The sequence below is a fragment of the Streptomyces sp. NPDC002018 genome (genome assembly GCF_042890865.1).
Taxonomy (GTDB): Bacteria; Actinomycetota; Actinomycetes; order Streptomycetales; family Streptomycetaceae; genus Streptomyces.
This window is the reverse complement of the sequence record NZ_JBIASO010000021.1, coordinates 102,136-158,811: the sequence shown is the minus strand read 5'-3', so window position 1 is coordinate 158,811 and position 56,676 is coordinate 102,136. Positions and strand designations below refer to the sequence as shown.

Here is a 56,676-nt window from a genome sequence, read left to right as displayed (position 1 = left end):
CGATACGACAAGCGCGGCTACATCTTCCTCGGCACCGCAACAGCGGCAGCCCTCACCATCTGGCTCCGAACATGATCGGCCGGACAAGTCCTAGGGCCTGTTCCGGTCCTGTCCGGTCCTGTCCAGGTTCCGTCGGGGGCCTGTCCGGGTTCCGTCGGGTGTCCGTCAGGGCGGAAGCGAAGAGCCCGTCGGGGGCGGGGTGCCTCATCGGCCCCCGTCCCCGGCGTCATGTCCCCGGGACGTCCGACCGCTGCTCCACCCCGGTGAACGGGCGCCAGGTGAGGTCCGGCGGGGGCGCGGGGCACTCCGGCGCGAACTCCTCGATCGTGTTGAGGGTGTGGCGCAGCATGCGGACCAGCAGGTCGCGCGGGATCTCCAGCGTCAGTTCCTGGTGGCCCAGCCACTCCAGCGTCAGCCACTCGACGCTGGAGAGCCAGCCGAGCAGCGCGAGCCGGGCGATCGCCGGGATGTCCCGCCTGCCGTAGGCGCCCTCGGCGATCGTGGAGACCAGCCCGGTCCGTACGGCGTCACGGATGGCCTGGACCTGGGTGTCGAAGCCGACGCCACCGGTGATGATCGTGCGGTAGGCGGACTCGTTCTGCTGGGCGAACCGCAGATACGCCTCGACCGTGCGCTGGACCCGTTCCGTACGCGGCAGTTCGGATCCGCCGGCGGCGGCGAGGGTGACCAGTTCGGCCACCGAGTCCTCGACGATGGCGAGGTAGTAGCCGCGCTTGTTCTTGAAGTAGTAGTAGATCAGGCCCTTGGCGACCCCGGCGTGCCGGGCGATGTCGTCCATCGACAGCGCGTCGTACGAGGTGTTGGCGAACAGCTTCCTCCCCGTCGCGATGAGTTCGGAGCGCCGCACCTGTGATCGTGCGGAGGCGCCACGCTGTTGACTACGGTTCACATTCGCGTCCTGGTCTCCGGCTGCCTCGGGATTCCCACAAGAATTCCCGCAGTATCGCAGAGGGACCACAACGCCCCGCGGGGTGTCCACAACCGCCCGTGGAGTGTGCGCAACGGCCCGCTCCGGGTGGTCCGGGGGCGAAGCGTCAGGCCGGCGCCCCCGGGCCCGGTCGTTCCTGGGCCCGTCAGAGCAGGCCCACCGCCCGCAGAGCGCGCCGCTGCGCCGCGGACGGCGCGGCGGGCCAGTAGACGTAACAGACACCGCCGGTGCCGGACGCCACATTGCCGGAGGCGTTGTACCGCTTGGTGCGGAGCCAGATCGTCTCCCATTCCGCGCGCCGGTAGATCCGGCGTACGGCGGGATTGCTCGGCGAGGCGGGGTCGTTGGCGATCACATCGCCGTCGGCCGTGAAGCCGATCACGGTCATGAGATGGCCCGAGGTGCCGTAGCCGGCCCCCGTCAGCTCCTTCTCCAGGAAGGACTGCGAGGTGATCACGGGGATCCCCGCACGGACGAGGGTCTCCACGTCCGTGAGCGAGCCGAGCCGGGTGACGGCCGAACTCATGTCCGGGTAGGTGGCCGCGTACGCCGCGTTGAAGGGCCAGTTGCCGCACCCCTCGTACTGGTAGTCGTAGGTGAAGCGGGCGGCGTGGCAGACCTGGGGGTCGGCGTACTCCGGGTTCACCCAGGCGAGGTCCTCGGCCGTGGGCCGGCGTCCCCAGTACTCGATGATCATCTGCGAGGAGGTGGGGCTGCACCAGGCCTCGCCGCCGTTGTCGTACTCGGGGTACTGCCCGGTGTGGATGTTCTGCGAGTAGCGCGGCACCGCCAGCTCACGCGCGAGCCCAGGGACCGAGGCGGGGACGGTGAACCGGTCGGGGATGTCCGAGGCCATCGCCCCGGCCCGGTGGACCACGGGGGTGAGCCGGCTGCCGGGGGTGCGGTAGAGGGTGAGCCGCAGCCGGTACGAGTCCAGCCGCAGCCCGCTCGCCGGGTCGTCCACCGAGAAGGTGTCGGTCCAGATGCTGCTGCGCCCGTCGCCCTGGTCGTCCACGGAGGTGCGCCGGATGTCGGTCTCGCCGTCCCCCGCCGTCCAGCGGCCCATCACGAACCAGGGGGTGTCGGTGCCGTCGGAGTACCGGCCGCCCAGCTCGATCTGGAGCCAGGTCCCGGCGGGGGCCGTGGCGTTCCAGGAGGCGATCACCTCGGTGGCGGGGACCCGCGAGCGGTGGACGGGCGAGGTCCAGGTCGCGTACTCCCAGGTGGTGGTCAGCCCGGTGTGCGGGTCGGCGTAGTCGGTGCGGCCGGCCGGGGCGCCGATCACCAGCGCGGGCCTGGCGCCGGGCACGGCGCGGGTGCCGCGGTGCTCGCCGGAGCGCCAGTCGGTGTACGAGGTCCAGTGGGCGTTGTCCACGAGAGGCCTGGCGCGGTCGGGGGCGGTCGGGGCCGGGGAGACGGCGGCTGCCGCCGGGACGGCGGACACCGCCCCGGCGCCGGCGGCGGCGAGAGCGGCGGCGAGCACGGTTCGGCGCGAGGTGGAACTGGTCACGGGACCTCCGGTCGAGGGCGGTGCGCTGCGGGGGAACGGGAGGGGCAACGGAAAGGGCAACGGATAGGGCAACGGAAAGGGACGGAGAAACAGGACGGCTGCCCGGCAGTCGCCACTATCGCGGTTCGTGGTGGGCTTCTGCCAGCGATTCGCCTCGCGTCGCCCCATCAATATTGGTCTCCCACCAGTGGCGTGACCTGGGACCTCGTAGGGTGGGCGGATGAACGACCTGACCGGGGCCGCAGCCGCTCTGCGCGCTCTGCCGCCGTCCTGCGGGCCCGTCCGGCTGATCGCGGTCGACGGCCACGCGGGCTCCGGCAAGAGCACCTTCGCGACACGGCTCGCGGCGGCGCTCGGCGGCGCGCCCGTTCTGCGTCTCGACGATCTCGCCTCCCACGAGGAGCTGTTCGCGTGGACGGAGCGCGTGGCGCGGCGGATCGTCGAACCGCTCACGCGGGGCGCGACCGCGCACTACGAGGCATACGACTGGACCCTGCGGCGCTTCGACGAGCCGCGCGAGCTGCCCGCCGCTCCCGTGGTGCTGATCGAGGGCGTGGGGGCCGGGCGCCGGGCGCTGCGGCCGTATCTGGCCCGGCTGCTCTGGATGGACCGGGACGCCGAGGCCTCCTGGGAACGGGGCCGCCGGCGCGACGGACCGGAGCAGTCCGCCTTCTGGGACGGCTGGACAACGGCGGAGACTCGCCATTTCTCCTCGGACCCCTCCCGGCCCTTCGCGGACACCCTGGTACGGGAGGTGCCGGAGGGGTACGTGATGCTCCCGGGGCCCGTTTCGACCGCGATGCACGACCAGACCATCACCCAGGGTGATCACTTTCGGCCTCCATACTGAGCAGTCGGAATTCGGCTCGGGCCGAGTGCCCAACTCCGCTTGACCGAGGGACCGGACAGGTCTTACGTTCTCAATGTGCGGCTTTTCGGAGCCGCCGCGGACGCGAAGCCCCCGGTTGTTCCCCCGTGATCGGGGGCTTCGTTCTGCCCTCTTCGCCGGTTTCCGGAGGTCGTCCACCTCCGCCGGGCCCCCGCCCGCTCACCCTGGGTCACCACTGTGGCCTCTGAGTGGTGCCCTTAGTCGCACACCCTCTGCGCAGGTACGATGCCTCTCGGTACGGTCAATTCCCGTCCGCCAGAGGGTGGTTCAGCACGCTGCCGACGGGCGCCCGCCCGGCGGGACAATCCGGGGGCACGGTTTGTTGTGGGGGGCCTGATGGACATCGGCACGCAGGGCGGCACCGGAGCCCCTGCCGATCTCGCCTGGGTGCGCGGTGTGGAGGCGTACACGATGGGGGCCTACCCCCAGGCGGAGGAGGAGTTCAGGACCGCCGTACGCCTCGATCCCGGGATGGCCGACGGCTGGCTCGGGCTGCACGCGCTGCGCGTGGACACCACGGCCGCGCTGCTGCACATGTACCGCCACCGCGACCGCTTCGGCGAACAGCGTGCCCGCCACCGCCGCACCCTCAACTCCTGGTACTGGCTCGGCTGGTGGGTGCAGCCCGTGCTGGAGAACGGGCGCGATCTGCTGCTCGCCCACGCCTCGCACTGGCTGGACGGCCGGCACGTACCGGAGCTGGACCGGGCCCTCGCCGGGCTGCCGCCCGTGGACGCCGATCCGCAGGTGCGGTTCCTGCACGCCTGCCGCGCCTATCTGGTCAAGGACTGGGACCAGCTGGTGCGCCACACCGAGCCGCTCGTCAACGATCCGCTGCTGGGTATAGAGGCGGGCCTCTTCGGCGGGATGGCCAGGGTCCGGCTGGAGATGTACGGGCAGGCCCTGCCGCTGCTGTCCACCGCGCTGATGCGCTGCCGCAGCGAGCAGCCCCAGCGCAAGGAGCTGCGGTACTGGCTGGCGCGCGCCCATGAGGGCACCGGGCGCAGCGCGGCGGCCTTACCCCTCTACCGGGCCGTGCACCGGCTCGATCCCGCGTTCATGGACACCGCGGCCCGGCTGGCCGCGATCACCGACTTCGACGGATACGAAGGGCCCGAGGACCCGGTGGGGCTGGCCTCGGTGGCGCTGGCGGGCCTCGGTCAGGACACGGCGGACGCGACGGACGCGCAGGGCGAGAGCGAGGGGCCGGCCGGCTCGGACGTACTCCTCGGGCGGGATCCCCAGCCCCAGAAGGGCGGCGGGAGCGGGGGACCCGCGCGCGACGACGTACGGGAGAAGGTGCCGTCACCGCCCGCGCAGCCGGCCCAGCCGAGGTTCCCCGAGGGCCCGACCGATCCGGCGCTGCTCGCCGAGGCGCTGGCGGAGCTGGAGCGGATGGTCGGGCTGGAGCCGGTGAAGCGCCAGGTCAAGGCGATCTCCGCGCAGCTCAACATGGCCCGGCTCCGGGCCGGCCAGGGGCTGCCCGTCCAGCCGCCGAAACGTCACTTTGTCTTCTCCGGCCCCTCCGGCACCGGCAAGACGACCGTCGCGCGCATTCTGGGGCGGATCTTCTACGCGCTCGGGCTGCTCGGCGGCGATCATCTCGTCGAGGCCCAGCGGGCGGATCTGGTCGGCGAGTTCCTGGGGCAGACCGCGGTCAAGGCGAACGAGCTGATCGACTCCGCGATCGGCGGGGTGCTCTTCGTGGACGAGGCGTACAGCCTCTCCAACTCCGGGTACACCAAGGGCGACGCGTACGGAGACGAGGCGCTTCAGGTCCTGCTCAAGCGCGCCGAGGACAACCGCGACCATCTCGTGGTCATCCTGGCGGGCTATCCGGAGGGCATGGACCGGCTGCTCGCCACCAATCCGGGGCTCTCGTCCCGCTTCACCAGCCGCGTCGACTTCCCCAGCTACCGGCCGCTGGAACTGACCGCCATCGGGCGGGTGCTGGCCGCGGAGAACGGCGACATCTGGGACGAGGAGTCCGTGGACGAGCTGCTGTCGATCAGCGGCCATGTGGTGGACCAGGGGTGGATCGACGAGCTGGGCAACGGGCGCTTCGTGCGCACGCTGTACGAGAAGAGCTGCGCGTACCGCGATCTGCGGCTCTCCGGCTACAGCGGCACGCCCACCCGGGACGATCTGGCCACGCTGCGGCTGGCGGATCTGATGCAGGCGTACGGCGAGGTGCTCTCGGGCCGGGGCCCGGCCGACCGGGGCCCCCAGGACCCGGCCGCGCCGTAGCGCCCGGCGGTGCGCCTCCCGGCGGGAGGCCGTGGTGCGGGACGCGGCCTCGCGGCGGGGTACGCGGGTGCACCCCGGGACGGCACTGCATGCCGTCCCGGATGTGCCCACGGCTCTCAGTGGGTCAGGACCTGGGGCGGCTGGTCCGCTCGTTGTTCTCCCACCAGGGGCGCCTTCGGGACGCGCTCGCGGTGGGACGGGTCCCGTACCTCGCCGACCAGTTTCTCCAGCACGTCCTCCAGCGCCACCAGGCCCAGCACCCGTCCCGACGCGTCCGCGACCTGGGCGAGATGCGTCGCCGCGCGGCGCATCACGGTGAGGGCGTCGTCCAGGGGGAGTTCCGCCCGCAGCGTCGCCATCGGCCGCCACACATGCTGCGGTACGGCCCGCTCCCCCGCCTCCAGGTCGAGGACGTCCTTCACATGCAGATAGCCCATGAAGACCCCGCCGCTCTCCGCGCAGACCGGGAAGCGCGAGTAGCCGGTGCGTACGGTCAGCTCCTCGATCTGGCGCGGGGTGACCGCCGGGGTCACCGTCACCAGGGAGGCGTGCGGGAGCAGGACGTCGGTGACGGGGCGGCTGCCCAGCTCCAGCGCGTCCTCCAGACGCTCCTGGGCCTCCGGCTCCAGCAGGCCCGCCTGGCCCGAGTCCTCGACCAGCCGGTTGAGCTGTTCGCTGGTGAAGACGGCCTCCACCTCGTCCTTGGGCTCAACGTGGAAGGCCCGCAGCACCAGCCGGGCGCAGGCGCCGAGCCCGGCGGTCACCGGGCGGCAGAGCCGGGCGAAGCCGACCAGGCCGGGGCTGAACCAGAGCGCGGTCTTCTCCGGGGCCGCCATGGCGAGGTTCTTGGGCACCATCTCGCCGATGACGAGATGCAGCGAGACGACCAGCGCGAGGGCGATCACATAGCCCAGCGGATGGATCAGCCCCTCGGGCACATGGGCCAGGTGGAAGAGGGGTTCCAGCAGCCGGGCGACCGTCGGTTCGGCGACCGCGCCGAGGGTCAGGGAGCAGACGGTGATGCCGAACTGGGCGGCGGCCATCATCTGCGGCAGATTCTCCAGCCCGTGCAGCACCTGCCGGGCGCGGGCCGAGCCGCGCGCGGCATGCGGCTCGATCTGGCTGCGGCGTACGGAGACGAGGGCGAACTCCGCGCCGACGAAGAAGCCGTTCGCCAGGACCAGTACCAGGGCGAAGACCAGTTGCAGAGCGCTCATCGGACGCCCTCCGCGAGCGCGGGGGCACCGGCCGGTATGTCGGCCGTCGCCGTCGGCGGGGCGTCCGCCGCGGCGCCCTGCGGGGCGCCGGCCGTGCGCACCAGCCGGACCCGCTCGGCCCGGTAGCGGTCCACCTGGCGCACGGACAGCCGCCAGCCGGGCAGCTCCGCCTTGTCGCCGGGGGCCGGGATACGTCCCAGCAGGTCGGCGACCAGGCCGGCCAGGGTCTCGTAGGGGCCGTCGGGCACCTCCAGCCCGATCCGCCGCAGGGCGGGGACCCGGGCGCTGCCGTCGGCGTCCCAGGCCGGGCGGCCGTCCTCGGCCGTGACGGGGGCCAGTTCCGGCCGGCCGTCGCCCTCCGCGTCATGCTCGTCGCGCACTTCGCCGACCAGCTCCTCGATGATGTCCTCCAGCGTGACGACCCCGGCCGTACCGCCGTACTCGTCGACCACGACGGCTATCGGCTGCTCGCTGCGCAGCCGCTCCAGGAGCTGCTGCACGGGCAGGGACTCGGGCACCAGCAGGGCCGGTACGGCGATCCGTCCGGCCGGGGTGCGCAGCCGCTCCCGTACGGGCACGGCGAGCGCGTCCTTGAGATGGACCATGCCGACGATCTCGTCGATGCGCTCCCGGTAGACCGGGAAGCGGGAGAGACCGGTGGCCCGGGTGAGATTGAGGACGTCCGCCGCGGTGGCGTCGGCCTGGAGGGCGCTCACCTTCACCCGGGGGGTCATGACGTGCTGCGCCGTGAGCCGTCCCAGCGAGAGGGTCCGTACGAACAGGTCCGCCGTGTCCTGTTCGAGGGTGCCCGCACGGGCGGAGTGGCGGGCCAGGGAGACCAGTTCGCCGGGGGTGCGGGCCGAGGCGAGTTCATCGGTCGGTTCCACGCCCAGCATCCGGACCAGCCGGTTGGCGACGGTGTTGAGCAGGGAGATCACCGGCCGGAACACGGTGGCGAAGAGATACTGCGGGCCCGCCACGAACCGGGCGACCTGGAGCGGCCGGGAGACCGCCCAGTTCTTCGGTACGAGTTCGCCGATCACCATCTGGACGGCGGAGGCGAGCAGCATCCCGATCACCACCGCGACCCCGGAGACGGCCCCCTCGGGCAGTCCGGTCGCGGAGAGCGGTCCGTCGAGCAGCCCCGCGAGCGCGGGCTCGGCGAGCATGCCGACGACCAGTGAGGTGATGGTGATGCCGAGCTGGGTGCCGGAGAGCTGGAAGGACAGCTCCCGCAGGGATCTGACGACGGCGCGGGCGCGGCGGTCGCCGCCGGCGGCGGCACGCTCGGCGTCCGGTCGGTCCACGGTGACCAGGCCGAACTCGGCGGCCACGAAGAAGCCGTTGGCGAGGATCAGAAGGAACGCTGCGGCGAGCAGCAGAAGGGGGATGGTCATGCCGCCGCCTCGTCGAAGGGGGCGGCGCAGGTACTACCGGACGATCCGTCCATTGCTGGAGGGAGTCACTCCTCGGGTCGCAGGTGGCCCCACGGGCCGTCGCGGCCGTCGGATGCGGGGCGGGGGCGCACTCGGCGCCTCCGCCACCAGAGTAATCAAGAGAGGGCGCGACAGGGCAGTGCCGTACGGGGCTGTGGCGCGCCCGTCGAGGGGCGGGCGCCGCCGGGCGGGGTCAGTTCTTCTCCGTGCCGGTGCCGTGCGACTCGGTCAGCGCGCGCAGGGCGCGCGCGTCGCGGATGGCCTGCGCCTTGGCGATTCCGGGCTGAATGCCCAGCACGGGCAGGCTGCTGCCGTCGCTCAGGTCGAGGAAGACCCAGGGGTCGCCGGGCCGCAGATTGACCCGGAGGATCTCGGCCCACTCCAGCCGCCGGGTGCGGGTGAGATTGACCACGGTCACTCCGCCGGCGTCGGCGACGACCTTGGGACGGCTGAGCACCACGAGGACCCCGAGGAAGAGCAGGGCCGTGAGGATGAAGCTGGCCCGCTCCCCCGTGCCGAGCTTCTCCAGCACCAGGGCGACGGCCGTGATGACGGAGAACATGACCGCCCCCACGGTCAGCAGGACGATCCGGGTCCTGGTCGGCCGGAAGGTGACCGGAAGGACGGGCTCCGCCTCCCCGGAGGGGGTGGAGGGCGCACCGTCCGGCCGCGGGGCGTCGGGGGTGTCGACGGGATCGGACGGATCGGGCTGGGGGGCGGGCATCGGTTCTGGGTCTTCCCGGGGTGGCGGCGGAGGGGCGTCAGAGGCGGCAGGCGTGGATCGCCGTGGTCAGAATGGCTCGGGCGCCCAGTTCGTACAGATCGTCCATGATCCGCTGCGCCTCCCTGGCCGGGACCATCGCGCGGACGGCGACCCAGCCCTCGTTGTGCAGCGGGGAGACGGTCGGCGACTCCAGGCCCGGGGTGAGGGCGACGGCGCGCTCCAGGTGCTCGGCGCGGCAGTCGTAGTCCATCATCACGTACGTACGGGCGACGAGCACGCCCTGGAGCCGGCGCAGGAACTGCTGGACCTTGGGCTCGTTCGCGCCCGCGCCGGTGCGCCGGATGACGACGGCCTCGGACGTCATGATCGGCTCGCCGATCACTTCGAGGCCCGCGTTCCGCAGCGAGGTGCCGGTCTCCACCACATCGGCGATGACCTGGGCGACCCCCAGCTCGATGGCGGTCTCGACCGCGCCGTCGAGGTGCACGACGGAGGCGTCCACGCCGTTGTCCGCGAGGTGCTTGGCGACGATGCCCTCGTAGGAGGTGGCGACGGTCATACCGTCGAAGTCCTCGACCCCGCCGGCCGTGCCCGCCTTGGTGGCGTACCGGAAGGTGGACCGCGCGAAGCCGAGCGGAAGGATCTCTTCCGCGTTGGCGCCGGAGTCCAGCAGCAGATCACGGCCGGTGATGCCGATGTCGAGCCGGCCGGAGCTCACATAGATCGCGATGTCACGGGGGCGGAGGTAGAAGAACTCCACCTCGTTGTCCGGGTCGACCAGGACGAGTTCCTTGGACTCCTTGCGCTGCTGGTATCCGGCCTCATGGAGCATCGCCGACGCAGGTCCGGACAGTGAACCCTTGTTGGGGACGGCGATGCGCAGCATGAGAACGGATTCCTTTGTGCGAGGGGTGGTTGTACGGGGACGTGCCGGCGCGGCCGACGGCGGAGCCGGTGCCCGGAGGCACCGGCTCAGAGATGGGCGTAGACGTCGTCGAGGGAGATTCCGCGCGCGACCATCATCACCTGGACGTGGTAGAGGAGCTGTGAGATCTCCTCGGCGGCGGCTTCCTTGCCCTCGTACTCGGCGGCCATCCACACCTCGGCCGCCTCCTCGACGACCTTCTTGCCGATGGCATGGACGCCCTTGTCCACCAGCTCGGCGGTACGGGAGGTCGCGGGGTCGCCGTTGGCGGCCTTCTGCTGAAGCTCGGCGAAGAGCTCCTCGAACGTCTTCTTGGACATGGTGGAACTCACTTTACGCGGCCACGGGAGGGGGTCAGCGCCAGGGCTCCGCGACGGTGCGCAGGGTGGCCGCGGTGGCGACGGCGGCGGTGACCGCCTCATGGCCCTTGTCCTCGTGCGAGCCCTCCAGTCCGGCCCGGTCGAGAGCCTGCTCCTCGGTGTCACAGGTCAGTACGCCGAAGCCGATCGGCACCCCGGTGTCGACGGAGACCTGGGTGAGGCCCTGGGTGACGCCCTGGCACACATAGTCGAAGTGGGGGGTGCCGCCCCGGATGACGACGCCGAGGGCGACGACCGCGTCGTAACCGCGTCCGGCGAGCACCTTGGCGACGACCGGCAGCTCAAAGCTGCCGGGGACGCGCAGCAGGGTCGGCTCGTCGATGCCGAGCTCCCCGAGGGCGCGCAGGGCGCCGTCGACGAGGCCGTCCATGATCTTCTCGTGCCACAGTGCCGCGATCACGGCGACCCGGAGGTCTCCGCAGTTCTTCACACTCAGTTCGGGTGCGCCCTTGCCGCTCACGTCTCTCCTCGAAGCTGTTCTGGTTCTCGTGGTCGCCCGTGCTCCGGCCGTGGTTCCGGCCGGTCGTACGGTCCTAGCTGGTCGTACGGTCCTAGCCGGTCGTACGGTCCTACTGGTTGCCGCAGGCGGACGCGCCGACGGCGGCGTCGAGCCAGGGCAGGTCGTGCCCCATCCGGTCGCGCTTGGTGCGCAGATAGCGGAGGTTGTGCTCGCCCGCCTGGACGGGCATCGGCTCACGGCCGGTGACCCGGAGCCCGTACCGGACGAGCGCGGCGGTCTTGTCGGGGTTGTTGGTCATCAGCCGCAGGCTGTGCACACCGAGGTCGTCGAGGATCCGCGCGCCCGCCGCGTAGTCACGGGCGTCGGCGGGCAGACCGAGTTCCAGATTGGCGTCGAGGGTGTCGTGGCCGCGCTCCTGGAGTTCGTACGCGCGCAGCTTGGAGAGCAGCCCGATGCCCCGGCCCTCGTGGCCGCGGAGATAGACGACGACGCCGCGCCCGGCCTCGGTGACCCGTTCCATGGAGGCCTGGAGCTGGGGGCCGCAGTCGCAGCGCAGCGACGCGAAGATGTCGCCGGTGAGGCACTCGGAGTGGACCCGGACGAGCACGTCCTCGCCGTCCCCGATGTCCCCGTGCACGAGGGCGACATGCTCGACGCCGTCGAGGGTGGAGCGGTAGCCGTACGCGGTGAACTCGCCGGAGGCCGTGGGCAGCCGGACCTCGGCCTCGCGCCGGACGGTGGGCTCGGAGGCGCGGCGGTAGGCGATCAGATCCTCGATCGAGATGATCGTCAGACCGTGTTTGCGCGCGAACGGGATCAGTTCGGGCAGCCGCAGCATCACCCCGTCCTCACCGGCGATCTCCACGATCGCGCCGGCCGGGCGCAGCCCCGCGAGCTGGGCCAGGTCCACGGCCGCCTCGGTGTGGCCGTTCCGTACGAGCACCCCGCCGGGCTTGGCGCGCAGCGGGAAGACATGGCCCGGCCGGACGAAGTCGCCGGGCCCGGCGTCGCCCGCGGCGAGCAACTGGAGCGTGGCGGCCCGGTCGGCGGCGGAGATCCCGGTGGTGACGCCGTGGGCGGGCGCCGCGTCCACGGAGACCGTGAAGGCGGTGCGCATCGACTCGGTGTTGTGCTGGACCATCTGCGGGAGTTCGAGCCGGTCCAGTTCGGCGCCCTCCATCGGGGCGCAGATCAGTCCGCGGCACTCGCTCATCATGAAGGCGACTATCTCGGGGGTGGCCTTCTCGGCGGCGATGACGAGGTCGCCCTCGTTCTCGCGGTCCTCGTCGTCCACGACCACGACGGGACGGCCGGCCGCGATGTCGCGGACGGCCTGCTCCACCGGGTCGAGGGAGAGATCCCCTGCGGCGTTGTCCGTGGAGTACCACGGGACGGGCGCGGGGGCGGGGGCGGCGTGAGGTGCCTCGTTGAGGGCGGTGACGGCGGACGGGCGGGACGTCATGCTGCTGCTCCTTCCAGGGACGGGGCGCCGGCGCGGGAGCGCAGCCACCAGTCACGCATTCCCCACAGAACGAGGACGAGGTAGATCACGTAGACGAAGCCGGAGAAGGCCAGTCCGCTGCTGAACGCGAGCGGTACACCGACGATGTCGACGAGCAGCCAGGCGAACCAGAACTCGACGAGGCCACGCGCCTGGGCGACCATCGCGGCGAGGGTGCCGACGAAGATGTACGCGTCGGGCCAGGGGTTCCAGGACAGTTCGGGGACGGCGGCGAACAGCCCGCCCACGGCGAGGGTGCCCAGCGCCGTACCGGCGAGGAGCACGGCGCGCTCGCGCCCGGTCGCGAACCGCACGGCGATCGAGCCGTCCTGGGCCTGCCGCGTACCGCGCTGCCACTGGCGCCAGCCCCACAGGGCGACCCCGATGACCAGGAGCTGCTTGCCGACGCCCCCGCTGAGCTGCGCCGAGGCATAGGCGCCGACGAGGATGACACCGGAGAACAACTGGGCGGGCCAGGTCCAGATCGAGCGCCGCCAGCCGAGCGCGAGCGCGGCCAGTCCGATGGTGTTGCCGATCATGTCGGACCACAGGATGTGCTGACCGAAGGCCGTGAAGGCCTCACCGTTCAGCCAGGACAGTGCGCTCACTGGACGGACTCCTCGGATCCGGCGCCGAGCAGCCGCTCGACGTACTTCGCGATGACGTCGACCTCGAGGTTGACCGGGTCGCCGGGTGCCTTGATGCCGAGGGTGGTCAGCGCGAGGGTGGTGGGGATGAGGCTGATGGTGAAGTAGTCGGGTCCGGCGTCCACGACCGTGAGGCTGACACCGTCGACGGTGATGGAGCCCTTCTCGACCACATAGCGGGTCAGCGGGGCGGGCAGGGAGATCTTGACGATCTCCCAGTGCTCGGAGGGCTTGCGCTCGACGATGGTGCCGGTGCCGTCCACATGCCCCTGGACGATATGGCCGCCGAGCCGGCCGCCGACCGCCATGGGACGCTCCAGATTGACGCGGGAGCCGGTCTCCAGGGCCCCGAGGCTGGAACGGTCGAGGGTCTCGGCCATCACATCCGCGGTGAACTCGCCGTCGCCGAGGTCCACGACCGTGAGACAGACTCCGTTGACGGCGATCGAGTCGCCGTGCTTGGCGTTCTCGGTGACGACGGGGCCGCGGAGGCGGAAGCGTGAGGAGTCGCCGAGGTTCTCGACGGCAGTGACCTCACCCAGTTCTTCGACGATTCCGGTGAACACTCAACGCTCCTTCGTGGTGGTGGTGCCCGGGACAGCGGGTGTGGTGGACACGGGCGCGGGCACGGCCCCGGGGGCCGCGGCCGGCACGGGCGCGGGCACCGCGGTGATCCGCAGATCGGGGCCGATCCGTACGGACTCCGTCATCCGGAGTCGCAACGCCTCGGTGAGGGTGGTGATTCCGGCGCCGGCGAGGGCGGCGGGGCCGGCCCCGAGGAGCACGGGGGCGAGATAGCCGACGACCTTGTCGACGGCTCCGGCGGCGACGAAGGAACCGGCCAGGACCGGCCCGCCTTCGAGCAGCACGGAGCGGACGCCGCGTGCGTACAGGGCCGCGAGCAGGGCGGGGACGTCCAGCCCGCGTGCGCCGCGCGGCAGCCGTACGACCTCGGGAAGATGGTCCGAGCCGGTGAGCTCGGCGTCCTCGGCGACGGCGATCAGGGTGGGCGCGGCGCCGTCCAGGATCCGGGCGCCGGGGCGTACGGCGGTGCCCTGCGTGTCGACCACGACCCGCAGCGGCTGGACGGCGCCCTCGACACCCCGCACCGCGAGATGGGGATCGTCGGTGCGCGCGGTGCCCGAGCCGACCACGACCGCGTCGGCCTCTGCGCGCAGCCGGTGGACATCGGTACGGGCCTCGGCGGAGGTGATCCACCGGCTGGTGGAGTCGGCGGCGGCGATCCGGCCGTCGAGTGTGGCCGCGTACTTCCACAGGACATGGGGCCGGCCCCGGCGTACGGAGGTGAGCCAGGCGGTGTTGCCCTCCTCGGCCTCCTCGGCGAGCAGCCCCTGCTCGACCGTGATCCCGGCCGCGCGCAGGGTGTCCGCCCCGCCGGTGGCCCGCGGGTTGGGATCGGCGACCGCGTAACTGACCCGGGCGACACCGGCCTCGACGAGCGCCCGCGAGCAGGGGCCGGTGCGGCCGGTGTGGTCGCAGGGTTCGAGCGTGACGTACGCCGTGCCGCCGCGGGCCCGCTCACCGGCGGCGCGCAGGGCGTGGATCTCGGCGTGGGGTCCGCCCGCGCGGCGGTGGAAGCCCTCGCCCACGGGCTGTCCCGCGGCATCGAGGATCAGGCATCCGACGACCGGATTGGGGCTGGTGGAACCGAGTCCGCGAGCGGCCAGCGCGATGGCCCGACGCATGGCGTCGGTGTCGGTCACTGGCTCGGCTTCGATGGCCACCGGGTCCTCCTGCCTCTGGGGGCACGGACTCCGGGGCCTGTCGATGACGACAGAGAAGCGGGAACGCACAGGGGAACGCCGAGGCCGACAATCCGGATCGTCCGAGGACGATCCGCCGACGGCGGCGTACCGATGACGGCCCGCCGCGCACTGCCTCCCATCCGGACTTTCACCGTCGGTCCAGGAATCTCACCTGGTCAACCGGCCGCTGGCTGCGGACGGGTCGCGGACTATAACCGCCGGTTCGGAATTACACCGACCCCGGAGTGCGCTGCTTCTGGTACCCGACCAGTGTGCCACGCCTGATCGTCGGCCATCCGGGGGATGTCTGTGGGCTGGATCACAGGAGGCGCGCTGTCTCACATCCCGGGCGTATGCAGGATCCCAACGGACCCGGACCCGGACCCGGACCCCGGCCCTGGGCGGACGGCCGGGCGCGCGTCGTTCCGTCCGGCGGATGGTGCGACCGGAGCGGGAGACCGGCCCTCGGCCCGGCCGCCCGTGTCCGGCCGCCCACGCTCGGCCGGTCCAGCTCGGCCGCCAGGCCGCTCATGCCCGTCGGGTCCGGCCCGCTGCTCCTGCCCGGCCGCTCCGGCTCGGCGGCCCGCGCTCGGCCGGTCAGCTCGGCTCGGGGGCGAAGAGGTCGTCCTGGGCCGCGTCCCGTGCCGTCAGCAGGGCCCCGCGCAGCACCGCCGTGCCGCCGAGGGTCCCGGCCCTGACCTCCGTACGCAGCGGGGACATCGCCGCCAGCCGCTCCTCGACCCGGGCCGCCAGGCCCGCGCCACCCGCGTGGCCGACCTCACCCGCCAGGACGATCCGGCCCGGGTCCAGCACCGCGCCGACCGCCGCCGCGCCGATGGCCAGCCGGTCGGCCAGCACCCCGAGAAACGCGTCGGCGGCCTTGCTCCCCGGCGTGGGCGCGTCCCGCTCCCCCGCCGCGTCCGCCGTCTCGACGGCGGCGCGCACGAGGGCCGCGGCGGGCGGTTCCTGCGGCGCGGCGACCGCCGAGATGCCGTACTCCCCGGCGAGTTCACCGATGGCCGCCGAGCCCACGAGCGTATGGAAGCCGCCTTCGCAGCCGAGCGCCGAGGGCAGCCGAGAGGTGCCGGGCACGGGCAGGAAGCCGATCTCGCCCGCACCGCCCGAGGCGCCCCTGCGGAGCTTGCCGTCGAGTACGACCGCCGCGCCCACGCCATGGCCGAGCCAGAGCAGGACGAAGGTGTCCTGGCCGCGCGCCGCGCCAAGGCGCTGTTCCGCGAGCGCGGCGAGATTGGTCTCGTTCTCCACCAGGACGGTGGCGGGCAGCCGCTCCTGGAGGGCGGCGACGAGTCTTCGGTGCCAGGCGGGCAGTCCGGTGGTGTCACGGAGTTCGCCGGTGACCGGGTCGACCAGACCGGGGGCGCCGATGCCCACGCTGTGCAGCCGTACCGCGCCGGCCTCCTCGGCCGTACGCTCCAGCAGCGCCGCCGCCCGCTCGACGGCGGCCTCGGTGGCCGTGTCGCTGCCGATGGGCAGGACGGCCTCGGCGAGGGTCGCGCCGAGCAGATCGGCGACGACGACGGAGACGCTGTGCGTCCGCACGTCGAGGGCCGCGAGATGTGCGCGGTCGGCGACGATCCCGTACAGCCGGGCGTTGGGGCCGCGTCGCCGGTCGCCGGTCTCCCCGACGACCTCGACGAGCCCCGAGCCCTGGAGCCGTTCCACCAGATCGGCGACGGTGGGGCGGGAGAGTCCGGTCAGCGTCTTGAGCTGTCCTGCCGTCAACGGGCCCTCCTGCTGGAGCAGTCGCAGGGCGAGCCGGTCGTTGATGGCCCGTGCGGTGCTCGGGGATGCGGCCATGCCGGAATCCTTCCAGATCGCTGGGGGCCCTAAATTCTTTATTTATCAGGCAGGGTTCCTGATAGTTTACTCCGGCACCACGGAAGGGTGCGTCCGCGGTGCGTCACAGGAGGGCGCCCCACAGAGAGGGCAGGACAGGATGTCGGCTGAAGTGGTCTACGACAAAAGGAGCTTGCGGCGCGCCCGGTTCGCCGTCGCCGCCGTCTTCTGTGTGCACGGAGCGGTCACCGGCAGCTTCGCCACCCGTATCCCCTGGATCCAGGACCACGCCGGGGTCAGCGCGGGGCAGCTCGGACTCGCGCTCGCCTTTCCCGCGATCGGCGCCTCGCTCGCGATGCCCCTGGCCGGTACGGTCAGCCATCGCTTCGGGGCGCGCACGGCGCTGCGCGGACTGCTCGCCCTGTGGACCCTGGCGCTGATCCTGCCGGCCCTCGCGCCCAATCTGGTCACCCTGTGCGCCGCGCTGTTCCTCTTCGGCGCGACCGCGGGCATGTCGGACGTGGCGATGAACGCCCTCGGGGTGGAGATCGAGAACCGTCTCGACAAGTCGATCATGTCCGGTCTGCACGGCATGTGGAGCACGGGTGCGCTGATCGGTTCGGCCGCCGGCACCCTCGCCGCGCATCTCGGCACCGACGCGCGGCTGCACCATCTCCTCGCCGCGGGCGTGCTCACGGTCCTGGGCCTGGTCTTCTGCCAGGGCGTTCTGGACCTGCGCAGCGCGCCCGACGAGGAACCGCCGCCGCGGTTCGCGCTGCCGCCGAAGTCCGCGCTGGTCATCGGGGCGATCGGGTTCTGCGCGGTCTTCGCGGAGGGCGCCAGCATGGACTGGTCGGCGGTCTATCTGCGCGATGTGCTGGACACCTCGCCCGGTCTCGCGGCGGCGTCCACCACGGCGTTCGCCCTGACCATGGCGATCGCACGGCTCGCGGGCGACAAGGTGATCGACCGCTTCGGCGCGGTGCGGACCGTGCGGACGGGTGGGGTGCTGGCCGTGGCGGGCGGTCTGCTGGTGGTCGCGTCGCCCCGGCCGGCGGTCGCCATGGGCGGCTTCGCGCTGCTGGGCCTCGGCGTGGCGGTGGTCGTACCGCTCGCCTTCGCCGCGGCCGGCCGCGCGGGGCCGAATCCGAGCCAGGCCATCGCGGGTGTCGCCACCATCACCTACACCTCGGGCCTGATCGCGCCCTCCGCGATCGGGGCGGTCGCCGACGCGACCTCGCTGGTGGTGTCGTTCGGGCTGGTGACGCTGCTGGCCTGTGGGCTGGTGGTGGGCGCGGGGGTGCTGCGTACGGGGGACCGGCGCCCGGCGGAGGCCGCGCGCCCGAGCGCGGCGACGGCGGACCCGGGCGCGTAGCGCCTCCCGGCGGTGCGCCTCCCGGCGGGGGGCCGTGGTGGGTGGGGGTGCGGTGCGGTGCGGTGCGCCTCCGGCGGGGGGCCGTGGTGGGGGTGCGGTGGGTGGGTGGTGCCGGGTGCCGGGGCCTCCGGAGGTACATGTCCGGACGGCATGATTTACGCCGCGTGCGGGCCGGTTGTCGGGTGCGGGCCCGTGTGCGGCACACATCACGCTTTAGTGTCCGAACACGCACCTCCTACGACCCCGACCCCCTCCGCCGCACTCCGACTGCGGGCCGACGGGTCCCGTTCGGCTGCCGGATCACCCAGCTATCGAGTCCAGTTGTTCCGCGGCCGGGCGCAGGGGCCAGATGTCGCCGTCCGGTGGGGCCTGGAGGTGCGGGACCGCCGCGCGGGCCTTCGCGTCGCCCGCGTCCGCCGCCGCGTGGACGACGTCGCTCGCCGCGTAGCGGTGGAACTCCAGCTCGGGGTGGGGCCAGGGAGCCGCCCCGGTCGCCGCGGGCAGGAGGTAGTCCACGGCCTTGAACAGGCTCTGCCCCTGCGGCCCTCGGTAGGACCAGAGGTCCACCCCGACCTGCCGTCCGATCGCGGCGAGGCGCGTGTAGGCGACCAGGTCGAAGGTCGAGTAGTGCCAGCTCCGTGTGCGGGCGAGTTCCTGGGGCTGGCTGCCGTCCGCCGCGATCTGCGGGTCGATCCGCTTCGTACGGGAGTCACGGACGAGCGTGCGCGCGAGGTCCCGGTCCCCGGTGGCGAGCGCGAGGCCGGCGACCAGCATGTCCATGAAGGTGCCGTGGTTGTTCCGGGCGGCCGACTCCTGCTTGCCGAAGGGGGAGTCGACCAGCCAGTCGAGGAAGTCCTCGTTCCAGGCGCGCATTCCGTCGCGGTCGCTCCTGGTCCAGCCCGGGGCTCCGGTGTCGAGGATGGCCAGGGCGTCGAGGACGCTGGTGTACTGCTGGGAGAAGTCGATGATGCCGATGGCCCGGCCGTCGTACAGGCACGGGATGAACTGACCGTGGTTCAGATTCGGGTTCATCCTGGTCGCGGGGGTGACGAACCAGGTGCGCAGGATCTCGGCGGCGTGTTCCGCGTACGCCCTCCTGCCGGTGTAGTACCAGGCCAGGCTGAGGGTCGTGGTGGAGTTGAAGACCTTGCCGATGTCGGGTCGGTCGGTGCCGGTGTCGACCTCCGGATTGCGCTCGCCGTCGCGCTGGACATACGGGCAGCCCCAGGGGTTCTCCGCAGTCTTCGGCTGGGAGGGCCACCAGTAGGGGGCCTGGCTCAGATAGTCGTGCGGGTCGCCGCTGGGGGCCGGTCGCGGTTTGTCCGTGACGGTCCAGGGCCCCTGGGCGAGCCAGGAGTCCGCGCGCCGGGTCAGGGACGTGACCGCCGCACGGAGGGCGGGATCACCGCGGTCGAGACGGAGCCGGGCCTGTCGCATGCGCTCGCCGTCGATCACCACGGTCGCGGGCGTCGCCCGGCCCTGGCGGCCGGCCGAGGACGGCGCCGCGGAGGACGCGGTCGGAACGAGCACGGCGGCGAGGGTGACCGCGGCGGCGATCAGAGCGCCCAGCCGCCTTCGGGGGGTTCCGCTCATCGAGCGCTCCCATCAAATATGTGAACGTGATTCATGAACGAGACCGTGCGAGCGTAGGGGCAGCCGCGGGTCCTGACAATGACGCGCGCGATCTGTCCGCGATTCATGGAGGGGAACGCCCGGCCGTGTCCGTTCGGACGGTCCGCGGAGTGGAAGGAGCGCGCGTGATCCGGACAATGTGAACTCCCCCCGGGCCCGGCGGCCCCCTTGCGGAGGCTGGAGGCAGGGGCTCCGGCTGCGACGTAAAGGAGACAGCGCGCACTCGCTGCGGTTGAGCCGTCAACCAGCCTGTGCATATGTGGGGTTCACCTGATCGTTCGCACGAAGGAGTGCCCCCCATGCCGGTCAAACTGGGTCTCGGACTTCCTCAGATGAAGCGCTACGACCTCGGCCGGGACGTGGCCGCCGTCGCGCGCGCCGCGGAGGAGACCGGATACGAGAGTCTGTGGGTCTTCGAGCGCGTCCTCTTCCCGGACCCCGCCACCCAGGGGCTGTACGGCGTTCCGGGCCTGCCCTGGCCCGACCACTACCGCGGTGTCGCCGACCCGCTGGTGACGCTCACCCTGGCCGCGGCGGCCACCGAGCGGGCCCGGCTGGGCACCAGTGTGCTGGTCGCGCCGCTGCACATCCCGTTCCAGCTCGCCCGTACGCTGGCCTCGCTGGACGCCGCGAGCGGCGGCCGGGTGGTCGCGGGCCTCGGTACGGGCTGGTCGCTCGACGAGTACGCCGCCGCCTCCGTCGCCCCGTTCGAGAGGCGCGGCGCGGTCCTGGACGAGCTGCTGGACGTGTGCGCGGCCGTCTGGGGCCCCGACCCCGTCTCGTACGAGGGTGAACTGACCACCATCGCCCCGTCCGAGGTCGGCCCCAAGCCGGTCCGGCCCATCCCGGTCTACCTCCCCGCGAACAGCCCCCGCGCCACACGTCGGCTGGTGGAGCGGGCGGACGGCTGGATGCCCGTCGCCATGGGCGTGGAGCAGCTCGCCGAGCAGTGGCGCACGGTCCAGGACGCCGTCGCCGCGAGCGGTCGCGAACGGCCGCTCGACGTCTGCGCGCGCGTCAACGCGCAGTACAGCGAGAAGCCGTACGAGGGCGACGACCGCCGGCCCTTCCAGGGCAGTGTGGCGCAGATCGTCGAGGACCTGGTGGCGCACGCCGTGACGGGTGTGCCGGAGTTCCTGCTGGACCTCCAGAGCACGACGCGTGACGCGGCGGAGCTGGCGGATGTGGCGGGAGAGGTGTACGCGGCGACCCGTGCGGCGGGTGTCTGACGTACGGTCGCCGGCCGTACGGCGGCTCCTCGGCCCTCCGGGGAGGCGCCGGCTCAGTCCTCCGGGAGTTCCACCGGCGCGATGGCGTCGTACACATCGCCCGGCCCGGGGTTGCCGGCGTCCGTCGCGCCCCCGAAGTGGTGCATCACTCCCCACACCGCGTTGAGCGCGGTCTGTACGGCGCCCTCCGCCCACCCCGCCGTCCACGAGATGTCGTCGCCCGCCAGGAAGATCCCCCGCTTGTCCTCGGGCAGCCGGTCCTGCATGAAGTGCGTGAAGAGCCGTCGCTGATAGCGGTAGTGGCCGGGCAGATTGGCCTTGAACGCGCCCATGAAATACGGCTCGTTCTCCCAGGACACGGTCACCGGGCTGCCGATGATGTGCCGGCGGATGTCGACCCCGGGATAGATCTCCCGCAGCGAGCTGAGCATGACCTCCATCCGCTCCCCCGCCGAGAGCGGCAGCCATTTGAGGCTGTCGTCGCACCAGGTGTACGAGAGACAAATGACGGCGGGTCTGTCGGGGCCGTTGTCCAGCAGATACGTGCCCCGGGTCATCCGGTCGGTGAGCGTCATCGACATCACATCACGCCCCGTGCGCGCGTCCTTGTCCAGCCAGAACGGCCGGTCCACCGGAACGAACAGCTTGGAGGACTCCATGTAGTGGGTGCGCTCCATCGCCGTCCAGTGGTCGATCGGGAAGAGCGACTCGTCGCAGGCGATCTTGGAGAGCAGCAGCCAGGACTGGGCGGTGAAGACGGCGGCACGGTAGGTACGGATCCGGCCCGAGGCGTCGGTGACGGTGATCCGGTCACCGGCCGTGCGGTGCAGCCGTACCACCGCGGGCAGCGGGGCACCGCCGTGCAGCGAGGAGAGCGACGTCCCGGCGGGCCAGTGGGTGATCTTCACCGGCTCGCGCTCCCAGAGGCGCAGCGGCAACTGCTGGCTGCCGCCGACGATCGCACGGTGGTGGTCGTCGGCCTCGGTGTAGACGACCCGGAGGATCTCCAGAATGGAGTTGGGGAAGTCGGTGTCCCAGCCGCCGGTCCCGAACCCGACCTGGCCGAAGATCTCCCGGTGCCGGAAGGACCGGAAGGACGGGGAGTCGCAGAGGAAGCCGTAGAAGGTCTGGTTGTCGAGCTTCTCGACCAGCCGCGCCCAGATCTCCCGGATCCGGGGGACATCGCGTTCGCGCAGGGCGCGGTTCATGCCGGAGAAGTCCGCGCCCTCCTCCAGACAGGTGTTCCAGGCGTCCATCACATCGCGGTAGACCTGGGGCAGGTCGTCGACCGTTCTCGCGTAGTGGGACTCGCCCTTGAGGTCGACGACGGTCGACGGGGTCGCGGCGGCCAGCGGGTTGGGGAAGGGACGGGTCTCCAGTCCCACCAGATCGATGTAGTGCTGGAGCGCGGTGGAGGACGGCGGGAAGCGCATGGCGCCCATCTCCGCGGTGAGTCCCGGATCGCATCCCTCGAAGCCGACCGTACGCAGCCGTCCGCCGATCCGGTCGGCCTCGTAGACGACGGGCTTGAGGCCCATCTTCATCAGCTCGTACGCGGCGATGACGCCGGAGAGCCCGCCGCCGATGACGGCGACCTCGGCGCCGTGCTCGGTCGCGGGTATCTGGCCCAGTCCGGCGGGATGCGCGAGGAAGTCGTCGTACGCGTAAGGGAAGTCCGGCCCGAACATGGTGATCGGCGGCTGCGCGTCGGTGTGCTGGACGGCGGTGGGCACCGTGGACGTCATGGGGTACGGGCTCCTTGCGGGTACGGCGGGCCGGGCGGCGGGGCGGCGTGGCTCAGGCGAGCGACGCGTAGAGACCGGGGCGGCGGTCGCGCAGATACGGATTGGCCTCGCGCGAGGCGTGGAGGAGTTCCCGGTCGACCTCGCCGACGACCAGTTCCTCACCGTGTCCCGCGCGCGCCCGGGTGGCGCCGTCGGGACCGGCCAGACAGCTCAGCCCGATGAACTCGAACGCCCCCTCCTGGCCGGTCCTGTTCGCGTACGCCACATACATCTGGCTCTCGAAGGCCCGGACCGGCACCAGGGATTCGGGGACGAACCGGAACGGATGCATCAGGGCGGTCGGCACCAGCAGCAGATCGGTGCCCGCGAGGGCGTGCGCCCGGACGTTCTCGGGGAACTCGACGTCGTAACAGATCATGATCCCGAGCCGCAGCCCGGCCAGTTCGGCCTGGACGACGGGGTGCTCGCCCGGCGTGAACCACTTCTGCTCGAAATCACCGAAGAGATGCGTCTTGCGGTAGTTGGCGAGTCGTGTGCCGTCGGCCCCGACGAGCTGCGCGGCGTTGAAGATCCGCCCGCCGTCCCCGGCGGCCTCGGGGTAGCCGTACAGGACGGCGAGCCCGTGGCGTACGGCGATCTCCGCGACGGCCCCGGCCCCCGGACCGTCGGCGGGCTCGGCCAGCCGGGGCACGTCGTCGCCGATCGCGTAGCCGGTCAGGAACATCTCGGGGCAGACCAGCAGTGCGGCCCCGGCGTCCGCGGCCCGGCCCGCCGCCTCGTCGAGCACCGCGAGATTCCCGGCGACGGAACCCGGCCGGCCGGAGCTCTGGAGCAGGGCGATACGCGGCGACGGCATGGGTGACCTCGGACGGTGCGGAGGGATGGGGGACGGGGGTCCCCACAGGGCGTGCGGGGGACGCAATGACCGTACGGTCCGGCCGTCGGCGCGGACAAGACGCGACCGTTGCGCGCGGACCACCGATCCGTTGCGTGATGTCCGGCCCGCCCGGTGATTCGTTGCGCCGGGTTTCCCGTGGGTGTCCCGCGTCCGACTTCGACGGGTCCGCGGGACGTCTTCGCCGGGACGAGGCGCCGTGCCAGGCGTTCCGGGCCCGCGAAGATCGACCGGACACGCCTCAGCCGGACACGCTTCAGCCGGGTGAGCCCGAGGAGTAGCGCCTCAGCAGCGGGGACAGCACCAGCACCGACTTGGTGCGCTCCACATACGGTTCACCCGCGATCCGTTCGAGCACCTGCTCGAAGTGGCGCATGTCGGCCGCGAGGACCTGGGCGATCGCGTCCGCGTCCCCGGTGACCGTGGACGCCGACACCACCTCGGGCATCCGCTCCAGGCCCTGGTGGATCGCGCCGGGCGAGGTGTTGCGTCGGCAGTAGATCTCGATGAAGCCCTCGGTCTCCCAGCCCAGCGCCGCCGGGTCCACCCGTACCGTGAAGCCGGTGATCGCTCCCCCGGCGCGCAGCCGGTCGACGCGGCGTTTCACGGCGGGGGCGGACAGACCGACGAGCGCGCCGATGTCGGCGTAGGAGCGGCGGGCGTCCTCGGCGAGGGCGTGGACGATGCGTTCGTCGAGATCGTTGAGTCGCACGGCTGGTGGTTCACTTCTCTGCGATGACCGGTCGGGAACGGCGGGGGCCGCCGGGGCGGGAGCCGTACCGGAAGTAGAACACGGGCCCCGGCCGTCCACGGACCGGGCGCCGTCGGACCTCTCTCGGCTCGTACGGACGACGGAGGGGGCGTACCGCGAGTGCGGTACGCCCCCTCCGTGTTTTCGGCGTTTAGGCGTTTCGCCGTTTTCGCCGTTTCACCGTTTCGACGTTTTCGCCGTACTCCCCCGCCGACCGCCGCGGGCGCGCCATGGGCCGCCGCGCCGCCGGGCCGCGCCTCGGCGGGTCACTCCACCGCCAGCAGCCCTTCCCGGAGCCGGCCCGTGATCCGCGACAGCAGCCGGGACACATGCATCTGGGAGACGCCCAGTTCCGCGCCGATCTCCGATTGGGTCATCTCGTCGCCGAAGCGCATCTGAAGGATCCGCCGCTCCCGCTCGTCCAGCTCCTCCAGCAGGGGCTTGAGCGCCTGGACGTTCTCCGCGGTCTCCAGACCCGAGTCGGGCGCGCCGAGCCGGTCGGAGAGCGGCACCGACGCCCCGGCCGCGTCGTCCGTCGGCATGTCGATCGAGCCGGCCGTGTAGCCGTTGCTGGCGACGATGCCCTCGATGACCTCTTCCTCGTCCAGACCGAGGTACTCGGCCAGTTCGGCCGTGGTCGGCGCGTGGTCCAGCCGCTGCGACAGTTCGTCGGTCGCCTTGGCCAGATCGATCCGCAGCTCCTGGAGGCGGCGCGGCACATGCACGGCCCAGCTCGTGTCCCGGAAGAAGCGCTTGATCTCACCGACGATGTACGGAACGGCGAAGGTCGCGAACTCCACCTCACGGGTCAGCTCGAACCGGTCGATCGCCTTGATCAGACCGATGGTGCCGACCTGGACGATGTCCTCCATCTGGTCGGCACGGTTGCGGAACCGGGTGGCCGCGTACCGCACCAGCGCGAGGTTCAGCTCGATCAGGGTGTTGCGTACGTACTGGTGCTCGTGGGTGCCTTCCTCCAGCTCGGTGAGCCGGGTGAAGAAGAGCTTCGAGATCTCCCGGGCGTCCTTGGGTGCCACGTCCGCCGGGCACTCCACGTAGGGAAGGTCCAGCCCCGCCGCGTCCGCGTGCTGCTGGCTTACGTACTGCGTGCTTCCGGTCAGGACCGTGCTCGCCGTGGACACATCGTCCTCCCCTGCTCCGTGGTCAGTGCAGAGCGCGTGTACCCGGTCCCGACGCACTCATGCGCGTTGATTCAGAATCAATCGTGATCCGGCCCCCCGCCACCGGAACGGGACCGGTCCGTACCCGCGGCGGCCGGGGTCGCGGCCATCCTCCAGGACACGATACGGCCCCCGCCCCGGGACCGGACCGACCCCCGCCCCCCGGACAGCACGCCGTCACCCGTACCGTCGGCCGGGCCGGACAAAACCTAGCTCCAACTGGCGTGCAGGGGCTTGCCCTCGGCGTAGCCGGCGGCGCTCTGGACGCCGACGATCGCCTTCTCCGCGAACTCCTCCAGGGAGTTCGCCCCGGCGTAGGTGCAGGACGAGCGCACCCCCGCGACGATCGAGTCGATCAGGTCCTCGACGCCGGGCCGTGACGGGTCCAGGAACATCCGGGAGGTCGAGATGCCCTCCTCGAACAGCCCCTTGCGGGCCCGGTCGTACGCCGACTCCTCGCTCGTACGGTTCCTTACGGCGCGGGCCGAGGCCATACCGAAGGACTCCTTGTAGAACCGTCCGTCGGCGGCCTGCTGGAGGTCGCCGGGCGACTCGTACGTACCGGCGAACCAGGAGCCGACCATCACATTGGAGGCGCCCGCGGCGAGCGCCATGGCGACATCGCGCGGGTGCCGGACCCCGCCGTCGGCCCAGACGTGCTTGCCGGACTTCCTCGCCTCCGCCGCGCACTCCGCGACGGCCGAGAACTGCGGCCTGCCGACCCCGGTCATCATGCGCGTGGTGCACATCGCGCCGGGCCCGACGCCGACCTTGACGATGTCCGCGCCGGCCTCGATCAGATCACGCACGCCCTCGGCGGCGACGACATTGCCCGCCACGACCGGCACGGCGGGACCGAGCGCGCGGACCGCCCTGACCGCGGCGATCATCGATTCCTGGTGCCCGTGCGCGGTGTCGACGACGAGGGTGTCGACACCCGCGTCGAGGAGCTGCGCGGCCTTGCCCGCGACATCGCCGTTGATACCGACGGCGGCGGCGATGCGCAGCCTGCCGGCGGCGTCCGTGGCGGGCGTGTAGAGGGTCGCCCGGAGCGCGCCCTTGCGGGTCAGGATGCCGACCAGACCGCCCTGGGCGTCGACGGCCGGGGCGAGCTTGCGGTTGGCGTTGTCGAGGGTGGTGAAGGCCTCGCGCGGGTCCATGTCCGCGGAGATCAGCAGCAGGTCCTTCGACATGACCTCGGAGAGCTGGGTGAAGCGGTCGACCCCGGTCAGATCGTGCTCGGTGACGATCCCGACGGGCCGGTTGCCGTCGTCCACCACGACCCCCGCGCCGTGCGCCCGCTTGGGCAGCAGGGACAGCGCGTCGCCGACGGTCTGGGTGGGGGCCAGCACGATCGGGGTGTCGAGGACGAGATGGCGCGTCTTGACCCAGGAGACGACCTCGGTGACGACGCCGAGCGGGATGTCCTGGGGAATGACGACGAGGCCTCCGCGCCGGGCGACGGTCTCGGCCATCCGGCGGCCCGCGATGGCCGTCATATTGGCGACGACGAGCGGGATGGTGGTGCCCGTGCCGTCCGGGGCGGAGAGGTCCACGTCCTGGCGGGAGGCGACGGCCGAGCGGCTCGGCACCATGAAGACATCGTCGTACGTCAGATCGTAGGGAACCGGAGCACTCTCCACATGGCGGCCGGTACCCGGCTCTAGGAAACGCATAGATCTCACATTTTCCTGTGGAAACGGCGCAGGTCGCATCCCCGCAGGCGCAGCAAAACGCCCCCGTGATCGTCTGCTCCTCCGAGGCGGAAGGGAGGTACGGGGGCTCCGAGGCCAGGAAGTGGAACCTGCCTTGCCCCAGGAGCTTACCGTGTGCCCCCGGCCCCGCGTGGGCCGGTCAGTCGTCCGGGTCGCACCGCTCCAGCGCGGGGCGCGGCGCCGGTTCGAACTCGGTCAGCAGGAAGTCCGCCGCCGCGGTGTCGGTCACCAGGCTGGTGACCAGCCCGGATCTGAGGACCGCGCCGATCGCCTCGCCCTTGCGCAGTCCGCCCGCGATCGCCACGACCTCCGGGATACGGCGCAGCCGCTCGGCCTCGACCGTAATGCACCGTTCGCCCAGGTCACGGCCGACCCTGCGGCCCTCCGCGTCGAAGAGGTGCGCGGACATCTCGGCGGCGACACCCAGCGAGGCGTAGTGGGACCGCTCCTCGTCGGTGAGCATGTCGTGCACCGTGGAGATGCCCGCCTCCCAGGAGCCGATGGAGACCGCGGCGACCGTGACCTTGTCGAAGTACTCGAAGGCGCGCGCGATACCGGTCTGGTTGCGCAGCGCGGCGGCGGTCGCGGGGTCGGGCAGCAGCATCGGGGCGTAGATGGGGTGGGCCTCGCCGCCGGACACCTGGGCCGCGCGCCGTACCGCCTCGACCGAGCCGCGCTCGGCGGTTCCCGCGTCGTACACACCGGTGAGCTGGACGACCGTGCACGGGGGCAGCCGGTCGAGCGCCGCCGCCATATGGATGGTGGAGCGGCCCCAGGCGAGCCCGAGCACATCGCCCTCGACCACCAGTTCGCCGAGGAGATCGGCCGCGACCTCACCGAGGTTCTCGGGGTCGGGCGACTCGTCGCCGCCGTCGGCGGGCGACTCGACGACCACCGCGTGCCGCAGTCCGTAGCGTGCGCGCAGCGCGTCGGAACGCTCCGCGTCCAGTTCGGCGGGGACACGGATCTCGATCCTCACGAGATCGCGCTCCAGCGCCGTCTCCAGGACCCGGGCCACCTTGAAGCGGCTGACGCCGAACTCCTCGGCGATCTGGATCTTGGACTTTCCCTCAAGGTAGAAGCGACGGGCCATGGCCGCCGCCTGCACCAGCTCCGCGGGTCCCATCCGCAGGGCGGACCGACCCGCCGACATTGCAGACACCGCGATCTCCTCACTGCTGTGCGCACTCTGGACTCGCTGTTCATCCTGTCAGATCCAGCGGTCCTTGATCGGCCCGAATGGGCCCCGTTCATATTCCCGTGGCTCGGTGGACGGCCGGGGGGCCGGCCGTGGTCCTGCTCAGTGGCCGGCTCCGTGTCCGCACGCCCAGGACGCCGAGGCGGTGGCCTTGGCGGCCTGGTCGCGCAGGGCACGTACCGCCGCGGCCGGGTCGTCGGCCCCGTACACGGCGGAGCCCGCGACGAAGACGTCGGCGCCGGCCTCGGCGCATCGCTCGATGGTGCTCGCCGAGACCCCGCCGTCGACCTGGAGCCACAGTTCGAGACCGTGCTTGGAGATCAGCTCCCGGGTACGGCGGATCTTGGGCAGCATGATGTCCAGGAAGGCCTGACCGCCGAAGCCCGGCTCCACAGTCATGATCAGCAGCATGTCCAGCTCGGGGAGGAGGTCCTCGTACGGCTCGACGGGCGTCGCGGGCTTCAGCGCCATGGACGCCCGCGCCCCCTTGGCCCGGATCTCGCGGGCCAGCCGTACGGGGGCGGCGGCGGCCTCCACATGGAAGGTCACCGAGCCCGCGCCCGCCTCGACGTAGCGGGGGGCCCAGCGGTCGGGGTCCTCGATCATGAGATGGCAGTCCAGCGGGATGTCCGTCGCCCGTCCCAGCGCCTCGACCACCGGCACGCCCAGGGTCAGATTGGGCACGAAGTGGTTGTCCATGACATCGACATGGAGCCAGTCGGCACCCTCGACCGCCGTCGCCTCCTCGGCGAGACGGGCGAAGTCGGCGGACAGGATGCTGGGGTTGATCTGGGCCATGTGCCAAGCCTGCCATGCTCCGGAGCACTTCCCGACCGCCCGGCGTACCTCTGTGCGAACCAATACCGAAGGGGAGCGGCACAGTCCGCCCAAACGCCCTGATTCATTCCCACGCCCCGCCTCCGTACCCGCCCTCCGGGACGGCCGGGGACGGCCGGGCCACAGGCGGGGACGGAGGTTGTACGGGCGGGTACGGAGGCGGGGCGCGCGGGTACGGAGGCGGGGCGGGTACGGAGGCGGGGCGGGCTCAGGCCGTGCGGCGGAGCAGGGCCAGATACATCGCGTCCGTGCCGTGCAGATGCGGCCAGAGCTGCACGTCGGGGCCGTCGCCGAGCGCCGGTACGCCCGGCATCAGCGCTCTCGCGTCGATCCACTCGGCCTGGACCGCGGGACCGCCGCGCCCCTTGAGGACGTCCTCGACGACGGCCCTGGTCTCCGCGAGGTGCGGGGAGCACGTCGCGTACCCGACGATCCCGCCGACCCGTACGGCCTCGAACGCGCCGCGCAGCAGTCCGCGCTGGAGCGGCGCGAAGCCCTCCAGGTCCTCCGGACGGCGGCGCCAGCGCGCCTCCGGCCTGCGGCGCAGCGCGCCCAGGCCCGTGCAGGGGACATCGACCAGGACCCGGTCGAAGGCGCCGGGGACCCAGGGCGGCCGGGTGCCGTCGGCGGCGACGACCTGGTACGGACCGGGGTTCCCGGCGAGCGCGCGCTCCACGAGCCTGGCCCGGTGCGGCTGCTTCTCGGCGGCGAGCAGTGAGGCGCCGCGCTCGGCGGCCAGCGCGGCCATCAGCGCCGCCTTGCCTCCGGGGCCCGCGCACCCGTCGAGCCAGCGCCTGTCGGAACCCTCCAGGGGCGCGTTGGCGACGGCGGCCGCGACGAGCTGGCTGCCCTCGTCCTGGACGCCGGCCCGGCCCTCGCGCACGGCGTCGAGCGCGCCCGGTTCACCGCCCTCGCTGAGCCGTACGGCATACGGGGACCAGCGGCCCGGCAGCGCGCCGTCCTCGCCCAGCGCGGCCATCAGCTCCTCGGTGGAGGCACGGCCGGGACGGGCGACGAGGGTGACCTCGGGCCGTTCGTTGTCGGCTTCGAGCAGGTCCTCGATCCCGGCTCGACCGCCGCCGAGCGCGTCCCAGAGCGCCGAGACCACCCAGCGCGGATGCGAGTGGACGACCGCGAGATGGTCCTCCGCGTCCTCGTCGTACGGCGGGGCGACCCGCTCCAGCCAGGTGTCCAGATCGTCCCGCGCGATCTTCCGCAGCACGGCGTTGACGAACCGGGCGCGGCCGTCACCGAGCACCACCCGGGCCAGTTCCACGCTCGCGGAGACCGCGGCGTGGGTGGGGATCCGCGTGCCGAGAAGCTGGTGCGCGCCGAGCGCGAGCACATCGAGGACCGGCGGGTCGACCTCGCGAAGCGGCCGGTCGACGCAGGCGGAGATGATCGCGTCGTACGTGCCCTGGCGGCGCAGTGTCCCGTACACCAGCTCGGTGGCGAGTGCCGCGTCCCGTGCCTCGAAGGCGCTGTTCTCGCGGGCCTTCTTCAGCAGCGGCGGCAGGACGAGGTTGGCGTACGCGTCCCGCTCGTCGACGGCCCTGAGCGCCTCGAACGCGAGGATCCGCACGGGATCCTTCTTGGGGCGGCGGTAGGGCTTGGCGGGACGGTGAGGGGCCTGCGCGTTCAAAGGTGCTCCGCGGTGATGAGGTGGTGATCCCTCCCAGCGTAGGGCCTCCCCGCCGGCCGGAAGGAACCGTGTACGGGGCGGGCGCACCGGGTCGGGTGCGGTGCGGTGGGCGGGTGCGGTGCGACGGGGCGGTGCGGTCGGGCCGGGTACACCGGGTCGGTGCGGCGGGGCGGGCCGGTCCAGCGAGGCCGGTGCGGACCGGTGCCACCGGCGGTGGGCCGGTGCGGTCCGGCGGTCGGGTGCGGTCCGGCCTGGCCGGCCGCCGTCGGGTGCGCCGGGGATCAGTGCGCCGCGCCCAGCAGTTCGCCCGGGGCGATCCGTACCCCGCGCGCCCAGTCCGCCGCGCGCATCGGCTTCTTGCCCTGCGGCTGCACCCAGAGCAGTTCGACATCGTGCGAGCCGGTGCCCGCGTACACGTTGTTCTTGCCGACGGCCAGCGCCCCGGGTGCCAGTTCCGTACGGTCCGGCAGCAGCGCGAGCTGGATCAGCTTGAGGCGCTCCCCGCGGAAGACGGTCCAGGCACCGGGCGCGGGGGTGCAGGCGCGGACGACACGGTCGACCCGGAGAGCGGGCGCCGCCCACTCCACCCGCGCGTCCTCGACAGTGATCTTGGGCGCGAGCGAGATGCCCTCGGCGGGCTGCGGTACGGGCTTGAGCGTGCCGTCCTCGATCCCGTCCATGGTCGCGACGAGGAGTCCCGCGCCCGCGAAGGCCAGCCTGGTCAGCAGGTCGCCGCTGGTGTCGGTGGGCCGTACGCGCTCGGTGAGCACCCCGTACACCGGTCCGGAGTCCAGCCCCTCCTCGATCTGGAAGGTGGCCGCGCCGGTCATCTCGTCGCCCGCCATGACCGCGTGCTGCACCGGCGCCGCGCCGCGCCAGGCGGGCAGCAGCGAGAAGTGCAGATTCACCCAGCCGTGGGCGGGCACGTCGAGGGCGACCCTGGGCAGCAGGGCCCCGTACGCGACGACGGGGCAGCAGTCGGGGCCGATCTCGCGCAGCCGCGCCAGGAAGTCCTCGTCCCGTGGCTTGGCGGGCCTGAGCACCTCGATGCCCGCCTCTTCCGCGCGCTGCGCGACGGGGCTGGCGACCAGCCTGCGACCGCGGCCCGAGGGCGCGTCGGGACGGGTCACGACGGCGGCGACCTCATGCCGGTCGGAGGCGATGAGTGCGTCCAGGGCGGGTACGGCGACCTCGGGGGTGCCGGCGAAGACGAGCTTCATCGGTGGCTGACTGCCTCTCGGGCTTCGGGCTGATCGGGGCTTCGGGCTGATCGGGGCTTCGGGCTGACGCTGGCTTCGGGTCGATCTCGGCTGATACGTACGGTGACGGGCGACGCACCAGTCTATGGGCCACGGTGACAGGGGGCGTACGTCGGTGTGCGCGCCCCGCGCATATGCGCATACGCCCCCGCAGCGTGACCACATCGCCCGGTGGCGCGTTGTCAAGAGAGATTGACCAACGCGGGCCGCACCGGTGCGGCCCGGATCCTTTTCCACGCCGGTTCGAGAGGCTTGTTCATGGCCGACCACGCAACCCACGACGCACAAGCCCGTGCAAGTCTCCACCTGTTGGTGCGGGACATCGAGCGGGTCCGGCGGCAGGTGGACGCGCTGCGCACCCTCACTGCCCAGTTGGGCAATGTCTACCGCCCCCGCCGCTCCGGCCCGTCCACGGGCTTCGTCGTCTACGGCAGGGCCCCCGCTCCGACCGTCCGCCTCGCACAGGAGTTGAGGGACAGTGTCGAGACCCTGGTGACCGCGGCCGTGGACTTCGACCGCTCGCTGGGTTTCTCGTGGGACGCGGTGGGTTCCGCGCTGGGGGTCACCAAGCAGGCGGTGCACCGCCGTTACGGCACGCGCAGGGCCGCGCAGCAGCCGGGCGCGGCCGAGGCGGACCGCGCGCAGGAGACCGCCACGGTGCCGAGCGCGGTCCCGGCGGTCCCGGCGGTCCCCGCGGCCCGCTCGATGCCGCCGCAGCCGCAGCCGACGGCGGCGACAACAACGACAGCGACCACGACGGCAACGGCGACGGCGACCACGACGGCCCCGTCACTCCGCGAGGATCCCCGGGCGTCCGCCTTCCCGGGCCCGCGCGGGGGCTGACCCTCCCCCGGGGGACGAACGGAGGCCCGCGCCTCCCCCGCGAGGGCGACCGGCAGGCGTGCCGCACGGAGGCGTGTCCACCTGGGCGGACTGTCCCGGCCCAGGGCCGGGAACGGAGACAGGGCCGGGGACGGAGACGGGGGCCGGGGGGACCAGGCACGGGAAGCCGCCCTCCACCGGCCCGCACCGTCCGTGCGGCACAGCAGGCCCGCGCATTCCGCGCGGCACACCGGGCCCGCACCGTCCGCGCGGCCCACCGCCCGTAGGCGACAGGGCCCGTGCGGCAGTCCGGGGTCAGCCGATGTCCGGGGGGTCGATCCTGACCCTCACGGGCTCACCGCCGCCCCGCGCCAGCCGGGCCGCCTGCGCCGACTTGAGGGCGCCCGCCAGGGCCGCGCCGCTGCCCGGTGGCACCCGTAGCAGTGCTCGCTCCCAGCGCTCCCCCGGCGGCGGATCGCCCTGCCGGCGCGGTCTGCCCGGATCCGTGGGCGGCAGCGGCACAGGGCCGAGCACCTCGGCGTCGGGTGGCAGTCCGGCCGAGGCCAGGAACGTGCTCACCGCCTCCGCGCGGCCCGTCACCGCCGCCATCCGCGACACCGGCGGGAACCCCAGCTCGGCCCGTTCCGCCAGTTCGCGCTGGGCGTGCCCCACCGGGTCCCAGCGCACCAGCGCCTGCACCGGCCGCAGGGTGGGCTCGGCGACCACGACGACCGTGCCGCCCTCGCTCTGTCCGCGCACCAGGGAGCCGGCCTGTATCCAGCGGCGCAGGGCCTCCTCGCCCGCCCGCAGGTCCGGCCGCCCGAGCATCGCCCAGCCGTCGAGCAGCAGCGCCGCCGCGTAACCGCCCTCCGCCACCGGCTCGGCCCCGGGCGTGCTGACCACGAGCGCGGGGCGGCCCGGTACGGAGTCGAGTACATGGTCCCGTCCCGAGGTGCGGACCGGGACGGCCGGGAACGCCCGGCCCAGTTCCTCCGCCGTCCGCCGGGCCCCGACGACCTGCGCGCGCAGCCGGGTGGCTCCGCACTCCACGCAGTGCCAGCCCGGTTCGTCGCGGCCGCACCAGCCACATCGCAGTTCCCGCTCGCGGGGCGCCTCCAGCGGTCCGGCGCAGTGCCGGCACCGGGCCGGTGTACGGCAGCGGTCGCAGGCCAGCCGCGGTACATAGCCGCGCCGGGGTACCTGGACCAGCACCGGGCCGCTCTTCAGCCCCTCCCTGACGGCCTGCCAGGCGAGGCTGGGCAGCCGGGCCGCGCGCGCCGCCTCGTCCCGGGCCAGTTCGCCGTCGCCGACGGTACGGACGAGGGGCGCGGCGATCCGTACCTGCTCCCGGGGCGCGGCCAGCGGCAGGGCCCAGCCCGTCCCCACGAGCTGCGCCGCCTCGACCGTGCATCCCGTGCCGCCCAGCAGGAAACCGCACTTGTCGTGCGCGGCGCGCAGCAGCAGCACCTCCCGGGCGTGCGGCTGGGGCGCGTGCTGCTCGCTGTGGCTGCCGTCGCCGTCGTCCCAGATGGCCACCAGCCCGAGATCCCGGACCGGCGCGAACATGGCCGCACGGGTCCCGACGACCGCCCGCACCGCTCCGCGCCGTATCGCCAGCCACTCCCGGTAGCGTTTCTCCGGCCCCGCCTCCGCCGTGAGCAGCGCGTGCCGGCCGGTGCCCAGCAGTACCGTGAGCGCGGCGTCGACGCGCGCGGCGACCCGTCCGTCCGGTACGACGACGAGCGCGCCCCGCCCCGAGGTGAGCGTCGCCGCCACGGCGCGGGCCAGTTCGTCCGCCCAGTGCGGTCCCGGCAGCGCGGTCCAGACGGCGCGCGGGGCACCGCCCTCGGCGAGCGCGCGCAGGAACGCGGGACCGTTGCCGTACCGCTCCCAGGTCCCGGGCTCGGGCGCGGGTGGCGGCGGCAGCGGCTCGGGCGACGGCTTCGACTCGGCCCGCGCGTTCCTGGGCGGAACGGCGAGCTGGAGGACATCGGCGAGGCTTCCCGCATACCGGTCGGCGACCGCACGGGCGAGCCCGAGCAGTTCGGCGCTGAGCACGGGCTCGGGCGAGACCACCCCGGCCAGCGCGGCCAGCGGGCCCGTGTAGTCGGTCTCGGCGCGCCGCTCCACGACGAACCCGTCGATCAGCCGCCCGCCCTCGCGCCGCCCTCCCCGCACCTGATGCGCCCCGGCCCCGAACCGCACCCGCACCCGCACCCCGGGCCGCGCCACCTCGTCCAGCTCCTCGGGCACGGCGTAGTCGAAGAACTGGTCGAGGTGCAGCACGCCCTTGTTGACCACCACCCGCGCCACCGGGAACTCCGCGGCCAGCGCGGCCCCCCGCCACGTCCGCGGCTTCGCCCGCGGCACCTTCGCCTTCCGCACACTCTCCCGAATGAGCGCAAGCTGCTCAGGCCCCCCACCGCCGGGATCCCCGGGCTGCCTGTCGTCGCTGCTCACAGCTCCATACCTACCAGACAGCGCTGACAAGGGCAGACACGGTGTGCAGTCGAGCGTCGCTTCGCGTGGCCGTCTCGACACAGAGGGGAAGCCCCTGTTCCCTCCTTACAGAGGAAACGGGAAACGTCCCTATTCGCCTTGTTCCGCTCCACGGGCTGCCGCACGCTGATGCACGTCGCTCACCGGCAGCCCGGCCGCGGAGTGACGGAGGTTTGAAGTGCTTGATCAGACAAACGACTTCGGGCGAGAACTTCGACGGCGACGCTCCGCTGCGGCGCTGTCGCTCGAGCAACTGGGAAAGCTCGTGCACTACAGCAAGGGCCAGCTCAGTAAAGTGGAGAGAGGTCTCAAACGCCCCACTCCTGAGCTGGCCCGGCTCTGTGACGCCCAATTGGCGGCCGGAGGAGCGCTCTCCGACCTGTTACCACAGCAGGCGGGGGGCACTCCTCTGCCCGAATCCGGTCACGAAGGGGAGGTGTGGTTCATGCACCTGGACGAGAACGGGTCGAGTTCGTTCCAAGCAGTAAGACGCCGGAGCGTGATGGCCGCCGGAGCGGCTTCGGTGCTGGCAACGCGTGCGGAGGGCTTCGGAGGGCATGACCAGGCAGGCAACAGTACGGAGACCGTGCTGGACGCGTCTCGCATGTTGTTCGACCAGTTCCGGCGTATCGGCCAGGCATCCGGTCCTGCCAGTGTTCTCCCGCCTCTGATCGCGCAGACTCACACCTTGGAACAACTCGCGAAACGCACTGTCCCCCGGGCTCGAAAGGCCCTTCTGATACTCGCGTCCCGCTATGCCGAATACACGGGATGGATGGCCCAGGAGTCGGGGGACGACGGGGCGGCTCTGTGGTGGACAGACCGCGCCGTAGTTCTCGCCCGAGCGGGTGACGACACCGAGCTCGCCACGTACGCTCTCGTCCGCCGAGCCCTCGTCTGCCTGTATCGCGGCGATGTACTCCAAGCGGTCGAACTGTCCGGGCAAGCCATGAACAGTGACGCATCGCCTCGCGTCCGCGGGCTCGCGGCGCAGCATCTCGCACAGAGCGCGGCGGCCGCCGGACAATACGACGTCTGCATGCGCAGTCTCGACCGGGCACGGGAATTGCTCGCCAAGGACACACGGGACCCCGGGTCACCCGTCCTCGGCGCGTCACACATACCCGATGTGGTGTCCATGTTCACCGGCTGGTGCCTTCACGATCTGGGCCGACCACGCAGGGCTGCGGAGGTGCTCGATCGGGAGCACGCACGCATCCCGGAACATGCGATGCGGACACGGGCCAGGTACGGGGTCAGGCGCGCCCTCGCCCATGCCGCTGCCGGAGAAATCGACCACGCCTGCCACCTCACCCGGGATGTTCTCGTCCCGGCACGGCTCACCCACTCCGCGACCATCTTCGCGGATCTGCGCCGACTGGCGCATGTACTGCGACGACACCCACGCAACGCCTCGGTGAAACAGCTGAGCCCCGACCTCTCGTCCGTCCTGACAGTCATCACGAATTCCTAGAAAGGACACGCTCATGCACGAAGTCTTCATCAACTACCGGACCCGAGGCGGCAAGGAGGCGGCCTACATCTGCTATGAGCGGCTGTCCGCCAGATTCGGTGAGGACAGCGTCTTCCTCGCCGCGAAATCAATCGAACCGGGCAACAATTACATCGGCGCTCTCATCAATGGCGTACGCCGCAGCCGCGTCCTCCTGGCACTGATCGACGAACACTGGCTTGAGGCCCCCGACCCGAAGCGTTCTGGTCAAAGAGCACTGACGAATCGGCAGGACTGGGTCCGCCGCGAGATCGAGGAGGCTCTCATCTCCGGCACCTTAGTGGTACCACTTTTGATCGGACGCGGCACCGAGCAGTTGGACGCACGGCGGCTTCCCAAATCACTTGCCGAACTGGCGGAGTGCCAGTACGAACGCTTCTCCTTGCGTGCGAGCGATACCGACATGGACCGGCTGGGCGACCGACTCGTCCGCCAAGTCCCCGAACTGGCTGTCCTGGACCGCCGCCCCGCTCCACGATCCGCTCCATCGGCCGCAGACGAACGAGGCATCCGCAACAACGGTCAGACCGGGGGCATCGGTCAGGTCGGCGGCTCCGTAGGCACCTTTGTGAACGAGGCGCACGGACCGCTGCACACCGGGAACGGTAACCAGATCCACAAGCCGAGGATCACCGGGGACGGCACCAACTACATCGCAGAAAGTAGTCACGTTGGTATCCGGCAAGAGTTCGGACGACGCACGTCCCGGAAGGACGGCGAACGGTGAGCTGGGGCCACGGTGCATACATCAACGAGGCCCGGAGTGCGGTCCACAGCGGCGACGGGCCGCAGGTGAACGTCTACCTGGAAGCCGCCTCCTCACGATTGCGCGAACAGGCCCGACGGCGGCCACGCACCATCGCGAAGGACGAACGAGCACGGCTCTACCAGCGCTTCGTGCCACCGACCCATTTCCAACAAGCCCGCAAAGTGCTGAACGCACACCACGCAGTCCTGCTCTCCGGCCGTCCGGGCAGCGGTCTGCGCGCGGCCGCTCTCATGCTGCTTCATGAGCTTCCCGAGGCGGAGGACAGCCTCCACGAACTGCCCGACACACGGGACGACGAATCTTCCTCCTCCCCGTTCGACACTGCCGATATCCGTGATGGAGACCGGCTACTCCTCGATCTCTCGCAGGCGGACGAGACACGCTATATCGAGGTTCAGAATCAACTCTCGGACTTCAGGGAGCAGCTCATCAGGCGGGGAGCCCATCTGACCGTAATCCTGCCGCATCACCTCACCTATCTATTACGCAGCGATCTTCGCTCTCTCACTGCGGACATCGAGCGTCCGTCCGCACACAGAGTCCTCGCAGTCCATCTGCGCCGCGACGGCATCAGCCCTTCGGCCTCCGAGTTGGACACTCCGGAGCTGGTGGCCTACTTGGCAAAGGCCCCTTTGCGCGATGTCGCCGATCTGGCCGACCGGATCCGGCGCCTCCGTGACACAGCGGGGGACGAAGCAGGATTCCCGAACTGGTTACGCCACGCTCTCGCGCTACTGACGGATCAAACCGCCAGAGTTGCGGGAGACCTGGTCACACGACACACGGGACGGCGCCGGGCTTTGCTGCTCGCATTGGCCATGTTTCACGACACCACGCCCGCCACGGTTTTCACCGCCAGCACAGCCCTGCTCAAAATCCTGGATCATCCGCCTGACGAACGTCCACGGTTGGAGCACAGCGATCTCAACGCGGAATTCAAAGCGATCGGCGCGGAAACCCAACCTTCCGGCCATGTCCGATTCAACAAGATCGGCTACGACCGTGCCGTACGGAGTCACTTCTGGACGTACCTCCCGGACGTACGCCTCCAGCTCCGTGACTGGATCGGGGAGCGTCTGGAGCAGCCGTGGCTCAGCCAGAAGGAACGGGAACACGTGATCGCCCGTTTCTCCGAACAAGGGCTGCGTACCGGACGGCCGGAGGATCTGTTCGCGCTGGCCTGCAGGTGGACGGCATACAACACTTCACCAAAGGGGATGCCCGACGCGGCACAGGTCCTGGCGTACGGTCTCTCGGACGAGCAGTACGGCAGGTACTTCCGCCAGCAGATCTACGACTTGTCGATCAGCACCGAGCTGAGTCCGAGACTCCAACAGGTACTGGTCCTCGTATGTTCCGAAGTAATGGCCCAAACCCACCCCGATCAGGCATTGGTCCGCCTCCATCACCTGGCGCGGCGGGCAAGTGGCCCGGCAGGAACGGACGCGGAGCGGTCATTGCTCCATATGACGCGCTCCGACAACCGGCTGTACCGGCTACTGCTGAGCCGGATCAATACCGAGGCGGCCACCGGACAGGGCGATGTCGATGCGGCTCTGTTCCTCGTATTGGCTGACGCGGCTCGGTTGATCCGATCCGCGACCGTGCGGGCCGCACTTATCGCCGGCTGGGCCGGGATCCTGCGTCGTTGGTCGTGGGAACGCTGGCAGCCCGGCATCGAGCGTTGGCTGACCGTGTGCGAAGGCGGTCGTTACCGAGGCCCCGCACTCGATGTGCTGGTCATCGCGTGCAGGGACGACAGCTCCAGGTTGGGAAGCCTGTACCGGGTGGCTCGTGACTGGGCGCGTGCACCAACCGATCGCGCCTCCCTTCGGGGCGAGATCACCGCTGCCCTTCTCCAGAAGATCGACCGATCGCAGGGCCTTGAACCCTCAGCGTCGTCGCCTGACCGAAATCGGGGGTACACATGAGTTCAGGCCGGAAGACCGTGACGGTCTTCATCACCATCATCCTGGGGTTGATGCTCGTGATCTTCGGCCTCTGGGCAGCCTGGCCTGTATGGGTCTGGCCGACGAGCGTCGCCCTGCTTGGGATCGTCTCCGTGGTGATCAACAGAATGCTCACCGACGAGTCCGAAGCGTTTCCCCGTGAGCTCACGTTGGATCCGGACCTTCCCGCACCATTGGTCCAACGCCAGGAGCAACGTGTCACTCGTGTCGCCTTGCCGAGTGCGGTGGCGGACTACGACTTCTCGTTCTCCGCGACAGTGCGCTGGATTCTGGTGCAGACCGATCACGACGCCCCTCTCATCAATCCCGGCGGGCTGGCGGTGAACGCTGTGCTGGAGAGGGCCCGTGTCGTAACGGCGGATCAGCCGCCCACCCACAGCGCCTTTGTGCAGCATCAGCTCGACGCGGCTCTCGGCATCATGCGCCGTGATCCGACGGAGCGGGTACTCGCGATGGCTCAAGATGTCTCGCTCGTCCTGCCGGAATCCGACCGTGAACGTCTCACCAGGCTCTCCGACGTCCGCAAGGACGAAGACCTCTGGGAGCATGAAAGGAACTACGAGCGCAGCAAGCGCACGTATCTTGCTGACGACGTGCTCAAGGACACCGGAAGCGCAGTTGTGTGGTGGCTGTCCAAGAATGACGACCAGGTCGAAGGGGCGGTGGACCGTATCGGTCTCCTGGCCAGTCTCTCCGCCGCAGCCAACAACGACACCGTGGCGCCGACGTTCCAGCACCTTGTGACCACCCCGCCGTTCGCCTCCATGGATCCGCAGGAGGCCAGGGAGGCAAACGACCCGCGAGACGCAGAGGGCGCCGACCAGTCCGAACCGTCCTGGGCCTGCGGTCCTGATCCTTCCCTGGACGCGTTGCTGGCCTGGTTCGAGTTCGGTGCCGATGACGTGGACCTGGCTCTCTTCGCGGAACGGCTCGCACAGCTCGCTCAGATCCATGGAAAGACCACAGCGGCAGACAAGATCAGATCTCGGTTCGACCCACTGGGCTCGGATAACGCCCCGGAGGAGCCGGAGCAGGAACACGCAGGGCCTTAGAACGAAAAAGTGTGGGGCCCCGGACACCTTTCAGGTGGCCGGGGCCCCACACTTCGTACGGGGCCGGGCGGGTCAGAGGCCCGCGGCCTCGCGGAGGGCGTCGACGCGGTCCGTGGTCTCCCAGGTGAACTCGGGGAGCTCGCGGCCGAAGTGGCCGTACGCGGCGGTCTGCGCGTAGATCGGGCGGAGCAGGTCGAGGTCGCGGATGATCGCGGCCGGGCGGAGGTCGAAGACCTGGCCGATGGCCTGCTCGATCTTCTCGGTGTCGACCGTGGCGGTGCCGAAGGTCTCGACGAAGAGACCGACCGGCTCGGCCTTGCCGATCGCGTACGCGACCTGGACCTCGCAGCGCGAGGCCAGGCCCGCCGCCACGACGTTCTTCGCGACCCAGCGCATCGCGTACGCGGCGGAGCGGTCGACCTTCGACGGGTCCTTGCCGGAGAACGCGCCACCGCCGTGACGGGCCATGCCGCCGTAGGTGTCGATGATGATCTTGCGGCCGGTCAGACCGGCGTCGCCCATCGGGCCGCCGATCTCGAAGCGTCCGGTCGGGTTGACCAGCAGGCGGTAGCCCTCGGTCTCCAGCTTGATGCCGTCGTCCACCAGCTCCTGGAGGACATGCTCGACGACGAACTCGCGTACGTCGGGAGCGAGCAGCGAGTCCAGGTCGATGTCGGACGCGTGCTGCGAGGAGACGACGACGGTGTCGAGGCGGACGGCCTTGTCGCCGTCGTACTCGATGGTGACCTGGGTCTTGCCGTCGGGGCGCAGATACGGGATGGTCCCGTTCTTGCGGACCTCGGAGAGGCGGCGCGAGAGCCGGTGCGCGAGGTGGATCGGGAGCGGCATCAGCTCCGGCGTCTCGTCGCAGGCGTAGCCGAACATCAGGCCCTGGTCGCCGGCGCCCTGCTTGTCCAGCTCGTCCTCGTCACCTTCGACACGCTTCTCGTAGGCCGTGTCCACGCCCTGGGCGATGTCGGGCGACTGCGCGCCGATGGACACCGAGACGCCGCAGGAGGCGCCGTCGAAGCCCTTCTTCGACGAGTCGTAGCCGATCTCCAGGATCTTGTCCCGCACGAGCTGGGCGATCGGCGCGTAGGCCTTGGTCGTGACCTCGCCGGCCACATGGACCTGGCCGGTGGTGATCAAGGTCTCCACGGCGACACGGGAGGAGGGGTCCTCCCGCAGGAGCGCGTCAAGAATGGTGTCGCTGATCTGGTCAGCGATCTTGTCGGGGTGACCTTCGGTCACGGACTCCGAGGTGAACAGACGGCGGGACACATCGCTCCCTGAGGTTGCAGCGGCTGCTGGCTGATCATGGGCGGACCGGCGGGGGGCTGCGCCTCGCGACGGTCCACGACCACTTTATCGGTCGTATGACGCCACGGGGCGAAGTGTCTCGTTCTGTGGGAGTACCCGACGCCCGCGGCACTGCATTATGCGATACCGCGAGAGAGCCTGGCCAGAGCCCGCCGAGCCGGACTGGAGCGGTTCTCCAGCGCGGGAAGAGGCGCTCGGCGAAAGACCGGGTGAAAGGGGCCGACCGAAGGACACGCAACACAGAATTCATCTGAGCCCCCATCGCTCCACCCGCCGTCCGTCCACGCGCCTTTCCCTTGGCCGCCCAACGGCCCGGCCCCCGGGACCGCCTTTCGCGGCGGTCCTGGCCCGCCTCGCCCGTCCCGGCCCGTCCGTCCCGCCTCGCCCGTCCCGGCCGTCCCGGCCGACGTGGCCCGCGCTCCGGCCCCCGTCAGCGCGCCGGTCCGGTCCCCCGTTCCGTCCCCGGTCCCAGCCTCGGCACCACCAGATCCCAGACGACCTCCGCGAGGGCCTCCTTCGGGCCGTGGGGCACCGGGGTCTCCCCGCCGTCCGCCGCCAGCACCACCGCTTCGTTCTCCTCCGTGCCGAAGGTCTTGCGCTCCCCGACCTCGTTGACGACCAGCAGGTCGCACCCCTTGCGCAGGAGCTTGCGCCGTCCGTTGGCGAGCACGTCGTCCGTCTCGGCGGCGAAGCCCACGATCACCTGTCCGGCGTGCGCGCGCTCGGCCGAGATCTCGGCCAGGATGTCCGGGTTGCGCACCAGCGCGACCGGCGCGGGCTCCTCCCCGTCCTTCTTCTTGATCTTCCCCTCGGCGTACACGGTGGGCCGGAAATCGGCGACGGCCGCCGCCATCACCACCACATCCGCCTCCGCCGCGGCCTTCAGCACCGCCTCCCGGAGCTGTACGGCCGTGCCCACATGGACCACATCGACACCCGCCGGGTCCGTCATCCCCGTATTGGCCTCGATCAGGGTGACCCTGGCCCCCCGGGCCGCCGCCGTACGGGCCAGGGCGAACCCCTGCTTGCCCGAGGAGCGGTTCCCCAGATAGCGCACGGGGTCGAGCGGCTCGCGCGTACCGCCCGCGCTGACCACGACATGGCGGCCCGCCAGATCCGGTTCCGGGACGCCGCGCGCCAGGACCCGGCGGCAGAGCTCGAAGATCTCGCCCGGATCGGGCAGCCGGCCCTTGCCGGTGTCGACACCGGTGAGCCGGCCGACGGCGGGCTCGATCACGACGGCGCCACGGCGGCGCAGCGTCGCGACATTCTCCTGGGTGGCGGGGTGCTCCCACATCTCGGTGTGCATGGCCGGCGCGAAGACGACCGGACAGCGCGCGGTGAGGAGCGTGTTGGTGAGCAGATCGTCGGCGAGGCCGTGCGCCGCCTTGGCGAGCAGATCCGCGGTGGCCGGGGCGACGACGACCAGATCGGCCGACTGCCCGATCCGCACATGCGGCACCTCGTGGACATCGGCCCAGACCTCGGTGGAGACGGGATGGCCGGAGAGCGCCGACCAGGTCGCGGCCCCGACGAAGTGCAGAGCGGACGCGGTCGGCACCACCCGTACGTCATGGCCGGACTCGGTGAGTCTGCGCAGCAGCTCGCACGCCTTGTACGCGGCGATCCCGCCGCCGACCCCCAGAACGACCTTCGGCTTCTCCACCGTGTCTCCCCTCCAACCACGCGCGCACCACTTGTCCGCGCGTTCGGCCCGTACACCCGTCGGCCCGTGCGTCCGTCGGCCCGTGCGTCCGTCGGCCCATATGTCCGTCGGTCCGTACGCCCGGTCCCATGACACACCACAGGCCCGGCAGTCGCGCTGCCGGGCCTGTGGACAAACAAGAGAAAGTGCGAACGTACGATGTGCGACCGTACGACGACTGAGCCGCGTACGAGTACCGAGCCGCGTAACGACTACTGAGCCGGGCCCTCGATGGCCTCCGAGGTCAGCAGCCCCGCGTTGATCTCGCGCAGGGCGATGGAGAGCGGCTTCTCGTGGACGTGGGTGTCCACCAGCGGACCGACGTACTCCAGCAGACCCTCACCGAGCTGCGAGTAGTACGCGTTGATCTGACGGGCGCGCTTGGCCGCGTAGATCACGAGGCTGTACTTCGAGTCCGTGGCCTCGAGCAGCTCATCGATCGGCGGGTTGATGATGCCCTCGGGCGTGGTGATGGAAGAGGACACTCTCTAGCCTTCCGAAGAAAATTCAGGGAGATACCGGCGGCCCGCTACCGGCGCCACCGGCGGTGGGATTCCCGATGCGGGAAAAGCCCACAAAAGATCATGCAACTGCCATCAAGGCTAGCAGCTCACGCGCGACGTCCTCGACCGAGGTGTTGACCAGGGTCGTATCGAACTCCGACTCGGCGGCCAGTTCCACCTTGGCGGCCGCCAGCCGGCGTTCGATCACCTCGGGCGATTCCGTGCCCCGGCCGGTGAGCCGGCGCACCAGCTCGTCCCAGCTCGGCGGAGCCAGAAAGACCAGCCGGGAATCGGGCAGGGATTCCTTGACCTGCCGGGCACCCTGGAGATCGATCTCCAGCAGTACGGGCTCGCCCGCCGCCAGCCGGTCGAGAACCGCCTGCCGCGGAGTGCCATAACGATGGCCCGCGAACTCCGCCCATTCCAGGAGTTCACCATTGGCGACCAGTTTGTCGAACTCCTCGTCGGTGACGAAGAAATACTGGACGCCGTGGCGTTCGCCGGGGCGCGGCTTTCTGGTGGTGGCCGACACCGAGAGCCATACCTCGGGGTGGACCTTGCGCATATGGGCGACGACCGTGCTCTTACCGACCCCGGAGGGGCCGGAGAGCACGGTCAGCCGCGGTCGTGCCTCTGCTGCCATGCAGCGATTATCCAGGTTCCCGGAGGTCTCCGGGAACGTCAGGCGCCGCTGCCGCCGAACTCGCGCTCAAGGGAGGCGATCTGGTTGGAGCCGAGGCCCCGGACACGCCGGCTCTCGGAGATCCCGAGCCGCTCCATGATCTGCTTGGCGCGGACCTTGCCCACGCCGGGCAGGGACTCGAGCAGTGCGGAGACCTTCATCTTCCCGATGACGTCGTTCTCCTGGCCCTGCTTGATGACGTCATGGAGAGAGGCGCCGGAGTGCTTGAGTCGATTCTTGACCTCGGCCCGCTCCCGGCGAGCCGCGGCGGCCTTTTCGAGCGCGGCTGCGCGCTGTTCAGGGGTAAGGGGCGGAAGAGCCACGCCTACGTCACCTCGGATGTCGAACTGTCGGATACGGACCGGTGAGGAACCTGTTCGCCCCACACCAGGCGAGCAACGGGCAACGCACTGCACGTTGGCTCTCGACGGAGACTAGCGGCCAAGGCCGCTGGAGTCAGCGAGAACAGACGAAAAGTCCTGGTCAGCATCGATCAGGGGTGACATTTTGGTCATTTTGCCCAACTTTTTGGTCAGCGGGCCCGTCGAGAAGCCGGTGACCGGCATCCATGTGTACGGGGCAATCTCCTGCCGGACACTCCGCCGGGGCCCTCCCCCGGCCTCCCGACGGACTCACCGGCCTCCCGTCAGACCTTCCGCCGGACCTCGCCACCGGCCTCTCCGAGGGCGGTCCGCACCTCGTCCGTGAACCGCGCCGCGGCCTCCCGGAGGGAACTGATGTCCGGACCGTGCCGCAGCACGCCCCGGCTGACGCTCGGCACCACATCGCGCACCGCGGCACCGAACAGACCGGGCAGATCGGCGGGGGTCGCGCCCTGCGCGCCGATACCGGGGGCGAGCAGCGGACCGTTGATGGCGAGGTCCACGCCCGCGTGGACCAGGGTCGCCCCGACGACCGCCCCGACGGAGCCGAGCGGTTCCGCTCCCGCGTTCTCGGCCGCCATGTGGTCGAGCATGACCTGGGCCAGCGACCGGCCGTCGGGGGCGGTGGCACGCTGCACCTCGGCCCCCTCCGGGTTGGAGGTGAGCGCGAGCACGAAGACCCCGGCCCCCGAGACGGCCGCCGCGTCCAGCGCCGGCCGCAGGGATCCGAAGCCCAGGTACGGCGAGACCGTGACCGCGTCCGAGAAGAGAGGTGAGTCCTTGTCCAGGTAGGTCGCCGCGTACGCGGCCATCGTCGAGCCGATGTCACCGCGCTTGGCGTCCATCAGCACCAGCGCCCCGGCCGCCCGCGCCTCCTCGACGGCCTTCTCCAGCACGGCGATGCCGCGCGAGCCGAACCGCTCGAAGAACGCCGACTGCGGTTTGAGCACGGCCACCCGGTCGGCCAGCGCCTCCACGGTCGTCCGGGTGAAGCGCTCCAGACCCGCGAGGTCGTCGCCGAGGCCCCAGGCCGTGAGCAGCGAGCCGTGCGGGTCGACGCCGACACAGAGCGGGCCCCTGCTGTCCATGGCGTGCCGCAGCCGGGCGCCGAAGGGCTCCTGACGGTCCCCGTGGCCCGCGCCGCCCCGGCCCGCGCCCCCTCCGGTGTCCGTGCCCGGCGTTTCCCCGCCGCCCCCGGCGCCCGCGCCGGACAGTTCCTCGGTCATGCGGTCACCTTCCGGGTGTCTGCGCCGACGGCTTCGGCGAGGGTGGTGTACGGGCTGACCCGGAGCCGGGCCGCGAGCCCCTTGTGGAGGGAACGGCTCCAGAACGGCCCCTCGTAGATGAAGGCGCTGTAGCCCTGGACCAGCGTGGCACCGGCGAGGATGCGCTGCCAGGCGTCCTCGGCGCTCTCCACGCCGCCGACCCCGACCAGGGTGATCCGGTCGCCCACCCGCGCGTACAGCCTGCGCAGCACCTCCAGCGAGCGCGCCTTCAGGGGCGCTCCCGACAGCCCGCCGGTCTCGGCGGTCAGCGCGGGGTCCGACACCAGTCCGAGCCCCTCGCGCGCCACGGTCGTGTTGGTGGCGATGATCCCGTCCAGAGCGAGTTCGACGGCGAGGTCGGCCACGGCGTCGATGTCCTCGTCCGGGAGATCGGGTGCGATCTTGACCAGCAGCGGCACCCTGCGGTCGGTGACGGTACGGTCGGCGGCCTCCCGTACGGCCGTCAGCAGCGGCCGGAGCAGGTCGACGGCCTGAAGGCCGCGCAGTCCGGGGGTGTTGGGCGAGCTGACATTGACCACGAGATAGTCGGCGTGGGCCGCCAGCCGTTCGGTGGACAGGACGTAGTCACCGATCGCCTCACTCTCGGGGACGGCCTTGGTCTTGCCGATGTTGACGCCGACCGTGGTCCTGAAGACCGCCTTGCGGGCCCTCAGCCGTGCCGCCACGGCGGCCGAGCCCTCGTTGTTGAAGCCCATCCGGTTGATCAGGGCGCGGTCGGCCACGAGCCGGAAGAGCCGCTTGCGCGGGTTGCCCGGCTGCGGCTCGCCCGTGACCGTACCGATCTCGACATGGTCGAAGCCGAGCATGGCCAGGCCGTCGATGGCGAGGGCGTTCTTGTCGAAGCCCGCGGCGAGTCCGAAGGGGCCGTGCATCCGCAGTCCGAACGCCTCGGTGCGCAGCTCCTCGAAGCGCGGGGCGAGAGCGGCGGCGACGAAGGTGCGCAGGACGGGGACGCGGGCCGCGAGCCGGATCCATCCGACGGCGAGGTGATGGGCGCGCTCCGGGTCCGCGCGCCGGAAGACCAGCCTGAAGAAGAGTGAGTACATGGAGTGGGTCTTTCCTCGTGGGTCTTTCCTCGTGGGTCTTTCCTCGTGGGAGCACCGTGGGAGCCATGGGAAACCGTGGGAGCCATGGGAAGGGGGACACCGGTGCCGGTGTCCCCCGTGAGGCTTCCCGTTTCTACTCCTCGCGCGCCGCGATCAGGCGCTGCGCGTGCTCCTGGAGCGAGCGGACACCGACCTCGCCGTGGGTGAGGGCGTCGATGCCCTGGACGGCGGCGGCCAGCGCCTGGACCGTCGTCAGACAGGGCACACCGCGTGCCACGGCCGCCGTACGGATGTCGTAGCCGTCGAGCCGGCCACCCGTTCCGTACGGGGTGTTGACGATCAGGTCGACCTCGCCGTCGTGGATGAGCTGAACGACGGTCTTCTCGCCGTCCGGGCCCTCGCCCTCGCTCTGCTTGCGCACCACGACCGCGCTGATGCCGTTGCGCCTGAGCACCTCGGCGGTGCCCGAGGTGGCGAGCAGCTCGAAGCCGTGGGCGACCAGCTCACGCGCCGGGAAGATCATCGAGCGCTTGTCGCGGTTGGCCACGGAGATGAAGGCCCGGCCCTTGGTGGGCAGCGGGCCGTACGCGCCGGCCTGCGACTTGGCGTACGCCGTGCCGAAGGCCGAGTCGATGCCCATGACCTCGCCGGTGGAGCGCATCTCCGGGCCGAGGATGGTGTCCACGCCGCGGCCGTGGATGTCGCGGAAACGCGACCACGGCATCACGGCCTCCTTGACGGAGATCGGCGCGTCGAGCGGCAGGGTGCCGCCGTCGCCGTGCGTCGGCAGCAGTCCCTCGGCGCGCAGCCCGGCGATGGTGGCGCCCAGGGAGATGCGGGCCGCGGCCTTGGCGAGGGGTACGGCGGTCGCCTTGGAGGTGAAGGGGACCGTACGGGAGGCACGCGGGTTGGCCTCCAGGACGTACAGGATGTCCCCGGCCATCGCGAACTGGATGTTGATCAGCCCGCGGACCCCGACGCCCTTGGCGATGGCCTCCGTGGAGGCGCGCAGCCGCTTGATGTCGAAGCCCCCCAGGGTGATGGGCGGCAGGGCGCACGCCGAGTCGCCGGAGTGGATGCCGGCCTCCTCGATGTGCTCCATCACTCCGCCGAGGTACAACTCCGTACCGTCGTAGAGCGCGTCCACGTCGATCTCGATGGCGTCGTCGAGGAAGCGGTCCACGAGGACCGGCCGGGTGGGGCTGATCTCGGTGGACTCGGCGATGTACGAGGAGAGCCGGGGCTCGTCGTACACGATCTCCATGCCGCGCCCGCCGAGGACGTACGAGGGCCGGACGAGGACCGGGTAGCCGATCTCGTCGGCGATGGCCTTGGCCTCGGCGAAGGTGGTGGCGGTGCCGTGCTTGGGCGCGGGCAGTCCGGCCTCGGCGAGGACCCGTCCGAAGGCGCCGCGGTCCTCGGCGGCGTGGATCGCCTCGGGGGGCGTGCCGACGACGGGTACGCCGTTGTCCTTGAGCGCCTGGGCGAGACCGAGCGGGGTCTGGCCGCCGAGCTGCACGATGACGCCGGCGACGGGTCCCGCCTGCGTCTCGGCGTGCACGATCTCCAGGACGTCCTCCAGGGTGAGCGGCTCGAAGTAGAGCCGGTCGGAGGTGTCGTAGTCGGTGGAGACGGTCTCGGGGTTGCAGTTGACCATCACGGTCTCGTACCCGGCCTCGCTGAGCGCGAAGGAGGCGTGGACACAGGAGTAGTCGAACTCGATGCCCTGGCCGATCCGGTTGGGGCCCGAGCCGAGGATGATCACGGCGGGCTTCTCGCGCGGGGCGACCTCGCTCTCCTCGTCGTACGAGGAGTAGAAGTACGGGGTCTTCGCGGCGAACTCGGCGGCGCAGGTGTCCACCGTCTTGTAGACCGGGCGCACCCCTAGGGCGTGCCTGACCTCGCGGACCACGTCCTCGCGCAGCCCGCGGATCCCGGCGATCTGCGCGTCGGAGAAGCCGTGCCGCTTGGCCGCGGCGAGCAGTTCGGGCGAGAGCCTCTCGGCGGCGGCCAGCTCGTCGGCGTACTCCTTGATCAGGAAGAGCTGGTCGACGAACCACGGGTCGATCTTCGTCGCCTCGAAGACCTCCTCCTGGGTGGCACCGGCGCGGATGGCCCGCATGACGGTGTTGATCCGGCCGTCGGTGGGGACCTTGGCGGTCTCCAGCAGCGCGTCCTTGGCGCCCGGCCCGGCGAGGCCCGCGTCCTCGGTGAAGGAGAACTGGCTGCCCGCCTTCTCCAGCGAGCGCAGTGCCTTCTGGAGTGCCTCGGTGAAGTTGCGGCCGATGGCCATGGCCTCGCCGACCGACTTCATGGTGGTGGTGAGGCTGGCGTCGGCCGCCGGGAACTTCTCGAAGGCGAAGCGCGGCACCTTGACGACCACATAGTCGAGCGTCGGCTCGAAGGACGCCGGGGTCTTCTCGGTGATGTCGTTGGGGATCTCGTCCAGTGTGTAGCCGACGGCGAGCCGGGCGGCGATCTTCGCGATCGGGAAGCCGGTGGCCTTGGAGGCGAGGGCGGAGGAGCGGGAGACGCGCGGGTTCATCTCGATGACGATGACCCGGCCGTCCTCGGGGTTGACCGCGAACTGGATGTTGCAGCCACCGGTGTCGACACCGACCTCGCGGATCACGGCGATGCCGATGTCCCGCAGGATCTGGTACTCGCGGTCGGTGAGCGTCATGGCGGGCGCGACGGTGATCGAGTCACCGGTGTGCACGCCCATCGGGTCGAAGTTCTCGATGGAGCAGACGACCACGACGTTGTCGTGCTTGTCGCGCATCAGCTCCAGCTCGTACTCCTTCCAGCCGAGGATGGACTCCTCCAGGAGCACCTCGGTGGTCGGGGAGAGCATCAGTCCCTGTCCGGCGATCCGGCGCAGTTCGTCCTCGGTGTGCGCGAAGCCGGAGCCCGCGCCGCCCATGGTGAAGGAGGGGCGGACGACGACGGGGTAGCCGCCGAGCGTGTCGACGCCGGCCAGGACCTCGTCCATGGAGTGGCAGATGACCGAGCGCGCGGACTCGCCGTGGCCGATCTTGGCGTGGACGGCCCTGACGACCTCCTTGAAGAGGTCGCGGTCCTCGCCCTTGTTGATCGCCTCGACATTGGCGCCGATCAGCTCGACGCCGTACTTGGTGAGGGTGCCGGCGTCATGGAGGGAGATCGCCGTGTTGAGCGCGGTCTGGCCGCCCAGGGTGGGCAGCAGCGCGTCGGGGCGCTCCTTGGCGATGATCTTCTCGACGAACTCGGGGGTGATCGGCTCGACATAGGTGGCGTCGGCGATCTCCGGGTCCGTCATGATCGTGGCGGGGTTGGAGTTGACCAGGATGACGCGCAGGCCCTCGGCCTTGAGGACGCGGCAGGCCTGGGTGCCGGAGTAGTCGAACTCGGCGGCCTGGCCGATGACGATCGGTCCTGAACCGATGACCAGGACGGACTGGATGTCGCTGCGCTTAGGCACGCTGGTCCTCCATCAGGGATACGAAGCGGTCGAAGAGGTACGCGGCGTCGTGCGGGCCCGCGGCCGCCTCGGGGTGGTACTGGACGCTGAAGACGGGCCGGTCGAGCAGCCTGAGGCCCTCGACCACGTTGTCGTTGAGGCAGACGTGCGAGACCTCGGCGCGGCCGTAGGGGGTCTCGGAGACCTGGTCGAGCGGGGCGTCGACGGCGAATCCGTGGTTGTGCGCGGTGACCTCGACCTTGCCGGTCGTGCGGTCCTGCACCGGCTGGTTGATGCCCCGGTGGCCGTACTTCAGCTTGTAGGTGCCGAAGCCGAGGGCGCGGCCGAGGAGCTGGTTGCCGAAGCAGATGCCGAAGAGCGGTGTGCCGCGCTCCAGGACGCCCTTGACGACGGTGAGGTCGGCGGTGGCCGGGTCGCCGGGGCCGTTGGAGAGGAACACCCCGTCGGGGGCGGTCGCGTACACCTCGTCGAGGGTGGCGGTGGCCGGCAGGACATGCACCTCGATCCCGCGCTCGGCCATCCGCTGCGGGGTCATGCCCTTGATGCCCAGGTCCAGTGCGGCGACGGTGAAGCGCTTGGTGCCGAGGGCGGGCACGACGTAGGCGTGCTCGGTGGCGACCTCGGCGGAGAGATCGGCGCCGGACATCGCGGGGGTCTCCTGGACGCGTGCGAGCAGCGTCGCCTCGTCCGCGAGCGACGCGCCGGAGAAGATGCCGACGCGCATCGCGCCGCGCTCGCGCAGATGGCGGGTGAGCGCGCGGGTGTCGATGCCGCTGATGCCCACGACGCCCTGGTCGAGGAGTTCCTGGTCGAGGGAGCGCCGGGAGCGCCAGTTGGAGGGGGTGCGGGCGGGGTCGCGTACGACATAGCCGGCGACCCAGATCCGGCGGGACTCCGGGTCCTCGTCGTTGACGCCGGTGTTGCCGACGTGCGGAGCGGTCATCACGACGACCTGGCGGTGATACGACGGGTCGGTGAGGGTCTCCTGGTAGCCGGTCATGCCGGTGGAGAACACCGCCTCGCCGAAGGTCTCCCCCACGGCCCCGTAGGCGCGGCCGCGGAAGCTGCGGCCGTCCTCCAGGACGAGTACGGCGGGAGACGCCTCGGCGCGGGCGGTTCCCCGGGTGGAGGTGGTCATCGTGCGGGGCCTTCCGTCGTGATGTTCAGGGCGTTCATGGGGGCCGGGCCGCGAGGGCACAGGGCGTTGACGGCCTCCACCCAGGCGGTGTGCTCGGCGGAGCGGTCGGCGCGGAAGCCGGAGTCGATCAGCGTGCCGCCGTGCTCCCAGGTGACGATCAGCAGCCCGCCCTCGGCGAGGACCTTCCCCGCGATGCCCTCGTCGAGCCGGGCCTCACGGAGCTGGGCGGCGGGGATGAAGAAGTCGTTCGCGCCGGGGCGTACGACGTCCAGTCCCGCGTCCGTGAGCGTCAGCTCCACCCGGCTGCGGGAGCCCAGGCCGTGGGCGACGATGCGGTCGAGCCACTGGCCCGCGGTCGTGGAGCCGTGGTAGCGGCCCGCCATGGCCAGAGTGGCCGCGCCGGGCGCGGCGGGGGCGGCGGGCAGCTCGGGCAGATCCGACTGGAGGCTGCCGCGCCACTTCCAGCCCTGGCGCATCAGCCAGTACACCAGCGCGACGAAGAGGAGCAGACCGACGACCCAGCCGATTCGGGCGGCCCAGTCGGTCACCTCCGCCGACCGCTGCTCGGCGGCCAGGGGGAGAGAGAGCATCGCAGTTGTCACGCCAGATTCCCGTCGACGACCGTGGCGCGGCCCCGGAGGAAGGTGTGGGTGACGCGTCCTGGCAGCTCACGGCCCTGGTAGGGAGTGTTGCGGCTGCGGGAGGCGAAGCCCGTCGGGTCCACAGGACCACGGTATGCCGGATCGACCAGGGTCAGGTTGGCGGGCTCGCCCACCGAGACGGGACGGCCGTGGCCCGTGAGGCGGCCGATACGGGCCGGGCGGAACGACATCCGGTCGGCGACCCCGGCCCAGTCCAGCAGCCCGGTCTCCACCATCGTCTCCTGGACGACCGACAGGGCCGTCTCCAGACCGACCATGCCCATGGCGGCGGCGGCCCACTCGCAGTCCTTGTCCTCGTGCGGATGCGGGGCGTGGTCGGTGGCGACACAGTCGATCGTGCCGTCCGCGAGCGCCGCGCGCAGCGCCTGGACGTCCGCCTCGGTGCGCAGCGGCGGGTTCACCTTGTAGACGGGGTCGTACGACCGGACCAGCTCGTCGGTGAGGAGGAGGTGGTGCGGGGTGACCTCGGCCGTGACGTTCCAGCCCTTGGACTTCGCCCAGCGCACCAGGTCGACGGAGCCGGCGGTCGACAGATGGCAGATATGGACCCGGGAGCCGACATGGGCGGCGAGGAGCACGTCGCGGGCGATGATCGACTCCTCGGCGACGGCCGGCCAGCCGCCGAGCCCCAGTTCGGCGGAGACGACGCCCTCGTTCATCTGGGCGCCCTCGGTCAGCCGGGGCTCCTGGGCGTGCTGTGCGATCACCCCGTCGAAGGCCTTCACGTACTCCAGCGCCCGCCGCATGATCACGGCGTCGTCCACGCACTTGCCGTCGTCCGAGAAGACCCGGACCTGGGCGGCGGAGTCATGCATGGCGCCCAGCTCCGCGAGGTGCTTGCCCTCCAGCCCCACGGTCACGGCGCCGACGGGCTGGACATCGCAGTAGCCGTGTTCGCGGCCCAGCCGCCAGACCTGCTCCACCACGCCGGCGGTGTCGGCCACGGGGAAGGTGTTAGCCATGGCGTGGACCGCGGTGAAGCCGCCGACGGCGGCGGCGCGCGTGCCCGTCAGCACGGTCTCGGAGTCCTCGCGTCCCGGCTCTCGCAGATGCGTGTGCAGATCGACCAGGCCGGGCAGCAGCACGCGCCCCTCGGCCTCCACGACCGTGGCGCCGCCCGCGTCGAGTCCCGTGCCGGTCTCCGCGATGGTCTCGCCGTCGATCAGCACGTCCTGCGGCTCGCCGCCGAGCACCCGCGCGCCCCGGATAAGGGTCTTGCTCATGGTTACTTGTTCTCCTCGGATGCAGGGGTGCGCGCGAGGCGCCCGTTCTCGGTGGCGGTGGCGGTGGCGGATGACGGACGGGCGTGGGAGTGGGTGACGGCGGGCTCGTTGCCGCCCAGCAGCAGATAGAGCACGGCCATCCGGATCGAGACCCCGTTGGTGACCTGCTCGACGGCGGTGCAGCGGTCGGAGTCGGCGACCTCCGCGGTGATCTCCATGCCGCGGTTCATCGGGCCGGGGTGCATCACGACGGAGTTCTCCGGCATCCGGCTCATCCGGTCGCCGTCCAGGCCGTAGCGGCGGGAGTACTCGCGCTCGGTCGGGAAGAACGCGGCGTTCATCCGCTCGCGCTGGACCCGCAGCATCATCACCGCGTCGGAGGTGGGCAGCACCCGGTCCAGGTCGTACGAGACCTCGCACGGCCAGTCCTCGACGCCGATCGGTACGAGCGTGGGCGGCGCGACGACCGTGACCCGGGCGCCCAGGGTGTGCAGCAGCAGGATGTTCGAGCGGGCGACCCGGCTGTGCAGCACGTCGCCGACGATGGTGACCCGCCGCCCGTCGAGGCCGTGCCCGATGCCCGGATCGGCGCCGACCAGACGGCGGCGCAGGGTGAAGGCGTCGAGCAGCGCCTGGGTGGGGTGCTCATGGGTGCCGTCGCCCGCGTTGACGACCGCGCCGTCGATCCAGCCGGAGGTGGCGAGCCGGTAGGGGGCGCCGGACGCGGGGTGCCGGATGACGACGGCGTCGGCGCCCATCGCCTCCAGGGTCAGCGCGGTGTCCTTGAGCGACTCGCCCTTGGAGACGGACGAACCCTTGGCGGAGAAGTTGATGACATCGGCCGACAGGCGCTTGGCGGCGGCCTCGAAGGAGATCCGGGTGCGGGTGGAGTCCTCGAAGAAGAGATTCACGACGGTGCGGCCGCGCAGGGTCGGCAGCTTCTTGATGGGCCGGTCGGCGACCCGGGCCATCTCTTCCGCGGTGTCGAGGATCAGCACGGCGTCGTCACGGCTGAGGTCGGCCGCCGAGATGAGATGGCCGGGAGTGCGGGGGCTTGCCCCTGGGAGGCGCAGCATCGGGAGAGGGCTCCGGTGTCTGGGTGTGCGGGCATGCGGGCGCCCGGAGGCGTCCGTACGGGGGTTCGGGGCGTACGGAGGCGGGCCTACTGCTCGCCGGACGCGACAGGCCGCTGGAGGCCGAGCAGCACGGTGTCCCGGCCGTCCTCCTCGGCGAGCTGGACCTTGACCGTCTCCCGCAGCGAGGTGGGGATGTTCTTGCCGACGTAGTCGGCGCGGATCGGCAGCTCGCGGTGGCCCCGGTCGACGAGGACGGCGAGCTGGACGGCGCGCGGGCGGCCGATGTCGCCGAGCGCGTCGAGCGCGGCGCGGATGGTGCGGCCGGAGAAGAGCACATCGTCGACGAGGACCACGAGACGTCCGTCGACCCCGTCACCGGGGATGTCGGTGCGGGCCAGCGCGCGGGCGGGACGCAGCCGCAGATCGTCGCGGTACATGGTGATGTCGAGGGAGCCGACCGGGATCGTGCGTCCCGTGATCTCCGCGAGTTTGGCGGCCAGCCGGCGGGCCAGGAAGACGCCGCGGGTCGGAATGCCGAGCAGCACCACGTCGTCGGCGCCCTTGGCGCGTTCGACGATCTCGTGGGCGATACGGGTCAGGACCCGCGCGATGTCGGGTGCCTCCAGAACGGGGCGCGCGGCACCGGTGCTGTCGGCCGAGGAGTCTGTCGTGTCGGTGTCCATAAAAAACGGACCTCCTTCTCCGCCTCACGGGACGGACTTTAAAGGACGTCGAAATTACGCCACCCAGGCTAGCAGGGCGTCCGGGCGGTAGGTGGCGGTACCCCCTCGGAAGGCAGTCAGGAGGCGGCGGAAAGCCCCCGGGGGAGCCGGTCGCGGATCCCTCGGCTTGACGCATCCAAGTAACGCTGCGTAACCTCACAGTGAGTTACCAGACTTCGTCCGGGGAGCTATATGTCCAGCGAATACGCAAAGCAGCTCGGGGCCAAACTCCGCGCCATCCGCACCCAGCAGGGCCTCTCGCTCCATGGCGTGGAGGAGAAGTCCCAGGGCCGCTGGAAGGCCGTGGTGGTCGGTTCGTACGAGCGTGGCGACCGTGCCGTGACGGTGCAGCGCCTGGCCGAGCTGGCGGATTTCTACGGGGTCCCCGTGCAGGAACTGCTTCCTGGCACGACGCCCGGCGGAGCCGCCGAGCCGCCGCCGAAGCTCGTTCTCGATCTGGAGCGGCTGGCCCATGTGCCGCAGGAGAAGGCGGGCCCGCTCCAGCGGTACGCGGCGACGATCCAGAGCCAGCGCGGCGACTACAACGGCAAGGTGCTGTCGATCCGCCAGGACGACCTGCGCACGCTTGCCGTGATCTACGACCAGTCGCCGTCGGTCCTGACCGAGCAGCTCATCAGCTGGGGCGTTCTCGACGCGGACGCCCGCCGCGCGGTGGCCCACGAAGAGGGCTGACCGGCCCGGCACATATCAGCAGAAACGTCACCTCCGGGGGGCGGTCCCGTCTGCCCCACGGGACCGCCCCCCGGCGCGTTCACACCTGTCGGCGCCAGACCGTGTCGCGGACAGCCGTGTCCTCGGTCGCCGGGCGGGGGGGGGGGGGCCCCCCCCCCGGGCGCCCGGGCCCCCCCCCGCCCGCGCGGGCCCCGGCCGGGCCGGGCCGCAACCCCGGCCCCGGGGAAGGGGCGAGGCGCGGCGCC

Annotated in this window: 47 protein-coding genes and 1 riboswitch; of the genes, 10 read left to right on the top strand and 37 right to left on the bottom strand. The window is 71.3% G+C overall.

Going from position 1 to position 56,676, the window contains the following annotated elements:
* Positions 1-226: 226 nt before the first annotated feature.
* Both ACFYYH_RS28735 and ACFYYH_RS28730 read right to left on the bottom strand, forming a co-directional pair.
* Positions 227-910, bottom strand: a complete 684-nt coding sequence (locus ACFYYH_RS28735) for a TetR/AcrR family transcriptional regulator (RefSeq protein ID WP_388556870.1) — start codon at positions 908-910, stop codon at positions 227-229.
* Positions 911-1,094: 184 nt separating this feature from the next.
* Complete coding sequence (locus ACFYYH_RS28730; RefSeq protein ID WP_388556867.1) at positions 1,095-2,459, bottom strand: peptidase C39 family protein; 1,365 nt, start codon at positions 2,457-2,459, stop codon at positions 1,095-1,097.
* Positions 2,460-2,679: 220 nt separating this feature from the next.
* On the opposite strand from ACFYYH_RS28730, the gene ACFYYH_RS28725 reads away from it, so the two are divergent.
* Together ACFYYH_RS28725 and ACFYYH_RS28720 are read left to right on the top strand one after the other, a co-directional pair.
* The gene (locus ACFYYH_RS28725; RefSeq protein ID WP_388556864.1) at positions 2,680-3,309 is read left to right on the top strand and encodes a uridine kinase; all 630 of its coding nucleotides are present in this window, start codon (positions 2,680-2,682) and stop codon (positions 3,307-3,309) included.
* Positions 3,310-3,684: 375 nt separating this feature from the next.
* The gene (locus ACFYYH_RS28720; protein WP_388556861.1) at positions 3,685-5,595 is read left to right on the top strand and encodes an AAA family ATPase; all 1,911 of its coding nucleotides are present in this window, start codon (positions 3,685-3,687) and stop codon (positions 5,593-5,595) included.
* Between the two features lie 116 nt (positions 5,596-5,711).
* Here ACFYYH_RS28720 and ACFYYH_RS28715 read toward each other — a convergent pair whose 3' ends face one another.
* The 11 genes from ACFYYH_RS28715 to ACFYYH_RS28665 form a co-directional block, all read right to left on the bottom strand.
* Positions 5,712-6,812, bottom strand: coding sequence for a hemolysin family protein (locus ACFYYH_RS28715; protein ID WP_388556858.1), 1,101 nt, complete (start codon positions 6,810-6,812; stop codon positions 5,712-5,714).
* Positions 6,809-8,209: a hemolysin family protein gene (locus tag ACFYYH_RS28710; protein ID WP_388556855.1), complete on the bottom strand. Its 1,401-nt coding sequence runs from the start codon at positions 8,207-8,209 to the stop codon at positions 6,809-6,811. The genes ACFYYH_RS28715 and ACFYYH_RS28710 overlap by 4 nt, the downstream gene beginning before the upstream one ends.
* Positions 8,210-8,441: 232 nt before the next feature.
* A complete protein-coding gene (locus ACFYYH_RS28705; protein ID WP_388556852.1) occupies positions 8,442-8,972 on the bottom strand; it encodes a PH domain-containing protein in 531 nt (176 codons plus the stop codon).
* Positions 8,973-9,009: 37 nt separating this feature from the next.
* Positions 9,010-9,858: an ATP phosphoribosyltransferase gene (gene hisG / locus ACFYYH_RS28700; RefSeq protein WP_388556849.1), complete on the bottom strand. Its 849-nt coding sequence runs from the start codon at positions 9,856-9,858 to the stop codon at positions 9,010-9,012.
* An 86-nt stretch (positions 9,859-9,944) separates the two neighbouring features.
* The gene (locus ACFYYH_RS28695) at positions 9,945-10,217 is read right to left on the bottom strand and encodes a phosphoribosyl-ATP diphosphatase (protein WP_018850137.1); all 273 of its coding nucleotides are present in this window, start codon (positions 10,215-10,217) and stop codon (positions 9,945-9,947) included.
* Between the two features lie 34 nt (positions 10,218-10,251).
* Positions 10,252-10,737 (bottom strand): 6,7-dimethyl-8-ribityllumazine synthase, encoded by a 486-nt coding sequence (gene ribH / locus ACFYYH_RS28690; RefSeq protein ID WP_388556846.1) that lies wholly within the window; start codon positions 10,735-10,737, stop codon positions 10,252-10,254.
* Positions 10,738-10,846: 109 nt separating this feature from the next.
* Positions 10,847-12,199 carry a bifunctional 3,4-dihydroxy-2-butanone-4-phosphate synthase/GTP cyclohydrolase II gene (locus ACFYYH_RS28685; RefSeq protein ID WP_388556843.1) on the bottom strand — a complete coding sequence of 451 codons (1,353 nt, stop codon included), beginning with the start codon at positions 12,197-12,199 and terminating at the stop codon, positions 10,847-10,849.
* Positions 12,196-12,846 (bottom strand): nicotinamide riboside transporter PnuC, encoded by a 651-nt coding sequence (locus ACFYYH_RS28680; protein ID WP_388556840.1) that lies wholly within the window; start codon positions 12,844-12,846, stop codon positions 12,196-12,198. The genes ACFYYH_RS28685 and ACFYYH_RS28680 overlap by 4 nt, the downstream gene beginning before the upstream one ends.
* Complete coding sequence (locus ACFYYH_RS28675) at positions 12,843-13,451, bottom strand: riboflavin synthase (protein WP_388556838.1); 609 nt, start codon at positions 13,449-13,451, stop codon at positions 12,843-12,845. The genes ACFYYH_RS28680 and ACFYYH_RS28675 overlap by 4 nt, the downstream gene beginning before the upstream one ends.
* Positions 13,452-14,591 carry a bifunctional diaminohydroxyphosphoribosylaminopyrimidine deaminase/5-amino-6-(5-phosphoribosylamino)uracil reductase RibD gene (gene ribD / locus ACFYYH_RS28670; protein WP_388556887.1) on the bottom strand — a complete coding sequence of 380 codons (1,140 nt, stop codon included), beginning with the start codon at positions 14,589-14,591 and terminating at the stop codon, positions 13,452-13,454.
* A 182-nt stretch (positions 14,592-14,773) separates the two neighbouring features.
* Positions 14,774-14,904, bottom strand: a riboswitch (FMN riboswitch).
* A gap of 344 nt (positions 14,905-15,248) precedes the next feature.
* A complete protein-coding gene (locus ACFYYH_RS28665) occupies positions 15,249-16,469 on the bottom strand; it encodes an ROK family transcriptional regulator (RefSeq protein ID WP_388556835.1) in 1,221 nt (406 codons plus the stop codon).
* Between the two features lie 139 nt (positions 16,470-16,608).
* Here ACFYYH_RS28665 and ACFYYH_RS28660 point away from each other — a divergent pair, with 139 nt between their 5' ends.
* On the top strand, positions 16,609-17,823 hold the full coding sequence (locus ACFYYH_RS28660; protein ID WP_388556832.1) for an MFS transporter: 1,215 nt from the start codon (positions 16,609-16,611) through the stop codon (positions 17,821-17,823).
* A gap of 300 nt (positions 17,824-18,123) precedes the next feature.
* Here ACFYYH_RS28660 and ACFYYH_RS28655 read toward each other — a convergent pair whose 3' ends face one another.
* A complete protein-coding gene (locus ACFYYH_RS28655) occupies positions 18,124-19,416 on the bottom strand; it encodes an alginate lyase family protein (RefSeq protein ID WP_388556829.1) in 1,293 nt (430 codons plus the stop codon).
* A 338-nt stretch (positions 19,417-19,754) separates the two neighbouring features.
* Between ACFYYH_RS28655 and ACFYYH_RS28650 the strand changes: the two genes are divergently transcribed.
* Positions 19,755-20,684 carry an LLM class F420-dependent oxidoreductase gene (locus ACFYYH_RS28650; RefSeq protein ID WP_388556826.1) on the top strand — a complete coding sequence of 310 codons (930 nt, stop codon included), beginning with the start codon at positions 19,755-19,757 and terminating at the stop codon, positions 20,682-20,684.
* A gap of 53 nt (positions 20,685-20,737) precedes the next feature.
* Here the strand turns inward: ACFYYH_RS28650 and ACFYYH_RS28645 are convergent, their stop codons facing one another.
* From ACFYYH_RS28645 to fmt, 9 genes are all read right to left on the bottom strand, one after another.
* The gene (locus ACFYYH_RS28645) at positions 20,738-22,429 is read right to left on the bottom strand and encodes a flavin monoamine oxidase family protein (protein ID WP_388556823.1); all 1,692 of its coding nucleotides are present in this window, start codon (positions 22,427-22,429) and stop codon (positions 20,738-20,740) included.
* A 52-nt stretch (positions 22,430-22,481) separates the two neighbouring features.
* On the bottom strand, positions 22,482-23,285 hold the full coding sequence (locus tag ACFYYH_RS28640) for a carbon-nitrogen hydrolase family protein (protein WP_388556820.1): 804 nt from the start codon (positions 23,283-23,285) through the stop codon (positions 22,482-22,484).
* Positions 23,286-23,580: 295 nt separating this feature from the next.
* Positions 23,581-24,036, bottom strand: coding sequence for an Lrp/AsnC family transcriptional regulator (locus ACFYYH_RS28635; RefSeq protein WP_388556818.1), 456 nt, complete (start codon positions 24,034-24,036; stop codon positions 23,581-23,583).
* A gap of 305 nt (positions 24,037-24,341) precedes the next feature.
* Positions 24,342-25,217, bottom strand: a complete 876-nt coding sequence (locus tag ACFYYH_RS28630; RefSeq protein WP_388556817.1) for an RNA polymerase sigma factor SigF — start codon at positions 25,215-25,217, stop codon at positions 24,342-24,344.
* Positions 25,218-25,465: 248 nt separating this feature from the next.
* Positions 25,466-26,932, bottom strand: a complete 1,467-nt coding sequence (locus ACFYYH_RS28625; RefSeq protein ID WP_388556816.1) for a GuaB1 family IMP dehydrogenase-related protein — start codon at positions 26,930-26,932, stop codon at positions 25,466-25,468.
* Between the two features lie 178 nt (positions 26,933-27,110).
* Positions 27,111-28,124: a sugar-binding transcriptional regulator gene (locus ACFYYH_RS28620; RefSeq protein WP_388556885.1), complete on the bottom strand. Its 1,014-nt coding sequence runs from the start codon at positions 28,122-28,124 to the stop codon at positions 27,111-27,113.
* A gap of 147 nt (positions 28,125-28,271) precedes the next feature.
* Positions 28,272-28,967, bottom strand: coding sequence for a ribulose-phosphate 3-epimerase (gene rpe, locus ACFYYH_RS28615; protein ID WP_388556815.1), 696 nt, complete (start codon positions 28,965-28,967; stop codon positions 28,272-28,274).
* A gap of 247 nt (positions 28,968-29,214) precedes the next feature.
* Positions 29,215-30,648: an RsmB/NOP family class I SAM-dependent RNA methyltransferase gene (locus ACFYYH_RS28610; protein ID WP_388556813.1), complete on the bottom strand. Its 1,434-nt coding sequence runs from the start codon at positions 30,646-30,648 to the stop codon at positions 29,215-29,217.
* A gap of 281 nt (positions 30,649-30,929) precedes the next feature.
* Positions 30,930-31,868, bottom strand: a complete 939-nt coding sequence (gene fmt, locus ACFYYH_RS28605) for a methionyl-tRNA formyltransferase (protein WP_388556810.1) — start codon at positions 31,866-31,868, stop codon at positions 30,930-30,932.
* 297 nt (positions 31,869-32,165) lie between these two features.
* Between fmt and ACFYYH_RS28600 the strand changes: the two genes are divergently transcribed.
* Complete coding sequence (locus tag ACFYYH_RS28600; RefSeq protein ID WP_388556807.1) at positions 32,166-32,750, top strand: hypothetical protein; 585 nt, start codon at positions 32,166-32,168, stop codon at positions 32,748-32,750.
* A gap of 294 nt (positions 32,751-33,044) precedes the next feature.
* Here the strand turns inward: ACFYYH_RS28600 and ACFYYH_RS28595 are convergent, their stop codons facing one another.
* Positions 33,045-35,189: a primosomal protein N' gene (locus ACFYYH_RS28595; protein WP_388556804.1), complete on the bottom strand. Its 2,145-nt coding sequence runs from the start codon at positions 35,187-35,189 to the stop codon at positions 33,045-33,047.
* A 217-nt stretch (positions 35,190-35,406) separates the two neighbouring features.
* On the opposite strand from ACFYYH_RS28595, the gene ACFYYH_RS28590 reads away from it, so the two are divergent.
* Genes ACFYYH_RS28590 through ACFYYH_RS28575 form a run of 4 tightly spaced genes read left to right on the top strand, consistent with a single transcriptional unit; the run spans position 35,407 to position 40,532 of the window.
* Positions 35,407-36,702: a helix-turn-helix domain-containing protein gene (locus tag ACFYYH_RS28590; protein WP_388556801.1), complete on the top strand. Its 1,296-nt coding sequence runs from the start codon at positions 35,407-35,409 to the stop codon at positions 36,700-36,702.
* A gap of 13 nt (positions 36,703-36,715) precedes the next feature.
* Positions 36,716-37,468, top strand: coding sequence for a toll/interleukin-1 receptor domain-containing protein (locus ACFYYH_RS28585; RefSeq protein ID WP_388556798.1), 753 nt, complete (start codon positions 36,716-36,718; stop codon positions 37,466-37,468).
* Complete coding sequence (locus ACFYYH_RS28580) at positions 37,465-39,441, top strand: ABC transporter substrate-binding protein (RefSeq protein WP_388556795.1); 1,977 nt, start codon at positions 37,465-37,467, stop codon at positions 39,439-39,441. The genes ACFYYH_RS28585 and ACFYYH_RS28580 overlap by 4 nt, the downstream gene beginning before the upstream one ends.
* Positions 39,442-39,458: 17 nt before the next feature.
* Positions 39,459-40,532, top strand: coding sequence for a hypothetical protein (locus ACFYYH_RS28575; protein ID WP_388556792.1), 1,074 nt, complete (start codon positions 39,459-39,461; stop codon positions 40,530-40,532).
* A 72-nt stretch (positions 40,533-40,604) separates the two neighbouring features.
* On the opposite strand, the gene metK is transcribed toward ACFYYH_RS28575, so the two are convergent.
* The 13 genes from metK to pyrR all read right to left on the bottom strand — a co-directional run bounded on the left by metK (position 40,605) and on the right by pyrR (position 55,699).
* A complete protein-coding gene (gene metK / locus ACFYYH_RS28570; protein ID WP_384777104.1) occupies positions 40,605-41,813 on the bottom strand; it encodes a methionine adenosyltransferase in 1,209 nt (402 codons plus the stop codon).
* A gap of 469 nt (positions 41,814-42,282) precedes the next feature.
* Positions 42,283-43,518 (bottom strand): bifunctional phosphopantothenoylcysteine decarboxylase/phosphopantothenate--cysteine ligase CoaBC, encoded by a 1,236-nt coding sequence (gene coaBC, locus ACFYYH_RS28565; RefSeq protein WP_388556789.1) that lies wholly within the window; start codon positions 43,516-43,518, stop codon positions 42,283-42,285.
* A gap of 251 nt (positions 43,519-43,769) precedes the next feature.
* Positions 43,770-44,042 carry a DNA-directed RNA polymerase subunit omega gene (gene rpoZ, locus ACFYYH_RS28560; protein WP_003970369.1) on the bottom strand — a complete coding sequence of 91 codons (273 nt, stop codon included), beginning with the start codon at positions 44,040-44,042 and terminating at the stop codon, positions 43,770-43,772.
* 97 nt (positions 44,043-44,139) lie between these two features.
* A complete protein-coding gene (gene gmk / locus ACFYYH_RS28555) occupies positions 44,140-44,703 on the bottom strand; it encodes a guanylate kinase (RefSeq protein WP_388556786.1) in 564 nt (187 codons plus the stop codon).
* Between the two features lie 38 nt (positions 44,704-44,741).
* The gene (locus tag ACFYYH_RS28550) at positions 44,742-45,065 is read right to left on the bottom strand and encodes an integration host factor (RefSeq protein WP_066954827.1); all 324 of its coding nucleotides are present in this window, start codon (positions 45,063-45,065) and stop codon (positions 44,742-44,744) included.
* 323 nt (positions 45,066-45,388) lie between these two features.
* A complete protein-coding gene (gene pyrF, locus ACFYYH_RS28545) occupies positions 45,389-46,351 on the bottom strand; it encodes an orotidine-5'-phosphate decarboxylase (RefSeq protein WP_388556783.1) in 963 nt (320 codons plus the stop codon).
* Entirely contained in the window at positions 46,348-47,457 is a 1,110-nt protein-coding gene (locus tag ACFYYH_RS28540; RefSeq protein WP_388556781.1) for a quinone-dependent dihydroorotate dehydrogenase, read from the bottom strand. The genes pyrF and ACFYYH_RS28540 overlap by 4 nt, the downstream gene beginning before the upstream one ends.
* A gap of 133 nt (positions 47,458-47,590) precedes the next feature.
* Positions 47,591-50,917 carry a carbamoyl-phosphate synthase large subunit gene (gene carB / locus ACFYYH_RS28535; protein WP_388556778.1) on the bottom strand — a complete coding sequence of 1,109 codons (3,327 nt, stop codon included), beginning with the start codon at positions 50,915-50,917 and terminating at the stop codon, positions 47,591-47,593.
* Positions 50,910-52,055 (bottom strand): glutamine-hydrolyzing carbamoyl-phosphate synthase small subunit, encoded by a 1,146-nt coding sequence (gene carA / locus ACFYYH_RS28530; RefSeq protein ID WP_388556775.1) that lies wholly within the window; start codon positions 52,053-52,055, stop codon positions 50,910-50,912. The genes carB and carA overlap by 8 nt, the downstream gene beginning before the upstream one ends.
* Positions 52,052-52,645 (bottom strand): hypothetical protein, encoded by a 594-nt coding sequence (locus tag ACFYYH_RS28525; protein WP_388556882.1) that lies wholly within the window; start codon positions 52,643-52,645, stop codon positions 52,052-52,054. Before ACFYYH_RS28525 ends, carA begins: the two co-directional genes overlap by 4 nt.
* Before the next feature lie 8 nt (positions 52,646-52,653).
* Positions 52,654-53,940 carry a dihydroorotase gene (locus ACFYYH_RS28520; protein ID WP_388556772.1) on the bottom strand — a complete coding sequence of 429 codons (1,287 nt, stop codon included), beginning with the start codon at positions 53,938-53,940 and terminating at the stop codon, positions 52,654-52,656.
* A gap of 2 nt (positions 53,941-53,942) precedes the next feature.
* Complete coding sequence (locus tag ACFYYH_RS28515) at positions 53,943-55,016, bottom strand: aspartate carbamoyltransferase catalytic subunit (RefSeq protein WP_388556771.1); 1,074 nt, start codon at positions 55,014-55,016, stop codon at positions 53,943-53,945.
* Positions 55,017-55,102: 86 nt separating this feature from the next.
* On the bottom strand, positions 55,103-55,699 hold the full coding sequence (gene pyrR, locus ACFYYH_RS28510) for a bifunctional pyr operon transcriptional regulator/uracil phosphoribosyltransferase PyrR (RefSeq protein WP_388556768.1): 597 nt from the start codon (positions 55,697-55,699) through the stop codon (positions 55,103-55,105).
* A gap of 231 nt (positions 55,700-55,930) precedes the next feature.
* On the opposite strand from pyrR, the gene bldD reads away from it, so the two are divergent.
* A complete protein-coding gene (gene bldD / locus ACFYYH_RS28505; RefSeq protein WP_030355502.1) occupies positions 55,931-56,431 on the top strand; it encodes a transcriptional regulator BldD in 501 nt (166 codons plus the stop codon).
* Positions 56,432-56,676: the final 245 nt, after the last annotated feature.

Bases quoted from the DNA above. Each gene is read 5' to 3' on its own strand.
- ACFYYH_RS28725 (WP_388556864.1), top strand. From the start codon at position 2,680: ATGAACGACCTGACCGGGGCCGCAGCCGCTCTGCGCGCTCTGCCGCCG.
- ACFYYH_RS28720 (WP_388556861.1), top strand. From the start codon at position 3,685: ATGGACATCGGCACGCAGGGCGGCACCGGAGCCCCTGCCGATCTCGCC.
- ACFYYH_RS28715 (WP_388556858.1), bottom strand. From the start codon at position 6,812: ATGAGCGCTCTGCAACTGGTCTTCGCCCTGGTACTGGTCCTGGCGAAC.
- ACFYYH_RS28710 (WP_388556855.1), bottom strand. From the start codon at position 8,209: ATGACCATCCCCCTTCTGCTGCTCGCCGCAGCGTTCCTTCTGATCCTC.
- ACFYYH_RS28705 (WP_388556852.1), bottom strand. From the start codon at position 8,972: ATGCCCGCCCCCCAGCCCGATCCGTCCGATCCCGTCGACACCCCCGAC.
- hisG (WP_388556849.1), bottom strand. From the start codon at position 9,858: ATGCTGCGCATCGCCGTCCCCAACAAGGGTTCACTGTCCGGACCTGCG.
- ACFYYH_RS28695 (WP_018850137.1), bottom strand. From the start codon at position 10,217: ATGTCCAAGAAGACGTTCGAGGAGCTCTTCGCCGAGCTTCAGCAGAAG.
- ACFYYH_RS28685 (WP_388556843.1), bottom strand. From the start codon at position 12,199: ATGACGTCCCGCCCGTCCGCCGTCACCGCCCTCAACGAGGCACCTCAC.
- ribD (WP_388556887.1), bottom strand. From the start codon at position 14,591: ATGCGTCGGGCCATCGCGCTGGCCGCTCGCGGACTCGGTTCCACCAGC.
- ACFYYH_RS28665 (WP_388556835.1), bottom strand. From the start codon at position 16,469: ATGGCCGCATCCCCGAGCACCGCACGGGCCATCAACGACCGGCTCGCC.
- ACFYYH_RS28660 (WP_388556832.1), top strand. From the start codon at position 16,609: ATGTCGGCTGAAGTGGTCTACGACAAAAGGAGCTTGCGGCGCGCCCGG.
- ACFYYH_RS28655 (WP_388556829.1), bottom strand. From the start codon at position 19,416: ATGAGCGGAACCCCCCGAAGGCGGCTGGGCGCTCTGATCGCCGCCGCG.
- ACFYYH_RS28650 (WP_388556826.1), top strand. From the start codon at position 19,755: ATGCCGGTCAAACTGGGTCTCGGACTTCCTCAGATGAAGCGCTACGAC.
- ACFYYH_RS28645 (WP_388556823.1), bottom strand. From the start codon at position 22,429: ATGACGTCCACGGTGCCCACCGCCGTCCAGCACACCGACGCGCAGCCG.
- ACFYYH_RS28640 (WP_388556820.1), bottom strand. From the start codon at position 23,285: ATGCCGTCGCCGCGTATCGCCCTGCTCCAGAGCTCCGGCCGGCCGGGT.
- ACFYYH_RS28625 (WP_388556816.1), bottom strand. From the start codon at position 26,932: ATGCGTTTCCTAGAGCCGGGTACCGGCCGCCATGTGGAGAGTGCTCCG.
- ACFYYH_RS28620 (WP_388556885.1), bottom strand. From the start codon at position 28,124: ATGTCGGCGGGTCGGTCCGCCCTGCGGATGGGACCCGCGGAGCTGGTG.
- rpe (WP_388556815.1), bottom strand. From the start codon at position 28,967: ATGGCCCAGATCAACCCCAGCATCCTGTCCGCCGACTTCGCCCGTCTC.
- fmt (WP_388556810.1), bottom strand. From the start codon at position 31,868: ATGAAGCTCGTCTTCGCCGGCACCCCCGAGGTCGCCGTACCCGCCCTG.
- ACFYYH_RS28600 (WP_388556807.1), top strand. From the start codon at position 32,166: ATGGCCGACCACGCAACCCACGACGCACAAGCCCGTGCAAGTCTCCAC.
- ACFYYH_RS28585 (WP_388556798.1), top strand. From the start codon at position 36,716: ATGCACGAAGTCTTCATCAACTACCGGACCCGAGGCGGCAAGGAGGCG.
- gmk (WP_388556786.1), bottom strand. From the start codon at position 44,703: ATGGCAGCAGAGGCACGACCGCGGCTGACCGTGCTCTCCGGCCCCTCC.
- pyrF (WP_388556783.1), bottom strand. From the start codon at position 46,351: ATGACCGAGGAACTGTCCGGCGCGGGCGCCGGGGGCGGCGGGGAAACG.
- ACFYYH_RS28540 (WP_388556781.1), bottom strand. From the start codon at position 47,457: ATGTACTCACTCTTCTTCAGGCTGGTCTTCCGGCGCGCGGACCCGGAG.
- carA (WP_388556775.1), bottom strand. From the start codon at position 52,055: ATGACCACCTCCACCCGGGGAACCGCCCGCGCCGAGGCGTCTCCCGCC.
- ACFYYH_RS28525 (WP_388556882.1), bottom strand. From the start codon at position 52,645: ATGCTCTCTCTCCCCCTGGCCGCCGAGCAGCGGTCGGCGGAGGTGACC.
- ACFYYH_RS28520 (WP_388556772.1), bottom strand. From the start codon at position 53,940: ATGAGCAAGACCCTTATCCGGGGCGCGCGGGTGCTCGGCGGCGAGCCG.
- ACFYYH_RS28515 (WP_388556771.1), bottom strand. From the start codon at position 55,016: ATGCTGCGCCTCCCAGGGGCAAGCCCCCGCACTCCCGGCCATCTCATC.
- pyrR (WP_388556768.1), bottom strand. From the start codon at position 55,699: ATGGACACCGACACGACAGACTCCTCGGCCGACAGCACCGGTGCCGCG.
- bldD (WP_030355502.1), top strand. From the start codon at position 55,931: ATGTCCAGCGAATACGCAAAGCAGCTCGGGGCCAAACTCCGCGCCATC.